The sequence below is a fragment of the Microcoleus sp. ARI1-B5 genome (genome assembly GCF_036705795.1).
Classification (GTDB): domain Bacteria; phylum Cyanobacteriota; class Cyanobacteriia; order Cyanobacteriales; family Microcoleaceae; genus Microcoleus.
In genome coordinates this window covers 1-57,671 of sequence record NZ_JAUBVK010000028.1, presented here as the reverse complement: position 1 = coordinate 57,671, position 57,671 = coordinate 1, and the positions used below count along the sequence as shown (strand labels likewise).

Sequence of the window (57,671 nt, the reverse complement as noted above, 5' to 3'; positions counted from 1 at the left end):
AACGTCCATGTCAATCGGTTTGCCGATCGCAAAATTGCGGCGGTACGGGTCATCTTCCCAGCCAAAAACCGCTCTAAAATCGGTTTCTTTGGCATCAAACACCTGGGAAAAGTGGCTGGGAATCGTTTTAACCGGCAGCAACTCCATATCGGCGCCCGTTTGCGGCTCAAAAGAACCCAAATTTCCCAAGGCTAACTTTTTATCGGGGACTCCGTTACCTGTTGGATTGAAGATTGCTTGAGATTTTTCTTTTTCCGCAGTCAGCATCAACATGGGCGAAAGCTCGATCGTACCGTAGGTGCTGCTACCGGCGAGGACTGCTATGAGAAAATCGTCGTTGGGGTTGGGAGGATTGGATAAAATTCGTCCGCTGGAAGTTCCGAGAGACACGTCGGTGAGCATACAGAAAAAGTGCGATCGCACCCCCCGCACTACTAGAAATTTCCCCACCCTCATATCTTCCACCGAAACATCAGCGTGCAGCCGCACTTCTAATCCCTTGCTCAGGGAACCTTGAATAACAGAGCCTAACGGTTTGTCATTAATCATTAGTCAGTTGTTAGTTGTTAGTTGTTAGTTGTTAGTTGTTAGTTGTTATTTGTTGGTTGTTATTTGTTATTTGTTATTTGTTGGTTGTTATTTGTGAGTTGTGAGTTGTGAGTTGTTGGTTGTTATTTGTGAGTTGTTAGTTGTTATTTGTGAGTTGTTAGTTGTTAGTCGTTTTTGTTTATTTATTATTTGGTAATTATTAGCAACTAGCAACTGGCAACTAGCAACTGCTTTCCTAGCAACTAGCAACTGCTTTCGGAGTCAACTGTCAACTGTCAACTGTCAACTGTCAACTGTCAACTGTCAACTGTCAACTGTCATCGGAGTCAACTGTCAACTGTCAACTGTCAACTGTCAACTGTCAACTGTCAACTGTCAACTGTCAACTGTCAATTACCATTCCGATTCTAATGGCAGTTCAAAGAAACTCGGACTCAGCTCTATATCGGTCAAATCCGTTTCGCTCAAATAAGCATCGGTCAAAGATACCCCTTTTAAACTTGCGCCTTTGAGGTTTGCACCTTTAAGGTTAGCACCTCTGAGATTAACTCGAAATAAATGAGCATCGCTCAAGTCTACCTCAGTTAAATCGGCTCCCTCCAAATTTACTCTCATCAAATCTGCTTTTCTGAGGTCTGCTTCGTTTAACTTCGCGCCGCTGAGATCGGCCCTTGTTAAGTCTACACCTCTCAAGTCTGCCCCGCTCAAGTTAGCGAACAACAAAGTAGCTCCGGTGAAATCTGTCTCCCTCAAATCGGCATCGCTTAAATTAGCGCCGCTGAGATCGGCCCTTGTTAAGTCTACACCCCGCAGGTCGGCAGAACTCAAGTTTACTTGGTGCAAAATTGCGCCGCTTAAATCGGCTCCTCTCAAATCTGTTCCCTCCAAGTTTGCACCTTTGAGGTAAGCTTTTTTTAAGCTGGCTCTGCTAAGGTCTACATTTTTGAGATTGACCGAACTTAAGTTAGAACCGCTCAAATTAGCTCCGCTTAAATCTGACCCATTTAAGTCTGCTCCGGTTAAGTTTACCCCTTGCAGCGATACATTGGCAGCAATTAAATAAGCTCCGGCTTTCCGGGGGTCAATGCCTTCTGAAAACAATGTTTGGTTGCTGTAAACAGCTTTTTCTAAAATGGTGCCGCTCAAACTGGTTTCTCTCAAGTCCGCTCCGCTGAGGTTGGCTCCTGCTAAGTTTGCCCGATCGAGTTTGGCTCCAAATAAAATAGCTTTGTATAAGTTTGTCCGCCGCAAATCGGCTCCTTTTAAATCGGCTCCGGTCAAATCTACCATAGCCAGATTTAACCCCGGGAGCGAGGCATTGGGAGCTAGCAAAATTGCTCCCATTGCAGCGGGGTCAATCTCTTGGGGAAAGATAGTCCGGTTGTTGTAGACGGTCTTGTCTAAAATGGCTCCCGTCATCTGAGAACCTCGCAAATCTGCTCCGCTGAGGTTGGCTCTGGTTAAGTTGGCTCCGGCGAGATTTGCTCCAACTAAATTGGCCTTGATCAAACTTGCGCCTTTGAGGTTGGCTTGACTGAGTTCGGCTCCTACGAGAGTAGCTTCTCGGAGGACAGCACCGGTCAAATCGGTTCTGGTGAGGTTGGCTAAATTGAGAAATGACTCAGCTAAATCTGCCCCGCCCAGATTTGCGCCGGTGAGGTCGGCTTCGATCAGGTCTGCATACCTGAGAATTGCGTCGCTGAGGTTGGTTTCTCGGAGGTCGGTTCCCCTGAGGTTTGCTCCCCGGAGTTCTGCACCGCCGAGGTTGGTGCCTTTAAGCGGTTGTCCCCTGAGGTCGAGCCGGTGCAGAAAGTCACCAACGTTCATTTCCATGTCGATTTGCCCTTTCTATTCTTGACCCTAGCTTGACATTCCGAGGGCTGAATCGGGAATAGGGGAAAAACTATAAATTTTTTGAGGTTGAAGCCTCGCTCCGGCGGACGCGACTTGTCCGACGGGGAAGCTCTCGCGATCGAGCCCGACTTGCAGGGTTTTGAGCGGATCTCCACCGGAGGAAACCATGAATTCTAATTTTTGCAAGTCGGGATCTGTGCTGAGGTTGTCGAGAATTTGGGCGATCGCCCTGACGTAAGGATGATTTTGGTCCGAGTACCAGTCGGGGGCCGCGAGTCCGGCTTGATCGAAGCCGAGATGAACGATGAGGGAGCCTTCTCCGAACAAAGCTATTCCCACCGGCCGCGCTTCTTCTTGCAGCAGCAAGTGATGGGCCGCCGCCAAATGCCGCAGTTTTTCGAGGTGTTCGTACCGATTTTGAATGATTGCATCTTCGTCTTTTCCTTCTGACGAATGCCTTCTACTTTCTGCCTTCGTTTCGTCCCACTGAATCGCCACTGTTACTAAATAAGTTTGCAGCAGCATATGACCGAGTTTTTCGGCTTTGGTTGCCAGATAGATCGAGTTGTAATCTGTGGCTTCAATTAGTAAGGGGACGCGATCGGCTACTTCAATGCCGTAACCTTTCAAACCGGCAATTTTGCGAGGGTTGTTGGTAATCAACCGAATTTTTTTCACTCCCAAATCGTTGAGCATTTGCGCTCCGACGCCGTAGTTGCGCAAATCGGCGGGAAATCCCAACCGCTCGTTAGCTTCGACGGTATCGTATCCGATGTCTTGCAGCGAGTAAGCTTTTAGTTTATTCACCAGTCCAATGCCCCGACCTTCTTGGCGCAAGTAGACTATGATGCCGGAACCGGCATTTTCGATCATTTTCAGTGCCGCTTGCAGTTGCATCCGACAGTCGCAGCGCAGCGAGCCCAAAGCATCGCCGGTCAGGCATTCGGAATGCACCCGCACCATCACGGGTTTGTCTTTAAATTCTGCCGGCTCGCCCTTGACAATGGCAACGTGTTCTGAGTTGTCTTGAGTGTCGCGGTAGGCGTAAATCATAAACTCGCCGAATTCAGTGGGCAATTTGGCGACTGTTTCGCGGCGGACGAAGCGATCGTGCTTCAGGCGGTAGCTAATTAAGTCAGCAATGCTGATGATTTTGAGCTTGTGGGTTTTGGCGTACTCGATTAATTCCGGCAACCTCGCCATCGAACCGTCGGGGTTTTGAATTTCGCAGATGACGCCGCTGGGATAGAGGCCGGCGAGTCTGGCGAGGTCAACGGAGGCCTCGGTGTGACCGGCGCGTTTGAGGACGCCACCGTCGATCGCCCGCAGCGGGAAAATGTGACCGGGACGGCGCAAATCTTGAGGTTTGGTATCCGGGTGGATAGCTACTTGGATGGTGCGGGCCCTGTCTTCGGCGGAGATACCGGTACTGACGCCGTTGACTGCATCGATGCTGACGGTAAAGGCAGTTTGGTTCTTGTCGGTGTTTTTGCTGACCATGAGGGGCAGTTCCAGGCGATCGAGCCTTTCGCCGCTCAAGGCCAGACAAATCAAACCCCGGGCGTTCACTGCCATGAAATTGATGTTGTCGGGGGTGGCGAATTGGGCGGCACAAATCACGTCGCCTTCGTTTTCGCGGTTTTCGTCATCGACCACTACCAGCATCCGACCTGCTTTCAGGTCTGCGAGGGCGCTGTCAATTGAGTCAAATTGAAAGGATTGAGTTGAGGTGTTGTTATTTGGCACTGAGCAGTTCAAGCTATAAACAGTATTGTTATGGAAATAGAATCTATTGTTGATTGTAACCTTTTGTTTCCGGCAGGGGGATTGCCCGAGCCAGATGAGTTTAACACCATTTTTGAGCTTGTTTACTATAAATCTTGCTTTTTGTCAATCAAAAAATGACCGGAGTATTTAATGCACTCAACTGATATCGCGAAGATTTTAGGCAAACCGTACTTCCAAGCTCCTAATTGCCTAATTTACAATATGGATTGTTTGGAAGCAATGAGGCGGCTGCCCGAGCAATGCGTAGATTTAACCGTTACCAGCCCGCCTTACAATATTGGCAAAGAGTATGAAAAATCCTTGCTTTTAAATGAGTATTTAAACTGGTGCGAGCAGTGGATAGCGGAGGTTTATCGGCTAACGGTCGATCGAGGGGCTTTTTGGCTGAATTTAGGTTATTTGTCAGTGCGCGATCGGCAAAAAGTAATTTTTAAATCATGAGCGATTACTGCGATATTGCGGATCAAAGAATCGATAATTTTTGGAAAAAAAAGGAACTCATAGAAGCAAAATTATGTTAATTCTAAATCCGAAGTTCCCCCGCTCAAATGTTTCAAAGATAGAAGTTAGACACAAAAACATTCATAAACCGAGTTTCTTGACAAAAACCTAGGCTTTCAGGCTTATGCCCTGGCAATAAACCCGGTTTGTGACACCCCGTGCGAAAGTTATATCTTTGTAAAAAACTACTTTGTAAAACAACTACTTTTGAGTGAGAAAAGCTTTCAGCTCTGGGAGTTCGCCCGCCCGCACCCATTCAGCATCTCCCCGGCGCACCTTGGTGCGAGCCGTGATTTTTTGGACTTCCCACAACTGCCGCTTAGTATAAGGGCCTTCGGCTTGTCCGCTGCGGAAGACGTACCATTCGGGGTTGTCTTGCTGCGGTTGTGCCGATCGCCCCGTCAGGGTTCTTGCAGAAATCTCGGTTGGCGCTGGCGGCTCCATTGGCGGCACCGATCGATCGCCCCTGGGGAGAATTGTTAGCAGTATCTTCTGCTGTCGGCGGCTCGTTTTTGGTGGCTTGGCTGTGCAAGTGGTTTGCTAGGGCAGCAGCTATTTGGGCCAGGGCCGCCGGATTGCGCTTCCACAGGTAAAAGCCAGTTCCTCCGGCTAGAAGAGCAGCGCCAAAGATTGCGCCTCCCCAAAACCCGTTATCACCGCTGCTGACAACTCTAGTTCGCTCCCTTCTGGGAACGTATTCGGGGGGTAGAACTACTGTTCTGGTGCAGCCGGTAAAAATTGCACAGGTCAGAGCGATCGCGGTCAACCGTAAGGTACGATCGAGCGACGTTTTCGATCGAGTCATGGTTTGGGTTTGTAAAGGGTATTTCCATTTTCCCAGACCAGGCTGCTCATTGGTTGGGATACTACAGCAATTGTTTCTCTACCGAAAGCAGCGACAAGCGATCGGATTTGCAATTCTCAGGCACGGTTTTGGGGCGATCGAGAGTGCCCGGATGTAGCGCTATTGTTAAAATATGAATCTGTCTGAGGGAGGTGGCGTAATGAATATTACTTTGAGTCCAGAGCAGATGCAATTGATTGAGGCGCAATTGGCGCAGGGGCAGTTTAGTTCGCCCTCGGAGGTAATCACGAAAGCCCTCCAAACTCTGGCGCAAACCCAGAAGCATTATTGGGAGTGGGAGGAAAAAGTGCGTGAGTCTGTTGAGCAAGCGGAGGCGGAACTATCGCGGGGTGAGGGAATTCCGTTAGAAAGCGCGATCGAGCAATTGCAGGAAAAGTTTCGCAAGGCACGAGAGGTTAAAGGATGAGCCAATGCTTTGTCTCTCCAACTGCCAGCCGAGACTTGGATGCGATTGCCGATTATTTTGTTGCTCGCAATATCGAGGCTGGTGAGCGGTTGCTTCGGGAGTTTGTCAAAAAGTGTGAAAACTTAGTGAAGTTTCCGAATATGGGACGCAGTTACGATCGAATTAAGCCTGGACTCCGGGGAGTGCCACTGGATGACTACATTATCTTTTATCGAGTTATTGACAACGGCATCGAAATTTTGCGGGTGGTGAGCGGCTACCAAGAGTTTGAGGCAATGTTTCCCGACGAAACATGAGCGGTGGGAAGACTCAAGACTAAAGCAATTGCCCAAGCTCAAGTGTAGTGGGACAATATTGATATCCGCTTCAATTGTCCCTCTCATGAATAACTGGCCGAAGTTCCTCCCCCTTCCTGCATCATGGGCAAAAGGTTTTGCCTTAAGCAGTGGCTTTTGGCTGATTGTTTCGGTACTGCTGCCTGGATCTTATTACTACTACTACAGATTTAGCACAGCGTACTGGCGCAGCATCAGCAGTTCTGACTTTGAAGGCGCGATCGCATTTGCTTGGTTGTGCCAGATACCGTTATTTGCTTTCTACCATTGGGGATTAGCTAAAGTTGCTGAGTGGGTGGAAAGTCGCAGCCACAACCAACCGCCGACAGTAACAGTATCGCCTTGGCTGCACTGGAGGGAAGGCATCATCGCATTTGCCACTCTGCCTGCTGCGATCGTGATGGGAATTCCGGCGATCGCCTTTTTGATGCTGCCGCTCAGGGACTCTTCAGGCGCGATCGTTGCTTTAATTCTAGGAACTGCGATCGCATCTGCTTATTTGTATCATTTCCGCTTTGCAAGGCTGCTTAAAATTATTCTCAAATTCCTATGGATTTTCTATGCAGACTTGCTCAAGATATTGCAAATTCTGTTAGTTCCAACACTAACCGGTACGCCGTTTTTTCTGCTAACTGTTGCGACGGCCCCAATGGTGCCAAAACAGCTACTGCCGCTGACAACCTTTCTGTTAGTTGTTTGCGTGTTTCTGAGCGGCATAGTCGGATATGCAGCTTTGCAGTATTGGTCGGCGCATTTAGTTAATTGGGCCGCGAAGTGGTGGCCGGCCGACTCTCCTGGTTACAGTCGGATTCAAGCTCGAAAAGCTTGGAAACACAACAAAACAGCAGCTACTCAATCTTTTGTGCGGCATACAACCAGTTGGCATTTAGCGGCTAACGACGCTACCTACCTAATTTATTTCAATTGGAGTGCGATCGTATTTGGTGCGATCGGTGTTCTGATGTTGGGAGAGCCGTCAGAATGGTCAGAAACAGAAGAAGAGATGTTAGGATCTGTCGTGGCGCTAGTTTGGATGGCACTGTGGCATTTCCGGGGGTGGCCGCGCGAAGTAGAAATTGCTAGGGGTAAGCCCGAGGCCAAAAAGACCTCGCGCGATCGTAAATTACCCGCTGCCGATCCGGTTGAAGTCGAACTCAACCAGCTTGCCGCCGAGTTCGGCGATGCTCGGATGAGGCCTGTAAGAAAACCGCCGTCAGCAACTCAAAAGCCTAAGTCAGAGCAGGCTCAGTGGTACGTATTCCGCAGCGGTAAAGCCGAGGGGCCTTATACTAAGCGGCAGTTGCGAGATGTGCAGAAGATTACCGATCGCACCAAAGTGAGGCTGGGACAAACCGAGTGGCAGCGCGCTGGTGAAATTCCACAATTAGCGGCGTTTCTAACTCAAAAATAAGGCGCGATCGCGAAACGATTATTCTCGGCGGGGCTGAACAGAACTCCACAGCTTCAAATATTCAGATCGAACAGATTCATCAATCTCCTGGGCTAAACTTTCAGCCAAGTTGAGGGTTCGGATCAGTTCCTGTACGTCCGCCAAATCCTTAAGTCGATCGGGCGCTGTCAATCCCGAAGCCAGTTTAAGCTCAACCAAAGTAGTTAACCGAACAACCTTAATCCCGTCTAACTCAACTGAGACGATCGCTGGATCTGGAAAACTAACCGACTTAGGCTTGCCGTCGCCGGGAAACTCCCCCGCTGTGATAATTTCTACTGATACTCCCGTGGCAGCGTCTTTAAACATTTTTGTTGCCCCTGCAAATGCAAGTACAAAACCTCTGCCTACCAGGGACGATCGAAATTCTTCTAGACCTTCAGCAGTCATCAGCAAGTCTACATCTTGAGTCGCTCTGACGTAACCGTGAATAGTTAAAGCCATGCCACCAATTACCGCATAGTCGATACCAGCCCTGGTGAGTCTATCTTTTAGGTTTGCCAGAGTTTGATATACCTTGCCCTGCTGCATAAAAAATAAATCGAGTTCGATAATTGACTGCATGGTTCAAGTTTTCCCTAAAAAAAAACCCTCAACTTTGTGAGGGCTTTGCGATGCCAGGAACGAGACTTGAACTCGTGACACGTGGATTTTCAGTCCACTGCTCTACCAACTGAGCTATCCCGGCTTGTTTTTTCGCGCTTTACTATCTTAGCAGACACATACAGAATTTAGCAAGCACTTTTCACAAATAATTTTTAGATCGCCCCAAAGCGCCAACCTGTAAGCTAAAAGCTGCAACTGGCGATCGCTCGATTCCCGATCGTCCGACAGTCCGACAGGGGTTGAAACCCCTGTCTCATAGCTGAAGTCGGTTGAAACCGACTGCTAACCCGATCGCCAGCGCGCTCAATTTTAGTTTTCTTTAGTTTTCTTTGAGAGGACTTTAGCTATGAGACAGGGGTTTTTAACCCCTGTCGGACGATCGGACTGTCGGACTGTCGCCTAAGCCCGATCGCCCTTTTTGCGATGATTTAGATGATGCGCTGAGTAAAATCCTCAATCCCCAACAAATTGGAGGCAACTCCCGTGAGAGAAGCCAACACTTGACCGCTGCTAGCAACACTAATCAAAGTTGCATTGTTAGCAGAAGTAAAGCTGAGCTGACTGAAGGTTAAACCCCCCGATAACCCAATTAAATCTTGACCTTTCTCAAAATCAAGAATCGTGTCAATCCCCTGGGAGGGCGCTAACAGAAATACATCGCGGCCAAAACCGCCAATCAGAGTATCTTCACCAGTTTCACCGACAAGGAAATCGTCGCCGTTGCCGCCAGTCAAGAGATCGTTGCCGCTGCCGCCGTAGAGAGAATCGTTACTCTCGCCGCCGTCGATCTTGTCAGAAGCTCGGTTGCCAAACAGGATATCTTCGCCGTTAAAACCGACTAGAGAATCCTCTCCTTTCCCTCCATAAATAGTGTCGTCTCCTATTCCTCCGTCAACGGTATCGTTATCTTGATTGCCGTTCATCCAATCGTTACCTTCAAGACCTAAAATTTGGTCATTTCCCCGCTTGCCGCTGATGGTATCGCTGCCGCTAGTACCGGCGATCGCATCATTGCCATCCGTACCGATAATTTGATTGGGCTCCGTGCTAATTATATCCACACTGCCCCCGATAACTGGAACAGCAGGTGCATCGGGTACTGTTGCTGTTTGAATCTGTGAAGTTAAAGCAGCGCCTGTATTTTCAGCAACTACCTCGGCAATAGTTTTGTTTCCCGCTGTAACTTCCTTGAAATCTTTAGCAGTTTCCCCCAATGCTACCTTTTGGATGCGGGCAATTGCAGTGTTTAGCGATGCACCGGAATTGTTAGATGCTGCCGCATCTGTGCGCTGATTTGTCTCTGCCATCACTTGCGCAGCTTGCGGGGCAATTTCTAAAACTTTTTGGATGTTTAAACTGGGCTCAATTTGCTGAGTTTTAGTTGCAGCTTCCCCGACGATCGCACTTAACTGCGCTGGATTGGTCAAATCCAGATTGTTGCCGGTTTGAATTCGATCGGTAACTGCGGCAACGACATTTTTAACAATGACATTATTCGCAGCATTAGAAGCACCGTCAATTAAACTGGTGGTTTGGGTAATGAAGTTTTGCAGCTTGCTCATTGCTGTCAAAACTGCCACTCCTCCCGATCGCCCGCCCTTAACTGCCTCGATCGGATCTAAGCTGGTGATGTCAACGTCAGACGGAATCCCCAGCGCCGATTTTACAAGGGATTGTGCTCGATCGAGATTAATTCCGCGATCGGCTAAATCCACCACCAAACTCGTTAACAGAGTCACGACGGTGGAATCCGGCGGCGCCTTCACAGGCGTCTCCAGCGGCAATCCCGTCGCTGTATCGATGCCGCCAAAAGCCACAATATTGCCTTCTGACTGTTCGAGTTCGCCGTTCTTATTCGTATCAAAACTCTCGAAGGGAATATTGAGTTCGTATTCCCCAGTAGAACTCGTGATAGTAGACGGTTCGTTATTATCTAAAACCCCATTTTTGTTGGCGTCAAAGAACAAAGTTGCACCCGCAATGTAACCGTCAATTACTTGACCCCTGGCAAAACTTATCAAGTTAATAAAATTGTTCGCAGTCGCGCCTGCCCTGTCCGTTGCTGTTAATTGAAGCGGCACAAATTCCAGTCGAGAACTTTGACCGCTGAAGGTAAGAGTATTCGGATCGAATGTCAGCCAACTCGGCAGCGGTTGACCTGTGGTTTGCGTCGCCCTGTAGGTGAGAGTGTCTCCCGGATCTCGATCGATAAATGTATTTTGTGGCAGAGTAATCTGGAACGGTAATGAGTTTCTTACCACCAAGAAAGGCAATACTACATTCACTACCGGCGGGTTGTTTAGATTGTTTGGTGTCGGCGTGGGAGTTGGTGCCGGTGTCGGGGTAGGAATCCCCACAGGTGTTGGCGTGGGAGTTGGTGCCGGTGCCGGTGTCGGGGTAGGAATCCCCACAGGCGTTGGCGTGGGAGTTGGAGTTGGTGCCGGTGTCGGCGTGGGCGTTGGCGTCGGAGTTGGCGGTAACGTGAAAATTGGCGGTGTCGGGGTAGGAGTCCCCACAGGTGTCGGCGTGGGAGTTGGCGCCGGTGTCGGCGTGGGAGGTAGCACAGGGGGCGCTGTCGGTGTGGGAGTCCCCACAGGTGTCGGGATGGGAGTTGGCGCTGGTGTTGGCGTGGGAGTCCCCACAGGTGTCGGCGTGGGAGTCCCCACAGGTGTCGGGGTGGGAGTAGGCGCTGGTGTCGGCGTGGGAGTTGGCGCTGGTGTCGGGGTGGGAGTCCCCACAGGTGTCGGGGTGGGAGTCCCCACAGGTGTCGGGGTGGGAGTAGGCGCTGGTGTCGGCGTGGGAGTAGGCGCTGGTGTCGGCGTGGGAGTCCCCACAGGTGTCGGGGTGGGAGTCCCCACAGGTGTCGGGGTGGGAGTAGGCGGTGGTACGATCGCAGTAGTAACGATCGCACTTAAAGCAGAACCGTCATTATTGCTGGGGTTCGGATCGCCCGTTGCTGAGGTGCTGCGGGAAGTATTGCTGATACTGCCGATCGTCGGAGCGATTAAACTCACAGTACGGGTAACGCTAGCACCATTAGCCAAATTGACGATCGCCGGAAAAGTCACCACCCCTGTAATCGCGTCGTAAGTACCGCCGTCAGAAGCCTGAACTCCCGTCAAACCAGGGATAATGCTGTCACTCACCACCACAGTGCCAGCAGCGCTGGGGCCCAAATTGGCGGTAGTAATTGTATAAGTAACAGTCCCCCCCGGAATGGCTGATGCGGGGCCGCTCTTGGTTGTGGAAACGTCCGCTGCGCTGCCGATGACTGTGGTGACTCGGCCGCCTCCCTGGCTGGGAACCGCCGCGATAATTGAGCCATCGTTGTTATTGACATTCGGATCGGGAGTATCCGAGGTACTGCGCACGATGTTGGTGATGCTAGTGAGAGTGGTTGGCGGCACAAAGGATATCGTCCGAGTCACGCTAGTACCACTTGCTAAACTGGCGATCGCCGGGAAGCTGACAACACCTGTATTCGGATCGTAAGCACCGCCATCCGATACGCTGACTCCAGTTAAACCGGGAATCAGACTATCTGCGATCGCCACGTTCGCAGCGGGATTCGGGCCGCTATTTTGGGATGTAATTGTGTAGGTGAGTATTTCGCCTGGATTGATAGTAGCCGGGGCGGTTTTGAGGGTGACAACATCAGCGCTGGAGCCGATCGAGGTGGTCACAGTCGCACCGCTGTTATTGGCAATATTGGGGTCGGGAGTAGCGGAGATGCTTTTTGCCGTGCTGCTGATGGTGCCGCTCGCGGGTGCTGTAAAGCCGATCGTCCTTGTTACCGTAGTAGCGTTGCTGAGGGCGATCGCCGTCCAAGTCACAATCCCCGTAGCTGCGTTGTAAGTGCCGCCATCGGATGCCGTAACTCCCGTCAAACCCGGAACGATGCTGTCAGTAATAGTAACGCCTTCGGCAGGACTCGGGCCGTTGTTGACTGTGGTAATTGTGTAGCTCACCGTAGCGCCGGCATTCGCGACTGTCGGCCCGGTTTTGGTGGTGGCGATGTCTGCGCTGGAGGCGATCGCGGTGATGACAGAGGAATTCGTGCTGCTGCCGTCGTTGTTGGTGAGTACAGGGTCGGGGGTCGCAGAGCTGCTCCGAGCCGTGTTGGTGACTGAGCTAACAGTCGCTGGAGCGACAAAACTGACGGTACGGAGAACTGTACTGACGGCTAGGGATGCGATCGGCGGGAAGCTGACAATACCCGTAACCGGATCGTAAGTGCCGCCGTCCGATGCCGAGACTCCAGTTAAACCCGGAACGATGCTGTCAGTAATCGTGACATTAGCTGCGGAGTCTGGCCCGTTGTTTGCCGTAGTCAGGGTGTAAGCAATAGCTGACCCAGCAGTCGCAGTAACCGGGCCGCTTTTGGTAGTAACGAGGTCGGCAGCAGCGCCAACAACTGTCGTACTGACTAGACTTGTTGCATTTGAACCGCTGTTATTCGTAAGGTCGGGGTCGAAAGTGGCTGCACTGCTGGATGCCGCGTTGCTGAAGGTGCTGCCGCTAGCTAAACCTGGAGGTGCAGTTACTGTCAGGGTGTAAGTGACAGATTCGCCGGGATTGAGAACGGGAATTTTCGGCCAAATGACGTTCCGTGTCGTGCTTGAGTAAGTCCCGCCGCTGGAGGCAATTATAGCGGGATTTGCTGGATAAGCCGGCAGTAATTCGATCGGTATTTCATCTTGAACGAAAACTTGTTGAGCGGGTTGCGGCCCCTGATTGGTGGTAGTAATTGTGTAGGTGATGCTGCCGTTCGACTTGATTAATGCCGGCCCGCTTTTGGTGGTAACAACGTCAGCTTGACTTGTGGGATTAGGATTGACAGTCTCAATTTTGAGGTTGCGAATTTCGTGGAAGTTAGTAGCAACGCCCGTCGAACTGGCAAAACCAAATTTTAAATTAGCAGGTACTGCTCCGTTTATCGCTGCTAGATTTGGGACGTCGAGCAAAGTTTCGCCCTGGCTGGTAAACAAGCCGTCGTTATTCACATCTAAGGCAACTGTGAGACGGTTTGGCGTTGGAGAATTAGGGGGAGCTAAGGTAATTTGAATGCTTCTTTTCGCTGCATCCCGGCTGGTAGTGACAGTATTGTCGAAGTCATAACCGGGATCTAAAAAGTCAATACTTTTGGGGATGTTGTCGATGCCTGTGGGAGAAATGACATTTGTTAAAAACGCATAACCGCCTGCTTGACTGCCTCTGAGGGTAATTGAATCAGGCCTGTAAGCATCCAGAGTGGAACCGGGAATTGCTGCTGGTGCCGGCCCCGAACGCCCTTCGGTATTATTAGAAAAATTCCCAAACTCATCCAATCCAAAGCCTAAATAACCTCCCACCAATCCAGGTGTGGGGGATGCAGGAGTATTGACGTTGGCATAGCCCAGAGAACCGCCAAAGCCTCCTGCTGCTGTCGGACTGGCTGTCCCGTCAATCAGGAAGAAGCTAATACCGTCTCCCGGCTGCGGCGCGATCGAACCGTTTGGGCCTGGAGAAGTAGCGCCGTTGTAAGCAAAGAAATCGAAGGTCATTTTCAGACCCTCTGTGGAGGGTATGGCGTTGTCGTAGATGACAAAGGCTGGGAGTGCCACACCGTTGCTGGTCAATCTCAAAGCCCCAGAGCCTGGTACATCACCCCCCAAGCCGGGAAGTATCCCAGATGAAGTTCCTCCGGTGATACCGGGAATAGCTTGGGTACTGGCTGGATAGGCTGGGTTGGGGTCGAATACCTTGCCGTTTTGTCCTCCGTAAATCCAAGGCCCCTTAACTGTGGCGTTGCTAAAAGTTTCGTTAATTAAGGTACCGAGGACAAAACTGTAAGTTTCCAGCACTTCTTTTTGAAATGCTAAATTGGCTGCGATTTCTCCTGCAACTACTTCTAATTCCCAGTCGCCGCCGAGTTCTGCACTTCCGGTCAAATTAGCGGAAGCGGCAATATTTGCACCCGTAAGTTCCCGCAGCCGCTGCACGAAAGTCTGGCCGGTTTCTCCTGCTGCTGCGCTGCACGCCACCAGCAGAATGTCTCCGTTTTTTATTAAAGATTTTTGCCACTGCTGCAATTGGCTGCTGTAGTTTTCTATGCTGTTGCTGTCTAGTGTGGCGGCACCGAGTTGCAGGCTGGCTGGTTTGCCGTGGGCGACTATTTGGATGCTGTCAAACCCGCTGCGTTTGGCTAAAGTTTGGGTGATTTTTGCTACTCCGTCGCCCGTCGGGTTGAGGATAATTACTTGTGTTCCTGCTGTGACTCCGCTGGCGAGTTGTTGCCAGTTTTCAACGCGCGAGTCGATGAAGATGATGTGTTTTTCTGGTGTTTTCGGCAGATTTAGCCTGTTGCTTGCTGTCGGCGCTGCAAAAAGCTCGATCGACTCTCTGCCCCAATCTGCCTGCCGATCGCATTCAACTAATTCGCCTATTGACAAACTGAATGTCATATCTTCTGGTAGCAATTTCATATTTTATTTGCACTGAGGTTGATGTAAAAATCGAACAATAATGCCCGAACCCTGGGAATTATTCAACCGCAAATTGTGGGAATAGCGGCGCTGCTATCCATTGTTTCCCGGTTTCCCGCGAGCGAGCATCGCACCCTTTACTAAAATAGATTTGAGTCGCAATTAAAAAGTGAATAAGTTTTCAGCTAATGCTGCGGCTTCGACTTGGAAACTCATCCATTTATATCGTTACGACACATTATATATGGGTAGTGAGTAGAACCTGGGATAATTACTTTAATTTTGGTTAAGCTAATTTTTTCGCTCTCGATAGTCGGACTCCCGCGCACTGTTTCTTGCCAAGTCGGGCTCAACAAAAACTCGATTTTGAAAAAAAAAGACGGCTTACCGAGGTTTCGGTGCTTTCTGGTTGAATTGACATACTTTATTAGTTTCGATCGGCGTTTGCTTTTCTCTATTTAAGCTATCGGCGCAACTTCTGTTTTTTTACGCAAATCTAGAATTTTTGTTACACAACTTGATAAAAGCGGGGATACGGAGGCATCAAAAAGTTAATTTCAGTCCTGGACGCATCGATCCCCCCAACCCCCCTTAAAAAGGGGGGCTTTCAGGTTCCCCCCTTAAAAAGGGGGGCGCCGGGGGGATCAGCATTTGAGCCATGGAGTGCGTCCAGGACTAAATTTTAGCCGATCGCCCGGAACCGCCCACCTGTAAGCTAAAAGCTGCAACTTAGAATCCAACAATCGCTATGGCACTGCAACATCGAGACAGCCGGGGCAAAAGTATGCTGATTTTAGGCATAATTTGGCTGCTGGGGGCAATTAGCGATCGCCTCTGGTTTGCCTGCGATCGATCTGTACCCGCCTGGGATCAAGCAGAATACCTCACTAGCACGCTGAATTACTTGCAGGCGTTGCAGCATCCTCAGTGGTTTTCCGGCGAGTGGTGGACAAACTTCTGGCTGCTTTCGACGAAAATTCCGCCCTTGGCGTACATCTTAACGGTACCGTTTCTGCATATTTTTGGTGCTGGGGGCGATCGGGCAACCCTCGTTCATTTATTATTTAGTGCAATTCTCCTCGCCTCAGTCTACAGTTTGGGCGTCCAATTATTTAACAGGCAAGTCGGTTTGTGGGCGGCTGCAATTTGTATTTTATTGCCGGGGCTTTATCGGTTCCGCTTGCAATTTTTACTAGATTTTCCCCTAACTGCTGCGATTACTTTTTGTTTCTATTGTCTGACTATGTGGAAGGAAGAAGGTTCGGCAGCGGATTTTGTAACGGATGTAGCGGATGTAGCGGATGTAACGGATGTAGCGGATGTAACGGATAGACTGAAGTTGGAAAAAAGAACCAAAAAGAAGCATAAATTCTCCCCCTCTCCCCCTCTCCCCCTCTCCCCCTCATCTTTCTTCTGGGCGATCGCCTTTGGAATTTCTCTCGGCTTATCAATATTAGTTAAACACACTACAGTATTATTTCTGTTTACACCGATTCTGTGGTTGGCAGTTGGTGCAGTGCGGCAAAAAGCTTGGGGAAGATTAGCTCAATTAGCTGGTGCTTTGTTGCTGTCAGCGGCGGTATTTGGGCCCTGGGCGAAAACCAATTGGCTGTTAATTTTGACCGGGGGAAAACGGGCAACGCTGGATTCTGCGATCGCCGAAGGAGATCCTGGCCTCAATACCATCGATGCTTGGATTTATTACGGTAAACACTTGCCGCAACACGTTTCTTGGCCTCTGTTACTGATTCCCTTAGTTGGATTTATACTCTATTATTGGCGAAATCGAGCGGACAGTCAGTCAATCTTGTACCTTAACTCCTGTCGGTGGTTGGCGGTGTTTTGGGTAGGAGCTTATTTAATTAATTCCCTAAATCTCAACAAAGATGACCGATATGTGATACCTTATTTACCAGTATTAGCAATCTTTTTAGCTTACTGTTTGACGCTGTGGCCTTCTCGTTGGGGGCGGCAAATTCGCTGGGCCACAATTGGCTTGGCAATGGTGGCGATGCTGTTCCATATCTGGCCGCTGGGCGGTGCTTTGGGAGATAGCTTAGTTCAAATTGTCAGTCCCGGCAATTCCAGCTATCCTTACTTGGGAAAAGAGTGGCCGCACCGAGAAGTAATTGCCGAAATTATTGAGACCGAACCTTATTTGCAATCGACTTTGGGCGTGTTGCCTTCGACGCCGGAAATTAACCAGCACAATTTGAATTATTACGGGGCTTTGGCGAATTTTCAGGTTTACGGGCGGCAGGTGGGAACGAATTTAAAAGAAGTGCCTCAGGATGTGCGATCGCTTTCTTGGTTTGTAACTAAAACCGGCCCGCAAGGTTCGATTCGGGAACGGATTAAAAAAGCTCAAAATGCAGCGGTGGCTGCGATAGAAACTGGTGGCAAGTTTCAGTTGCAAAAAAGTTGGGTTTTGCCTGACAATACTAATTTGAATCTTTACCGCAAGCGATCGCACCCGGTGGAAATACAGCCGTTGAATGAAGCGCGATCGCAAGTACAATTAGAGCAAGTGACTGTCCTGGCAAAATCGGTTCCCGGTGTGGCGCTACCGGTGACTTATATTTGGTCTGGGCCTTGGCAGCAGTTGCAGTCTGGTTTAGTATTGCTAACGTGGCAAAATCAGCAGTCTGGCGATATTTCAGCGGGACAGACTTTCAGGATTTTACACGATCGCGCGATCGGGCAAGCAACTTTGCATCCGGGGATGCTGGAAGCGGATAAATTTGCTGTCGGGTTTCGAGTAGTCGATCGCACGGCGATGCTAACTCCTGCTAATATTGCACCGGGAAGGTACAATCTGCAAGCGACTTATCTGAATCGCAAAACCGGCGAAACTTATCCGATGAAAGTGCCGCAGGTAACGCTTAAAATCGATGCAGAGCCTCTAAATATGCGTTCCCGGGCTGTTCCGAAGAACGCAGATGAGAAAAAGTTCAAAATCGCCGATGCTCAGCCTCAGAACGAGGAGCAGCCGGAGTTAGATTTGGTAACTCAATTGCGGGCGATGGCGGTTAATTTACCCAAAGGATTGCCCGGTTTAGAACCAGTGTTCGAGCAGATTGGACGGATCAATCAGTACGATCCAATTCAAGATTATACCGTGCAAGCGGAACAATCCTTAGAATATCGGCTGAAGCAGGAACCGAATAATCTAGAATTCGCTTATGCTTTGGCATTTTCTAGAGTATTGCAGCAGAATGTCAAAAGTGCGATCGCAGCTTTAGAAAAAGTCACCCAACTCGACTCTCAAAACCCCTACGCTTATGCTTATCTCGCTTTCGTCCAACTTTACGGCTGGCATCCCAAAGCCGCTGAAACTGCCTTAAAACCCGCCCTCGCCCTCAACCCCAACCTACCGGAAATTAGAGTTTTAAACGGTGTAGCGGCTTTGATGCAAGGCAATCTCATCCAAGCGTGGCAAGATTTGCAATTCTTAAAAAATTTGAAGATTTAGCAATCTTGATTAATACTCAATACCGGCTTGAGCTTTAATGCCTTGTTCTCGGAATGGATGCTTAACCAAAGTCATTTCTGTCACCAAATCGGCGCGTTCAATTAATTCTGGTGGCGCGCCTCTCCCGGTGAGAATAACATGAGAGTCTTCGGGTTTTTGGTCTAAGCCTGCGAGAACTTGCTCGACTTGCAAATAACCCAGCTTTAATGCTATATTGACTTCATCTAGCAGAACTAACTTAAATTCAGGATTGCAGATAAAAGTTACAGCTTTATCCCAGGCTTTTTGAGCTGTTTCGATATCTCGATCGCGGTCTTGCGTGTCCCAGGTAAAACCTTCACCCATTGCATGAAATTCTAGCTGATTTTCCCACATTTGAAAAACGGCTTTCTCTGCGGGTTCCCAAGCTCCTTTGATAAATTGTACTATGGCGACGCGGTAGCCGTGACCGAGCGATCGCAAAACCATTCCCAAAGCAGCCGTAGTTTTGCCTTTACCGTTACCCGTATTGACAATTATCAAGCCTTTGTCTGGGGAAGCGTTGGCAATTCGCTGCGCTTGGACTTCTTGTCGGCGCTGCATTTTCTGTTTGTGCTGTTCGGCTGTTAAGCCTGTGGTTGTGATTGTTTCTGTATTGGTTTCCATGATATTTATTTTAACCGCAGATGTAGGCGCTTCACCTGGACGAAGGGTACGCAAATAAACGCTGATAGATGTATGATGTCTAGTTATACCATTTTCGCAAAATAATGCAACTGTAGGGAATCTCCCAACCCCATTGGTGTCAACTTAAAGTTAAATGTAGTCAAATACTGCTGTTTGACGATTGAGGCCAGATCCCCCCTAGCCCCCCTTCCCAAGGGGGGAGTAGGGGGCAACCGGAATATCTCAAAGTCAACCCCTACTCCCCTTGGGAAGGGGGATGAGAGGGGGATATGGCATTGGATAGAAACCAGATATACAAAGGGTTTTAGCTTGGTTGTCGATACCCATTTCCCAACTATTATCCAACAAACCAATCTAAAATCTCAAATCCAAAATCGTCTTACCAGAAAGAATTAGTTTAAAGCCCCAAGCTTTTTCGGGAGAAATTAAAAGAAGACTATTCATTACTCCAATCCCTTTCCTTTTAGGTCAAGTGCTGTCAACTGTCAACTGTCAACTGTCAACTGAATGAAGCCCAGACTGCTTGCAAGTTTAGTACGAAACCGGGCAAAATATCTTCTCCTGAAAGTTCTGTCGGACATTCCAAAACTTCTTTTTCTTGTCCTTGGCGGTAGATTTCCACTCGGCGCGTTTTGCGGTGGATTAACCAGCCTAATTTTACTTGGTTATTCATGTATTCTTGCATTTTATCTTGAGTATCTTTTAGACTGTCAGTCGGCGACATTAACTCTAAGACAAAATCTGGTGCAATCGGAGGAAATTTTTGTTTTTGTTCCGCAGTTAGTGCGTCCCATCTTTCTTTTTTTATCCAAGAAACATCGGGAGAACGATTGGCGCCGCTGGGCAGTTTGAAGCAAGTTGAAGAATCGAAACAAACTCCCAATTTAGTTCGTCTGTTCCAAATCACAAAATCTGCATTTATTTCTGAATTGTAATTTCCAGTTTCTCCTCCTGTGGGTGACATGACGATTATTTCTCCTCGGGCGTTGCGTTCAAATTTGACATCGGGGTTTTGGCGACACAGTTGATAAAATTGGTCGTCGGTAATTTGGGCGATCGCATTAAAGTTGATGGTAACTGCTATCATGATATTTTAGAGGCTGCATTTGGAGTGTTTTAAGTGCAGGTGAATGCCGAGGGATGCAGGTTGTCTGTTCGCCAAAAAATCTTGTCAAAGCCAATTTTGCATTACGCCCAGACTGCTTGCAAGTTTAGCACGAAACCGGGCAAAATATCTTCTCCTGAAAGTTCTGTCGGACATTCCAAAACTTCTTTTTCTTGTCCTTGGCGGTAGATTTCCACTCGGCGCGTTTTGCGGTTGATTAACCAGCCTAATTTTACTTGGTTATTCATGTATTCTTGCATTTTGTCTTGAGTATCTTTGAGACTGTCAGTCGGCGACATTAACTCTAAAACAAAATCTGGTGCAATCGGAGGAAATTTTTGTTTTTGTTCCGCAGTTAGTGCGTCCCATCTTTCTTTTTTTATCCAAGAAACATCGGGAGAACGATTGGCGCCACTGGGCAGTTTGAAGCAAGTTGAAGAATCGAAACAAACTCCCAATTTAGTTCGTCTGTTCCAAATTCCAAAATCAATAGATATTTCAAAATTGTAATTTCCGGTTTCTCCTCCTGTGGGTGACATGACGATTATTTCTCCTCGGGCGTTGCGTTCAAATTTGACATCGGGGTTTTGGCGACACAGTTGATAAAATTGGTCGTCGGTGATTTGGGCGATCGCATTAAAGTTGATGGTAACTGCTATCATGATATTTTAGAGGCTGCATTTGGAGTGTTTTAACCGCAGATGAATGCCGAGGGATGCAGGTTGTTTCATTCAGTTGACAGTTGACAGTTGACCTGTGACAGTTGACGAAAGGAGGGCGACCTCTACCTGGAAGTCCGAGGATTGGAGTAATGAATAGTCTTCTGTTAATTTCTCAACGGCGAAAAAGCTTGGGGCTTTAAACCAATTCTTTCTGGTAAATCCTAAACTGGGGATGGCTGTTTTTTAATTGGACTTTTTTTGTGAGACAATTATGCTAGCATTATATCACAAAGTTATAACGATGTACTCATGTTTTTATGAAAAGCTTTTTCTATAAAAGATTTGCAGACATACCAGTAATAAAAGGCAATATTGATCTCGCTCAACAACTTGGGAACCCCCTCTAGCAAACTGGATAATATCTTGCTTTTTAAATGCAGCGCGTCCACACCGATCGCAAAAAACAACAACCCCAATCCAGCTAACAATATTTTGTAGGGAGTAGACTGTAGTTCTCGCCTAAAAAACCATCCGTAGGAGAACACAAAAATAGCGTAGAGGAAACTAACTCCTAACTTGGGAATTCCCGCAGCGCCAATATATAGATGAATCCTGTAAATTTCATTGAGCAGAAATGCGCCTGTTAACAAAGCAGAGAAGAAAATAAATCGATTTCCTGAAGGTTGCGATCCAAGACTTTTACCCAATCCATAGCTAAAACTACAAACAATGACTGGCACAGCACATAATATTTGAAAAGTGCGAGTTAATAAGGCGACATTGGGATTGGGGGAGAAAAAAGGGTGAAAGAATAAGTCGCTGACTTGTAAGCCTGACATTTGAGTCAAGACAACCAGGAATCCCACCAGCAAGAGAGATAAACAATTGAGTCGCAAAGCCGAGCGAAAAATAGTCATAAGCGCAAGATAATAAAACTAAAATTTCCCGCAGACGCACAAAAAAATACTTTTCCACTATAGCTGCTAATTTGCTAAACTAAGAAGAGTCTTGTCAAACAGGGTGACACTGATGCTGTCCGTAAAAGAAGCAGAATCGATCGTTCTAAATTTGGCGCAACCCCTCGACAGTCAGCGGGATGTAGAAATTGTAGACTTGTTGGCAGCATCGGGGCGCATTTTGGCGGCACCCGTCACGGGTTCCCTCGATTTTCCCTATTGGGACAATTCGGCAATGGATGGGTATGCCGTGCGGTTTGCTGATGTGGAAAATTGCAGCGCCGAAAAACCGGCGGTACTCGAAGTAGTTGAGGAGATTCCAGCGGGATATCAGCCTCAAAGTACGGTGCAATCGGGGCAAGCGGCGCGAATTTTTACTGGCGCCCTGATGCCGGATGGTGCTGATACGGTGGTAATGCAGGAAGAAACGAGGCGTGAGGGCGATCGCATTTTTATCTTAGTTTCTCCTGAAAAACCGCAAGCATTTGTCAGGCACAAAGGCGCTTTTTATCAAGCAGGAACAACGCTGCTAACTTCCGGTACAATTGTCAACGCCCCAGAAATCGCGGTGTTAGCAACTGCACAGTGCATTCAAGTTCCTGTTTATCGCCGTTTGCGGGTGGCAATTTTTTCGACCGGTGACGAATTGGTATCGCCAGACCAACCTTTGGCACCGGGTAAACTGGTAGACTCGAATCAGTATGCTTTGACTGTTTTGTTGGCACAAATGGGATTTGAACCGATTCGCTTGGGGATGGTTCCTGACAGTGAAGATGCGCTAACAAAGGCAATCTCTCAGGCTGTTTCGATAGCAGATGCGGTGCTTTCTACGGGCGGTGTCTCGGTAGGAGACTACGATTATGTTGAGAAAATATTGGCGGATTTGGGAGGAAAAATTCACATTCAGGCTGTGGCGATTAAGCCGGGAAAACCTTTAACGGTTGCTGCGTTTAAACGAGATGAAAAAAAATCTGATTCGCCGATTTCGAGTTCGGATTGTCTCTATTTTGGTTTGCCGGGAAATCCGGTTTCAGCTTTAGTCTGCTGTTGGCGCTTTGTTGTGCCTGCTTTGCGAAAGATGTCTGGGCTGGGCGCGGATGCTTGGGGCCCGGAGTTTGTGCGGGCTCGATGTGATGTTGAATTGCGATCGCACGGCCGGCGCGAAACTTATGTTTGGGGTAAACTGCATTTAGTTGCCGGATTCTGGGAATTTGAACCTGCGAGCGGCAGCCAAAATTCAGCAAATTTAATTAACCTCGCAAATACGACTGGTTTAGCAATTTTGCCCGCATCGGAAACCTGGATTGGGCCGGGCGAATTCGTTGAAGTTTTAAAAGTTAGTCATTAGTCATTAGTCATTGGTAAGGGGTAATTGGTAATTGATAATTGGTAATTGATAATTGGTAATTGGTAATTGGTAATTGGTAATTGGTAATTAATTTTCCCTCTTCCATTTGTTAAATCCGTTATAAAATCCGTTGCCGAACTTCCTTCTAACATCCGTTAAATCCGTTAAATCCGTTACAAAATCTGTTGCCGAACTTCCTTCCTATGAGAATTTTAATTGTTGAAGACGATCCGATGATGCAACTGGGATTAGAGCAAGTTTTAGCCGATTCCCCAGAAATAGAAATAGTAGGACAAGCCGAAGACGGTTATTTAGGTGTAGCAGCAGCACTGAAACTGAAACCTGATATTATTGTGATGGATATCGGTTTGCCGCGGCTGGACGGCATAGCAGCGACGCAGCAAATTAAAGCGCAACTGCCGGAAGTTCGAGTGGTAATGTTAACTTCTCATACGGCTGAAACTGAAATTATTGCTGCCCTTTCTAGCGGGGCTGATGCTTATTGTATTAAAGGTGCTTCCGTAGACAGGCTGTTAGCGGCGATTGCAGCGGCAGCAGAGGGTGCTACATACCTCGACCCTCAAATTGCTCGCACTGTCATCGAGCACCTCAAACCCCCGGTACCAGCCTCTACAACTACTTTTGGTCAGTTGTCGCAGCGGGAATTGGAGGTGTTAAAATTAATGGTGGAAGGTAACAGCAATCCGGAGATAGCAGCGGCGCTTTACTTGAGCCCAAATACTATTAAAACTCACGTTCGCGGTATTATGAATAAGTTGGCTGTGGACGATCGCGTGCAAGCGGCTGTTGTAGCGCTGAGAACGGGGTTGGTGTAAAGAAGAAGGAAGTTCGGCAACGGATTTAATAACGGATGTAACGGATATAAAGAAGTTCGGCAACGGATTTAACGGATTGATGTTTGAGGTTCGATGTAAGAAGAATGAAAAATTCCCGATGACTAATGACGAATGGTCAATCCCCAATTCCCAATTCTTAATGACAACTGTCAACTGTCAACTGTCAACTGTCAACTGTCAACTGACTAATTAGTAGCAATTTGAGTGATATAATCTATGTCTGAGTGGATAGAAATCGGTACAATTGTAGCAGCTCAAGGTTTGGACGGGGAAGTGCGAGTCTATCCCGATTCGGATTTCCCGGAAAGGTTTATTGAACCGGGGAAGCGGTGGCTTTTGCGCCCTAACAAAACTGAACCGGAACCGATCGAGTTTTTGGGCGGTCGCTACATTCCGGGCAAAGGGTTGTATGCTGTAGAGGTGGAGGGTATTGAAGACCGCGATGGGGCTGAGGCGCTGCGGGGCTGCAAGTTGTTTGTCGAAAAGACCGATCGACCTTATCTCGAACCTGATGAGTTTTACGTGCAAGATTTGATCGGTATGGAAGTGTTTAACCAGTTAACCGGGGAAATCTTAGGTAAGGTAAGCGATATTATTCCCGCAGGTAACGACCTTTTAGAAGTAGAAACAAACCTAAATCCGCCGGAACCTGTCGCCGCAGAATTAGAAAAGCCAAAACAAAAACAGCCGGAAACTCCCACAGCAAACGCTGACCCCAGAAATACCCGCAAACCACGGAAAATCCGCGTTAAAGAGCCTAAATCCACTAAAATTTTGATTCCTTTTGTGCAAGAGATTGTGCCAACTGTTGACTTGGAACAAGGCAGAATTGAAATTGTCCCTCCTCCTGGTTTGTTGGAATAATATCATGTCCGGTCGATCGACCGGACATGATATTAGTTATTAACAATTCCCCCTTCCCCATTACCAATTCCCCATTCCCCATTACCAATTCCCCATTACCAATTCCCTATTCTCAATTCCTGATATTAATCATTTGCTTTATTTGTGTACCGCACTATTAAGTAACTGATGGAAAGCGCGAAAATGGCAGTCGCCAAACCAATCAAGTCGGCTGCGGTTTTCTTTTCCAGGTCAAGAATGATGATTTTTCGAGATACTGCTATCAAAGAAGTTACAATAACTAGCTCTACTTGAATTACGTGCTTTTTGAGATAAGCTGTAATATTTTCCAATATTTCCAGAGCAATTAAAACATTTAAAAATAACCCAAATATGACAAACAAGGTCTCTTTTAACAAACTCTCGTGGTCGTTGAGCAATTCTTTTGCTACATATATCAGCAAATCGCAAACGCTGACTATAATTACCAAAATCATCGCCAGCGATAAAATTTTGGATATTATGACTTCTACACTTTCTGTGAAATGCAGAAATTGTTCATCACCGCCTAACTTAGAAATTTGCCTAAATATTTTTTTCAGCATACCAGTGAGTCCGTTGAATTACCCGCAATCAACTTCTGTCGCGCGGTTGGGGCGAGTTTATGTAGATTGTTTCTCTGAATTATAGATCGTTGGTGAAACCCGCCCCTACTTTTATTGCGGTTAATTTACCGGACATCCTATGATTTAGTCAACATTCAATAAATTTTTGCCATAAAAAAGCCTCAAACTGTTGCCTAGCAATAGTTTGAGGGATTTAAGACGCGGTGCGATCGCAGAATTAACTATCTATTCTCAACAGAGAAGGATTGTTGAATCTGTTATCGCCCTGTCCAACACACGGTCAAGCTAAAAATTTAGCTTGGGTGGCTTAGTAGCGACGAGAATTGCCACCGCGATCGTTGTTGCCCCAGTTACCGCTGTTAGAGGAACCGCGTTCTTCGCGGGGTTTTGCCTTGTTGACCTTGAGGTCGCGACCCATCCACTCAGCACCGTCAAGAGCCTCAATGGCTGCGGCTTCTTCTGCTTCAGTAGACATTTCTACGAAAGCGAAGCCCCGCATCCGACCTGTTTCCCGGTCAGCAGGCAATTGAACGCGCTTTACTGTGCCGTACTCTCCAAAAGTTTGGTTGAGGTGCTCCTGCGTTACTTCGTAGGATAAATTGCCGACATAGATAGACATTGAACATTCTCCAGAATCGAGGTTGTAGAGATTTAAATCCGGAGGAACGCCGATCGAACGAACTGTACTGCCGAAAATAAAGCCTTGTAAAATCATCATAGCACCTACAGGTGCAGACTGCAATTTTCTGAGCCGCGCGATCGACTAAAAAGAACGAAGAAGGAAGAAGGAAGAAGGAAAAACCCCGAATGAATAAGGAAAAACTCAGAAAAAATAAATTTAATTTTCTTTATTCGCGAACTCTGCCGGAGAACGCAGCTTGTCGGCTGCGTAATGGCTGACAATTCCTTGATGACCCCGCCCAAAAACAGGTACCGTGGCACGTAAGCTCGCTTTGTGGAGATCCCAAAATTTTAGACGAAGGTTCAAGATCCCAGATTTAATGCTGCAAGTAAATCTAAAATCTAAAATTCTTCAATTCTTCAATCGACTGACAAAGGTCTTGATTCCGGCGCGAGCACCCCGCGATTGTGCCGTACTCTACGGCCGAGAAACCTGGTTTCTTGACAAAAAACTCGGATGAAAGCCTGAGTCGGTGCCAAGAAACCAAGCTGATGACAGTGGTGCCAGTATGTGAGTTTTAAGATACCAAAGTTGGACGGTAGCTCAATTGGGGACGGCGACGGTGCCCAAGGCCCAATTAAACTCCCCAACTTCTGCGGCAACTTCTGTGGCAACTTCCGCCGCAGTTTCTGCCCCAACGGGCACCAACTGCACCGCACAAGCTTTTAACTCGGGCTGTTTGGAATCTGGACAACTTGCAGCATGAGTCATGGCATTGGCTTCAGCACCTTCTGCCCACAGAGAACCCCAGTGCATCGGTACAAATAGCGTACCAGGGGCGATCGCCTTGGTGACTTTTGCCGGAAACTGTGCCTTACCGCGGCGCGATCGAACTTCCAGCAAATCCCCCTCCTTAATCTGCAATTTAGCAGCATCCCGGGGGTGAATTTCCAAAAACGGATCGGGGTACATTTGATGGATTTTGTCAGTTCTCCCCGTGCGCGTCATCGTGTGCCAGTGTCCGTACACTCTCCCCGTCGTCAACACAAACGGATAGTCTGGATCGGGAGGTTCTGCCAGTCCCCGCGAGTGATAGGCCGAAAATCGCGCCCGCGCGTCGGGAGTGTGAAAACGCCTGTCAGTGTACAGCCGTTTCGCTTCGTTTGCTGGATGCGGAGGCTGATTTTCGGGACACGGCCACTGCTGCGGGCCTTGGAGGCCCAAATACTCGTGGCTGAGGCCTGTGATGTCGCAAGGCGTGCCCCCTGTCAACTGCACGTACTCTTTGAATACGTCAGCGCTGGTGTCGAAAGCAAAGTGTTCGGCAAAACCCAACCGGCGGCCGACTTCAGCGAAAATCTTCCAGTCGTCGCGCGCTTCCCCGGAGGGAGTGTCGAAACCGGGACAAAGCGTCACGCGGCGTTCGGAATTCGTCATCACTCCGGTTTTTTCGCTCCACTGGGTTGCCGGCAGCAGGATGTGGGCGTAGGCGGAGGTTTCTGTGGGATAGTATGCTTCTTGATACACCGTCAAGGGCGATCGCAGCAAAGCAGCTTTTGTGCGTTCCAAATCCGGCATACTCACCACCGGATTAGTTGCGGCAATCCATAGCAACTCGACATCGCCAGTTTCCAAACCCACAATCATGTCCCAAGCAGTGCGGCCGGGATTCGGGGAAATGCTTCCCGGTGCGATTCCCCAAAACTCCTCGACTTGGGTTCTGTGTTCGTCATTTTTCACAAATCGGTAGCCCGGGAGCAAGTGAGAGAGTCCCCCGGCTTCCCGCCCTCCCATCGCGTTTGGCTGGCCAGTCAGGGAAAACGGGCCGCATCCCGGTTTGCCGATTTGACCGGTCATCAAGTGCAAATTAATCAGCGATCGCACCTTTGCCGTGCCTTCGGAGGACTGGTTGATGCCCATCGACCACAGAGACAAAACCCGCTGCGACTGTTCCCAGTAGTTGGCGGCCGTTTCTAATTCGCTGACAGTAATGCCGCAGCGCGAGGCTACAAACTCCGGCGTGTAGCTGCTGACTACTTCAGCAAAAGCTGAAAAATTCGCCGTGCATTCCTGAATAAAATCCGGATCTATTGCTTGCCGGCGCAACAGCAAATATGCAATTCCGTTGAGCAAATCTATATCCGTTCCGGGCTTAATTGCCAAGTGCAAATCTGCGGCTTCAGCAGTCGGAGTCCTCCTCGGATCTACCACAACCATCTTGACATTGGGATGCTTTTTGTGGTACTTTGCTAATCGGTTGAATACAATTGGATGGCATTCCGCTGTATTGCTGCCGATAATAAAAGCGCAATCTGTTAATTCTAAATCGTCGTAACAGCAAGGCGGCCCGTCCGAACCAAAACTTTGAACGTATCCCGAAACTGCTGAAGACATGCACAGGCGAGAATTCCCATCAAAATTATTTGTACCCAGACAACCTTTCATCAGTTTTTGGGCAACATAATAATCTTCTGTAGCGAATTGACCCGAACCGTAAATGCACATAGCCTCGGGGCCGCTGGTGCTGCGAATTGTTTGGATGCGGTTAACAATTGCATCGAGAGCTTCGTCCCAGCTAGCGCGGCGGAACGGTTGGTCGAGAGAATCTCGCATCATCGGATACAGCAGCCGATCGCTCCGAATGGACTCTGTTACGGTTGCTCCCTTGATACAAACCATGCCCTGACTTGATGGGTGATTGCGATCGCCCCGGACTTTCCAAGTTTGTTTTTTGTCGGGAACAACTTCTAGACCGCAACCTACACCGCAGTAAGGGCAAAGAGTTTTTATAGTTTCCATCTGGTGATTTTAGATGCTAATTTTTGAAAGCTAATGGATAATTCGTAATTTGTCATTATAGTCGCAACTGAGGGCTCCTGCAAATAATGTATCAAAAATTACTAAATTACCGCAAAAATGCTTCATACAAGCGGGCAATACCCTGATTTTAAATTAACCGCTATCTGACTGAAACTCGCGATCGCTCTAGCTTCTTGTCGCCGATCCTAAATCCTCCTCAAACAGAGGTAATTGAGACCTAACTTTTGTGCCCCCCAAGGGATTGGGGGGGCTAAGAGGAATCTTTGCAGGATTTCCCTCAGCGGGCCGATAGGTTTGTAGTGAGGACTTTAGTCCTTCTTTCGCCCGGACTAAAGTCCTCACTACAAACCAGTTTTACAGTAGTAGATCGAGCGGAGGTGATAGCCTTCTCAATCGAAAATCTTCAACGATCTAATGCGAAAATGGTATAAGTCACCTACTTCCCGGTTTTAACTTCTAATACGCCGCCGCCGCCGCTGGTGGGGCGAAAAGTTACTTGGAATTCAGCAGTTTTTTGAACACCTGCGGCTGCACCTGCGGGAGTTTGCAAAACCGGCAGAGGAGTTTCTTTGACGAAATCTTTAGCTGCTTTATTTGTGGGCTCGAACTGTAGGATATCGCCGTTTTGTTTGACTTTGACCCGATAAGTCAAACTTTCGGTAAATGTGGGAGTTGTGCTCCAATTTTGGTCAATTTGTGCATATAACTGGTTTCCGATCGCATCAAGTTCGGCTTGGTCAGAAATCCCTGAAGCGGCACTGGTGGCGGCAGTGGGCGCGGCGGCAGGACTTGCAGCAGTGGGCGCGGCGGCAGCACTCGGTGCAGCAGCACTCGGTGCAGGACTGGCGATGGATGCAGGACTTGCAGCAGCACTCGGTGCAGGGCTAGCGATGGATGCAGGACTTGCAGCAGCACTCGGTGCAGGGCTAGCGATGGGTGCAGGACTTGCAGCAATCGGTGCAGGGCTAGCTGCGATGGGTGCAGGACTTGCAGCAATCGGTGCAGGGCTAGCTGCGATCGGTGCAGGGCTAGCTGCGATCGGTGCAGGGCTAGCTGCGATCGGTGCAGGGCTGGGGGGAGAACTCACAACCGCAGTCGCCTGCGGCGCTGGCGGCGCAGTTTCTGCTAGTTTCGCTTGCTTTAACTGGCTGGAAACAGAAGATACATTAACTGCTGCTAAAGTCGCCATTGCTACCAACCACGAGACTGCCAGGACACCGCCTTTGATCGGTGATGCTTCTAGGGGTTGCGCAGCGTGAGGTACAAACGATACAGGTGGCAGGGGTCTGTTAGTAGTATCAGCAACCGCAGTCTTTTTGGTAGTAGATACCGGCAGCGGTAGCACGACTGGTGCTGTCTCTGACTCCGTTGTATCCTCTTCGTGGTGGGCGTAGCGAGAGAACAGGAACTCTAAAGCAAAGTTGCGCAGTTCGTAGTATTTCGGGTCTTCCATAATCCGCGTGCGGTTGCGGGGACGGCTGAAGGGAATGTGCATATCTTCGCCGATCGAAGCCGCCGGGCCGTTGGTCATCATTACGATGCGATCGGCTAAAAACAAAGCTTCATCAATATCGTGAGTAATCATCACGATCGTAATTTTGTACTCGCGCCAGATTTTCAGCAATTCTTCCTGCAATTCTTCGCGGGTAATCGGGTCTAGTGCTCCGAAAGGTTCGTCCAAAATCAACAGTTTGGGGCGAGTTGCTAGGGCGCGGGCGATCGCAACTCTTTGTTTCATCCCCCCGGACAATTGGCCCGGTCTTTTGTTGCAAGCTTCCGTCAGCCCCACTAATTCCAAGTGATCCTGGACGATCTTATTCTGTTCGTCTGCGGACTTGTCGGCGTAAACAGTTTCAACCCCGAGGTGGATGTTTTCAGTAGCACTCAGCCACGGTAGCAGCGAGTAGTTTTGAAACACCACCATGCGATCGGGGCCCGGTTCAGTAATCCGCGAACCTTCGAGAGCAACTTCTCCGCTTGTCGGCCCGTTGAATCCCGCGATCATGTTCAACAAGGTTGATTTGCCGCAGCCCGAGTGACCGATCAAACAAATAAATTCGCCTTCCTTAATAGTCAGGTTTACACCGTCGAGAATCACGAAAGGTTTTTCAGGATCTTTAAGATTCTCGTAGACTTTCGATACATCTTTAATAGTCAAAAAACCAGGCTTGTCCGTCTGATTTTTTGTTGTTTGGGGGGTTTTTAGAGTTTGTTGCATATTTTCAGGAGCGGGATTTTGGTTTAGGGGATTAGACATGAGAAATTTGGATTGAGAAGAGGGAATTAGGGAGTTAGGAAGCGGGAAATGTGGAGTCTTTTTTCCTGATTCCTTGCTCCTCATTTCCTCTTCCTATTTGCTGGTTATGCTGGCAGTCTGATGGAACACTGACTGCCTATTTGTTCGATTAAGATTTCTTCAATGCGGAGGTCGCGCTTGATTTTGACGTTTTGAAGATAGTCGATCGGGTCGTCGGCATTAAAGACAGTACCGTCAAACAAGTTGATGCTGCGGCGAGCTCTGGCAATATCCGGCAAACCCAACTCGCGCACTGCTTGACCGAAGACATCGGGCCGCAAAACTCGATCGACCACTTCCACCCAGTTTTTCGGGAACGGAATCAGTCCCCAGCGGGCCATCTGCGCCATCACCCACACCATTTCTAGGCGGTCTGGACAATTGGTTTGATCGACATAGAACTGGTTGAAATTGTAGAGCATTTCGGGTTGTGCCTCCGTACCGGAGTTGTACGGGTCGATGAACCCCGGACGGATGTCTTTGGGATCTGCGCCGATATATTGTTCTTGGCAAATCAATTCTAGGATTTCTTCGCGGTTGCGGCGGTCGTCGCAGTATTCGCAGGCTTCCAAAAGCGCTTTGACGAGGGCGACGTGGGTTTGAGGATATTTCTGAGCCCAATCTTCGGTAACGCCGAGAACTTTTTCGATGTGTCCGGGCAGAATATCGAGAGAACGGGCGACGACAAAACCAGTACCGTCGTTGACAGCCTTCGAGTTCCAGGGGTCGCCTGCGCAGTAGCCGTCAATGTTGCCTGCTTTTAAATTCGATACCATCTGCGGGGGCGGAAGCATGGTCAATGCCACATCGCGGTCGGGGTCAATGCCGCCGGAGGCCAGCCAGTAGCGGAACAGCAGATTGTGCATGGAGGCGGAGTGTACCATGCCCAAGGTCTGTACCTTGTCGGGGGTCTTGGCGATCGCAGCTTTGAAATCCTTTAAGGTGCGAATGCCTTTTTCGTAGAGGTGTTTCCCGAAGATAATCGAGTTGCCGTTGCGGGACAGAGTGAGGGCGCTGTTGACGGGAACGGGGGCTGCACCGTCCAAGCCCAACAGCATGGCGATCGGCATTCCTGCGACCATTTGCGCCGCGTCCAGCCGTCCTTGGGCGATGCCTTTGGCAATTTCTTTCCAGCTAGGTTCGCGGTTGAGGGTGACTTCTTCTAAGCCGTGGGCTTGGAAGAATCCTTTTTCTTTGGCTACGACTAAGGGCGCGCAGTCGGTGAGGGGAATAAAGCCGATGTCGAGGTTGATTTTTTCCAAGCCGTTGCGGGCGACAACCACGGCTGGGGCTTGTTGTTTGGCCCGGCGCTGTTTGACCCGCTTTTGCTGGTTGAGGAAGTAAACCATTTCGTTGCGCAGCGCGTAGTAACTCGGATGGTTGACCACTTCCATGCGCTTGCGGGGCCGGGGAATGTCAACTTCCAGAATTTGTCCGATTTGCGCTTCCGGGCCGTTGGTGAGCATGACAATGCGATCGCTCAGCAACAAAGCCTCATCCACGTCGTGAGTTACCATCACGCTGGTAACTTTGCTTTCTTCGCAAATGTTCATCAACTGGTCTTGCAAACCGCCGCGAGTTAAAGCATCGAGGGCGCCGAAGGGTTCGTCTAGCAGCAGCAATTTCGGGCGAATTGCCAGGGCGCGGGCGATCGCAACTCTTTGTTTCATCCCCCCAGAAATTTCGCCCGGGCGTTTGTTGGCGGCCAGTCCCAGTCCCACCAATTTAATGTGGTATTCGATGACTAACTCGCGCTCTTCTTTAGAGTTACCGCTGTAAATTTCATCGACTGCTAGAGCAATATTTTCGCGCACCGTCAGCCAAGGTAGCAGCGAGTAATTTTGAAACACCACCATTCTGTCCGGGCCTGGATCGCGGACTTCGCGCCCTTCTAAAGTAATCCCGCCCTGACTTGCCGTGTCGAGTCCGGCGATGATATTTAACAGTGTAGATTTGCCGCAGCCGGAGTGTCCGATTAAGGTGATGAATTCTCCCTTTTTAATCTTAAGTTCAATATTCTTGAGAGCGATGTATTGATCGCCATTGGGCAAGTTAAATACGCGGTCTACGTGGTCTACTTCAATAAGTATTGACATGGCTATTTTAGGTTAGTTTGTATTTTCTAGCTGCTGACTTTAACTGATATCTGGGAGGCTGTAGGGTGCGCAGTGCGCACCTTACCTTTTACTGTGAACTGTTAACCAAACCCTATTTGTTGTCTTCAGGAACAACTTTGGAAGCGATGAAACCAACGATTCTGTCTAAAATCAAACCGACGATTCCTACATAAAGCACTGCTAGAATCACGGCGCTGAGTCGAGAACTGTTGTAAGCGTCCCAGATGAAGAAGCCGATGCCGACGCCGCCGACTAACATTTCCGCAGCTACGATCGCCAGCCAAGACAAACCGATACCAATTCTCAAGCCTGTGAAGATGTAAGGAACTGAAGACGGTAGCAAGATTTTCCAGAAGTATTTTTGGTTGGGGAGGCGCAAGACGCGGGCGACGTTTCGGTAGTCTTGGGGTATTTGTTGAACGCCTACTGTGGTGTTAATCAGAATCGGCCAAATTGCTGTAATTAAGATTACGAAAAGCGCTGAAACTTCGTTAGCTTTCATCCCCAGACCTTCAAAGGGATTGAACTGTTGAAATACTGCCAGGGAGATCGGCAGCCAAGCCAGGGGCGGGATAGTTCTGAATACTTGAAACAGCGGGTCTAAAGCATCGAACATTAAAGAGTTTGTACCGATTAATATTCCTAAACCAATGCCGAGAACTGCTGCTAGAGTAAAGCCGATCGCCACCCGCTGCAAGCTAGCCGCCAGTTGCCAAAATAAGCCTTTGTCGGTGCCGCCGTTGTCAAAAAACGGATTGATAATCAGATTCCAGCTTTCTTGAACGGCTTTGATCGGGCCGGGTAAGGCGGATGCGGGGTCGTGGCAGAGGATTTGCCAAACTATTAGCAGAACTGTGATAGCTACTAGCGGGCGGATGATTTTTTTGCGGTTCTTTTGAACCATATCCAGAACGAAATTTACTGGATTTTTGCTTTTAGAAACAGAGAGGTTGGTTGCCATTTGTCTATTTTCTGTGAAGATTTAGCAGTGAATGGATAAATACTTATAGAGGCTTGACTGACCTGAAAATTTTGAGCTTTTGGAACAATGTTCTTGTTTCAACGCTTGTCATAAAACCCCAAATTTCCACCGTAAATCCAATCTATTTACTGGCTAATGGTTAATTTCAAGCTGTTAACCATTAGCACGGTGGTCTACTTTCGGATTATGCTTTTTTGATTGCCAGACCCTTCAGATATTCTTCGGGTTTGTCTGGGTCAAACTTCACGCCGTCAAAGAAGGTTTCGACGCCGCGAGAAGTGGTAGCCGGAATTTGGGCAGCGGGAACGCCAAGTGCTGTCGCTGCTGCTTTCCAAATATCTTCGCGGTTAACTTTATCAACCGTGGCTTTGATGTCGGTAGTTGCCGGCATATAACCCCAGCGAATATTTTCTGCTATGAACCAAGCATCGTGGCTCTTGTAGGGATAGGAAGCATTGTCAGCCCAGAATTTCATCGCTAACGGACTGGCGGGTTCAACGCGACCGGTACCGTAGTCAATTTGACCTTTAGAACGACCGATGATATCTGCTACTGGTACTTTTAACCACTTATCTTGACCGATGATTTGGCACATCTCGTCTTTATTTTCTGGCTTGTCGCACCACTGCTGGGCTTCCAGTACGGCCTTTGTAATTGCTAGAGTAGCTTTAGGGTTTTTGGCAACCCAATCGGCTCTTAAAGTTAAGGCTTTTTCTGGGTGGTCTTTCCAAAGTTCTCCGGTTACTAAGGCTGTGTATCCTACTTTTTGAGCAACGAGCTGGGCGTTCCAAGGTTCGCCGACGCAAAAGGCTTCCATGCTGCCGGATTTCATGTTAGCTACCATTTGAGGCGGCGGTACGGGAATAACAGAAACTTCTGTATTCGGATCGATGCCACCGGCTGCTAACCAATAGCGCATCCAAAGGTCGTGGGTGCCGCCGGGAAAGGTAATCGCAACTTTCTGATTGGCGAGGGCTGCTTTGAGAGCTTTGCTGTCTGTACCTACTTTTAAGTCTGCGTATTTTTTGCTGAGGGAAATGGCCTGACCGTTGGTATTTAACCGGGCGACAATGTTCATCGGCACTGGTTGATTGCCTTTGGTAATTGTGCCTAATGTCATCTGGTAAGGCATGGGGGACAAGATGTGAGCTCCGTCAATGCCACCTTTGTCGGAACCGAGTTCTAAGTTGTCGCGAGTAACTGGCCAAGATGCTTGTTTGGTAACTTGTACGTCTTTCATGCCGTACTTGGCGAAGTAACCTTTTTCTTGGGCGATGATTATGGGTGCGGAGTCGGTGAGGGCGATGAATCCGAGTTTGGCTGCGGTAACTTCGGGGGCGTCGGCGGGGTTGATGTTGACTGCTGGGGCGGCGCTGGGTGAGGCACCGCCGGCTGCGGGACTCGAACCAGCGCTAGAAGTGGTGGAACTGGAACTGCAACCGTGGGCGAGGAGGGTGCCGGCTGCTGTTGCTCCGGCGGTGATGATGAATTTTCTTCTGGAAAGGTTGCTCATTTGTCTTGAATTATTGTTGTTGTACTTTGAGATACGGAAAATGTGAGATACCAAATGTGAGATTGCTTGACGACCTTCGCAATGAGATAATTCTGTCGGCCGCGCGCTATCTCACATTGTGATATTAGGCGTCGATCGACACTTTGCCGATCGCCCGGGCGCTGCAAGCTAAGATGAACCCAGGTTCTAAATCTGCCGCCGCGTCGGGTTGGCTGTCGTAGACTGTTTTGCCTTCTAGGAGTTGCTGCTTGCAAGTGCCGCAGGTTCCCGACCGACAACTGCTGTCGAGTTCGATTCCGGCGCGCTCGGCAACATCGAGAATGAACTCATCTTCGCTGCAAGCAACTTCTTTGCCCGATCGAGCGAAAATGACAGTAGATGTCTGAGGTTTGCTCGTCACGAGTGTCATTTCGTCTCTGTCCACCGTCAGTTGCAGTTGCCTGTTGAGGGCATCTACATCCCCTTGATTGGGAACGGCCCCAAACTGCTCGACTAACAGTTGATGCAGCACCGGTTTGAGGTCTTCGCAAGGAATGCTTTTTTGGACGCAAGTACCCAAATGAGCGTCTTTGCCGACTGTTCCTCCCATGTAAATGTCCACACCTTCGAGGGTTTTGCCGTTCTTGCGAACTTTTGTGCCCATCAAACCGATGTCTGCTACTTGGGGTTGACCGCAGGAATTGGGGCAACCCGTCCAGTGAATTCTGACCGGTTTGGGAACGGAGAGTTCGGCTTCGAGTTCCCGAATCATTGCCACGGCGCGGGCTTTGGTTTCGATGAGGGCGAAGTTGCAAAACTTTGAGCCGGTGCAGGAAACCAAGGCTCGCGTCAGGGGCGCGGGGTTGATGGAGAAACGCTGCAACAGCGGTTCTTTGACGAGCGATTCAATCCGGGAGTCGGGAACGTTGGGAACAATGACGTTTTCTTCGACGGTGAGCCTGAGTTCGCCGCTGCCGTAAACCTCGGCGATTCTGGCTAAATCGAACAAATCCGATGCTTGCAGCCGTCCGACGGGAACGTGCAACCCTACATAGTTGAGCCCTGATTGTTTTTGCGGGTAAATGCCGATGTGATCGCGTTTGTCCCAGATGATTTCATCTTTGAGGGCGGCGGGGGGCAAAGTGCGACCTACTTCTTGTTCGACTGCGGCGCGGAATTGTTCGATGCCGAGTTCGTCAATCAGCCACATCAAGCGCGATTTTTGGCGGTTTGCTCTCGGGCCTCGATCGCGAAACACAGTTAAGATTGCTCTGCACAAATCTACAACGTCGCTGGGACTTGCCCAGACGTTGAGAGGAATTGCAGCTTCGCAGCGTTTGGCTGAGAAGAAGCCGCCGACTAAAACGTTAAAGCCGATGTTGCCGTCAGAGTAAGCGGGTACGAAGGCGATGTCGTTGATTTCGGCGTGGACTGAGTTATCGCGGCAGCCTGCGATCGCAATATTAAACTTTCTCGGCAAATTGGAAAACTCTGGGTTGCCTTCGCCGCTGTTGGTAATCATGTCTTGGACTTGGTTCGCCAATTCCCACGTATCTATCAGTTCGCCGGCGTCCAAACCCGCGACTGGGGAACCGGTGATGTTGCGCACGTTGTCCATGCCAGACTGAATGCTGGTCATCCCTGCTTCCTTGAGGCGCCGGAAGATGTCGGGTACGTCTTCGATCCGAATTCCGCGCAGTTGCAGGTTTTGTCTGGTGGTGATGTCGGCGCTGCCGTCGGAGCCGTAGCGCTGTACGATTTCTGCTAATGTTCTAGTTTGATTGCTGGTAATGACGCCGTTGGGCAAGCGCAGCCGCATCATGAATTTCCCGGGAGTTACTGGCCGAAAGAAGATGCCGAGCCATTTGAGGCGGTGCTCGCGATCGGTTTCGTCCATTGCTTCCCAGCCGATTTGGGCGAAGTGGTCGAGTTCGGCTTTGACTGCTAAGCCATCTTTTTCGGCTTTGAGTTTTTCAAATTTGTTCTGGCTGGCTTTGGGTTCTAGTGTTTGGGTCATCGGTTTACCCTCGCTGCTGGCTTGTTCGGGGGAGGTATTGACTTGGAGCATAAAGTGTGTGTTTCCTGCTAACCTTAGTGAGTGTATGGATTTAAAACTGTATATTTAGTTACTAGATCGAATTTCTTTTAAGCATGGTTGGTCTTCTGTATACTTGAGGTTTGCTGGGCGCTGCCTCGAATGCCGCCAAACTATGTATGGTTATAGTTGCTACCGATGGTTCGATCGATCGCTGCGTTTCGATGCACCTTTGTTATGAACTAATGTAAAGCGCACCACCGTAAAGATTCGTAGCTATTTTTACAAAATATTGAGTTTTATGAATTTTTCGCATCGCCCCTATGCGTTTAATACATGAGTAATGGGTAAAGACACCCACAGAGCCGAAAAATATCTATAAATCTTTAGATTTTGGAGCCGAGAGGGGGAAATTGGCAGATTTAAAATAATGTTGTGACGACGATCGCAGACTTAAAACGCCGCTGGTCACACAATTAGATCCGTCGCGATCGCAAAGTTAGCCTCAAAACATCACGTTCTCTGCTATGCCAGCGTCACTCTTGATTTTTGGAGAACGAGAGATGATATAAGTATCGAATTCAGGGAACGTCTCATGTTTTTTATTCAACTTATCCCCGGCGCTATTTCCGAAATACTTGCCTCTGTTACCGATACGGGCAGTTTGACTGTAGCCGATCGCTACGGTTTGATGGCCGCTGTTTTGGATGACTCTCTCCCCGAGGAAGACAGACATTCGATCAACCGCCTGCTGCGCTCCGTGCTCAAGGGAAGAGTCAAGATGGTCAACGAGCTATCGGCGATAGGTTAAGAGTCGGGAAAAATTCGATCGATTTATGCAGCGCTTCAATTGCAGAAACTACCGCCGCCCCGATTGAGAAGCAACCCGCGATGCCTGCACCGGATATATTGCAGGAACTTCTTTGACTGTTCTAAAAAACCTGCGGCTCCTCGCCGTCTGAAATTTTTGTGATTCTCCAATTCTCGCTTTGTGCGGCACTTACAGAAAAAGTGCCGATCGCAGTTTTGTCGATCGATTGAGAGCTTGTGCGGTCGATCGCTGATAATATAATTTTGGGCGATCGGCATTTTAGGACTTGGAGGACTGAAGTCGGAACGATGGAACGTAATTATAATTATTGAACGGGGCTGGAGATGAGAGAGAAGTTATGAAAATCCTCAATCAAACAATCGAAATACTAACAGAATCAGGCATCGGGATTTATAACATCACGCCTCAAATTGTCCAGCTTCTTGACAGCAGTGCCATAAAAAATGGACAAGTATTAGTATTTTCCAGACACACGACTACAGCTCTAGCAATCAATGAAAACGAAGAAAGATTGCTAGCAGATATTAAAGTATATTTGGCAAAATTAGCACCTCCTGGCGACAAATACCTGCACAACGACTTGCATTTAAGAATAGTTCCGCCAGACGAACCGATCAACGCTCACTCTCACCTGATGGCAATGACGCTCAGTACCAGCGAAACAATTCCAGTTACTGAAGGTAAATTAGGACTGGGAACTTGGCAATCTGTTTTATTTTTTGACTTAGACGGGCCGCGAAACAGAACTGTAAGTATTCAAATTATGGGTGAATAGGAGCAATGTAGATAAAATTATATAGCCGAGTCTCAAACAGATGAGGTATGTCCGCTAATGGGTAATTGGGAAAAAGGTAATTGGTAATGGGTAATGGGGAAAAAGGTAATCGATCGCGCTTTCTTGCTTTCTCAGGTTTTTAGAGGTACACACCAAGCGTGCGCAAATCCTCCGATTAGCAGGTTCTCAGTAGGGCTACCATGATTAGCTATGCTTTGGGTTATAGTGCGGTAATTTTACTTGCTAGTTTGTTCGCGGGTTGAGTCAAGCTTTCGTCGGGTTTGGTTGACTAACTCTGTGTGGGTAATGCGTTTGGGTTCTGCTGTGGTAGTTGTGGCGAGAGTTTACTATTTAGTTACAGGTATTGGTGGTTTTTTTTTTAATTTAGTTGAGATGGCGCGATCGCCAGACAAAAGCTTTACCAAAACTTTAATAAATTAGACCGGAATGTGTGATTTAATTAAAATTAAAGATATTCGAGCCAGCAGACTTAATAATTTAACACTCATTCATCAGGGAGCTTTTTATGAATTCCATTGTTAAAAAGAGCATCCACTTGACTTACTCAGCGGGTGTTTTGTGTGCAATTATCGCACTACAGCCACAAAAGGCTACAGCAGCAACGCTATCTAACGGCTGGAATTATGCGATCGACTCCTTCAACGACGGCGTGACAGGGCCCCAAATCGGCGGCGGCGAATTTGAATTTTACGGCATCGCCGTCAAAGAAACATCAGATACAGCTTTCATCGCCATCAACTCCAATCTAAGTTTAGCCGGATATGCAGACAGCGCCGCTCAGTCCGGCAACATCAACTACGGCGATTTGTTCTTCAATTTTTCCGGTCAAAACTTTAACACAGCTAACGCAAATCGCAGCTTATTTGCCGTTCGCTTTGCCGAGGGAAATGACTCAGGCGTGGCGACAACAGGCGTTTACAGCAATGTTACCGCTAAAAACGTCACCAAAACTAACTCCGGCTTTACCAATCTAAATCAATTCAACACCGTAGTTGCAGCTCGAGGCGGAACCCCATCTATGGGCGATTTAGCTGCCACAGACCCCTATTTAGAACAAACAGGAAACTGGACAGTTCTCAACTCAATTGCTGCGGGTACAAAAGTAGGAGAAATCAATTTTTTAACGCCAGCAACTTTGAGCGCCCTCGGTCTGAATTTCGCTCAGTTTAATGCAGTAGGTTCTCAAACAATCGGATTCAGTTTCAATAAATCCTCAATGCCTTCTGGGAGTTATATTGCTAACTTTTTTGCCGAGTGCGCTAATGATGCGATCGCCATTAAAGGAGAATTTGAGGCCGTACCCGAACCTTCTACTTGGTTGGGTACTTTAGCAGGAGTGAGCTTTTTAGGTATGGGTGCGGCGAAACGCAAAATTAAGCGCAAGATTGCTTGAGGCGATTGCAGCATTCTGAAGAACGGGCCCCAGAGCCCGTTTCTAAACAGCGCACCTAAAAACCTTATCGCGAGATAAAATGCGCCCAAACATTCCCATCTGGCCCAGCAACTTGATTGATGTAGCCGTAGGGATACATCAACTTTCTCCCCTCAGTATCGCTGTAACCCGTGAGTGCATCTCCCCAAGGATCTTGCACGATATAACCGTCAGAATTGTAGCCAATTAAAGTGATAATGTGACCGGCCGCCGTAAAATCTCCGGCTAAAACTACGGGCCGCCGATTCAACAATTGCGATCGCACATCAGCCCATTTGCGACTCGCACTAAAACTCGTCTTAAACCCGTAAGCTTGAATCAGCGCCGAAAGTACGTTGTGATCGGTTTGAGAACCCTGGCCGGCATAGTCGAAACACCACTGCAACAACTCATCCTCCAACTGTCCGCCCCACTTAGAACGAACGCCGTAATAATACAGCACCATCGCGATCGCAGTTACATTGCAAGTAGACCAGTCAAAACGCGGATTGTCCCGCTGCGAAAAATACGGCACGTTCAATTCTACATTGTTCGGAACCGGATCGAAAATTTTATCTCCCCGCTTGAACTGAACAAAACTCGGAAAAACATAACCTGTATTGCCAAAATTCGGCAGTTCTTCAGTCAGAGAAACTTTCAGGTGATCCGTTTCCAAACCGTAGCTTTCCACGCCGTAAACTCGACCTAAAGGCAGCGTTGTTCTCTCCGTAGCACTCAGCTTCGCAGCCTCTACCGGGCGTTTTTTAAACACAGTTGGTTGCAGCATTGTCATCGTCAAAGCATCCGGGTCAAAGGGAACTTCTTTGCCGTTTTTCTTGATTTGAACGTGCTGCCAATAGATAAATCCGATATTGCCGAAACCGGGAATAGATTCGGCGAGAGTTACTCGGAAATGCCCCAAAATGCAGGCATAACCAGTGATGGCATAGGTGCTGCCTAAAATTAGTTCAGCAACTCGATCTGCAGGCAGTTTCGATGAATCTTGTGGTTGACCTTTAATCTGAGTGGTTTGAGTTACTAAAAGTTGAGCGCCCCCGTTGCTGTTCGGTAGGTCTGCTAGGTCAAATTTAAGAATTTTTTCACCTTTGGCAAGCTGAACGTCGGGTTCGTACAAATAGCCAAAAGTGCCGATCGGCGAAATTGCTGAATCCAGAACCACCTTGAGATGGCCGTCAATAAATCCGTACTTGCTAAGGGCCAAAGTCTTGCCTGCTTTTACGAGAACTTTTTGTTGATTGTCGAGGCGGGAAGAATCAACGGGAGCTACCTTAAACAAAGTATCGGAAACTATCTTTAAAGTCAAATTTTTTCCTACAGTCAGCGGATCGGAACTTACGGTAATGTAAATTATTTGGCTGCCGGTAACGTTGCCTTTGCTGTCAGTTGCGCGCAATCTCAGCCACCGAGCTCCGGGTATGCTAAATCCTTTGGGCAAGTTCACTTGCCAAGTGCCTGCACTTTGGTTTAGTGTTACGGTTAGGGGAAGTTTGTCCTCAGCTATCACCTCAACTTTTGCTGCTTCTTGCTTGTCAAAAGTACCTGAAAGTGCGATCGACTGATTGACCAAAACTTCTGTCGGGCCTTGATAAGTTAAATTCGGCGCTGGATTGAAAGATTTGCCACCGCGACTGAATTGCACGAAATCGGGATAAACGAAACCCGTATTGCCAAAGGGCGGCAAATTTTCAGTCAGCGAGACTTTAATGTGACCTTGTTCGATCGAGAATCCGGAAATTCCGTAAATCATTCCCGCCGGCAAAGTAATTTTTTCGGGCATTTGCAGGTTTGCAGCATCCGTCAATCGCTTTTTAAACGCAGTAGTTTTGACAACAGTCATGGTAACTGCATTTCTGTCAAATGAAATCCCCTTGCCGTCTTGCAAAATTTGGACGTGTTGCGAGTACAGAAATCCAGAATTTCCGAAGTTGGGAATCGGGCGATCTAGAGTGACTCGAAAATGATTTTCCACGCAAGCGTAGCCGAAAATATTGAAAGTTTCCCCCTGGTAAAATCGGAGTTTCTGAGTTGGGCTTAAAGTAGCAGAATCTGCGGGGTTGCGCTTTAACCAGGTTTTTTTGTTCACCCACAGCAACTGCATTCCAGGCGGCGGGGCGGGCAAATCGGCGCGATCGAATATCAGGATTTTTGCGCCTTTGGTTACGAGTACGTGTTTTTCGTAAAAAAAGCCTGATTTTCCCACCGGAGAAATTGGATTATTTAGTTGAACGTTAAGGTGTCCGTCTTCTAACTCGTAGTCGCTAATTTGATAAGTTTTACCTGCTGGTATTTCCGCTTTTTGCTGAGAGTTGAGACTGCCAGAAGGCACTGTTCCGGCTTTTAATAGGGTATCTTGGAGAGTAATTAACGTGAAGAGTTGTTGCGAGGAGTTAGACGCGGGATTAACTTTGATGTTAATTGTTTGTTCGCCGATAACTTTGCCAGTCTTATCAGTTGCCTTCACCTGCACTGTGCGAGCTCCGGCGCTATCAAATCCTTTCTCTAAACTGATGTTCCAAATGCCTGTAGATAAATTTATCCCCGTCTTCAGGGCATTTGAGCCTTCGGCTGCCGAAATTGCCACCACTTGATTTTTGTCAAAAGTGCCAACTAAGACAGAGGCTCGATTGGCCTCAATTTCTTGTGGGCCTAAGTAACTCAAAATAGTCTTGGTGCTTGTCATTATCTATCCGCCTACTTACTTAATTGTTCAGCTACAGCAAGGATAACTTCTCATTTTATCAAACACAATGACCCGATCCCGGACACCATCGCCCCTAGACTGAATTTAGGGGCGGTTGATGCGTTTTCCAGCATGAATTTTTAATTGTGGGCGGGATATTGGCCGCAAATCTCACTGTAGGGTGCAACCTAAGCACCTTACCCAAATATACGGGCGATCGAGCGGATTTGTGGTGCAAGTTTTGGGGGAATAAATTTAGTGGGAGGAGGCTATTACCCCCTGTACCTTTGACCCCTCACTTTAGATCGTTTTAGATTTTAGATTTTAGATTTTAGATTTTATATCCTGTGCGATCGATTAACTGCAATCAGATTCGTTCGTAGTGCGGACTTCAGTCCGCAAAAAGCTGCGGACTGAAGTCCGCACTACAAACCGGCGAGCACTACCAACGGTTTTTGTTATGGTAATCGACCGGATATGATATTATATGAGCGATGATTTACTGGATAAGTTTTAAGCTTCCCGGTAGTTGGATTATTTTGCAAAAATGGTATTAGTCCGGAATTACCAAAAAACCCGGTTTCTACGAGAATATTGCCTGTAGCAACGAGGTTTCTCGTCGGAAGAAACCCGGTTTTTAGTCACTTGCTTAGCGCGACTAAACTATGGTGACAAGAATATCTTGAGCGTGGGAGTCAACTTTCAGATTTTCTCCTTCATAAACCTGAATAATTTTGCCAGTACCGTCGATGACAAAAGTAACGCGCTTGGCATAATCGCCTTTCTCGACATCGTAAGCTTTGGTAATCGCGCCATCAACATCTGCTAATAGCTGGAAAGGCAAACCGTACTTTTCTGTAAACTTTTGGTGGGATTCTTCGTTGTCGCGGCTGACACCGAGAACAACTATATCTTTGCCCTTGTATTCTTCATGGGCTGCTTTGAAGCTTTGAGCTTGTCTGGTGCAGCCGGGGGTGTCGTCTTTGGGGTAGAAATACAAGATTACGGTTTTACCGGAGAAGTCGGAGAGGGAGACGGTTTTGCCGTTTGTGTCTTTGGCGGTGAATTGAGGAGCCGCGCACCCAACTGGTAATGTCATAGTTTTGTTTGCCTTGCGATTGATAAACATATTTTAGTTGATTGTGGGCGGCGTCGGAGCAACTGCCCATAATAAAATACACTTTTTGGGGAACAGGCCGGAGAGCCTGTTCATAACATTTAATTAAACTTCAGCCGGTTGTTTTTGGGATTCTAGCCAACGATCGTAAGCTGTTCGATCGCCTCCGAATGAATCAAGGGTGACAGGCGATCGATCGTATTGCTTCAGTGGAGCATTTTCTATGGGTTTGTAGGCGCAATAGCAAATACAAATTGAGTCAAATTCTGCGCCATAGGGAGCGGGAATTTCAGGGGTGTATTCGTGAACTTTCACAACCTCCCAGCCGCTGTCTCTGAAATGAGTTGATGCACTTGGAAACATTGGATCGATCGCACTGGGGACAATAACGCTTTCGGTTAAACGATCGCCCGGTGCTGGGGATGGCTTACCACTAGAGTCATAATGCTCAGCTAATGTCCAAATCAATGACTTAACCGATCCTGCATTAGCTACTCGGTAAAAGCTTTCTCCTACTTTTGTTTCGGTGAGCGATCGGTATTTTTCCAGTTCACCTTTTTCTGCTCTGAAAATAATGTATTTACGCATTTTATTTTCTCTCAGTGAAGTAATTGCCTTGACTCAAGTCCATTGGCGACGGAGGAAACTCGCAATTTCCATCAAAAATGCAATCAACGCTCAAGATAGAATTACCAGTCTCTTCTACATTTTTAAGCTGCCAACCGTATTTTTATTCCATATTAATGCAAGCCTCTTCGGTTGTAGCTGCATGGCGCGTCTCATTTTTTTCATCATCATACCGAGGTTGTGACATAATTAATATGCTCCCTTGTTGGCTGTTTCAACATTTGGAGTAGTCGTCTTGTCCGGGTGTTGCCGCAATCGGACAGGACGCTTATCCTTAGTTTATAGTATACAGCAGGCGATCTGTATAATGTCTATTTTTAATTTGTTAATAAAATATGATTAATTTCTAAATTGCGATCGTCTGAAAAAGTTCTGATTATTGGGTTTACAGAGCCAGAGATTGAGGGGATGATTAGTTAAGTCCGCATTAATATGCTCCTTGTTGGCTGTTTCAACATCTGGAGTAGTCGTCTTTGCAACTCAGAAAAGCGATCGCACAAAATCACTTTTACAGCCAAACTCCTCTCACCCGTTCTAAAATAGAAGAGACATCCTATATTAATTCCCTACCATGTCGATCGCCGTAATTCAAGAACATATCGAAATCACCCCTGGAGTGTGCGGGGGAAAACCCCGTATCGCCGGACATCGCATCCGAGTTCAGGATATAGTTGTTTGGCACGAACAAATGGGAATGTCACCAGACGAAATTCTGTATCACTATCCCAGCATTACTTTATCTGATATCTATGCAGCTTTAGCGTATTATCACGATCGTCGAGATGAAATCCGTTGTGCGATCGAAGCCGATGCAGAATTTGCCCGCCAATTGAAAGCTCAAACCCCATCGCTATTGCAACAAAAATTAAAAAATCGTCAGCATGGCTAAGTAAAATTTCATAGCTACGAAAATATAACTCTTGCCATCGCAAATGGATTGCGAAGACGTGGAATTAATATCACTTCGAGTATTTGTAAAATTGAGTGCCGGCAGCAGAAACTTGGTACTGGGGAATAGTTCGATCGGCTTGTTTTCTGCCTTGACTTGCGGGCGCTCGTGTGTTAATTTATTAATGTGCAATCATAATTGTTTTGCACGATAATTTATTTAACGCTCCAAATATGATTGATTTCTACAGTGTTATCATCCGCAAAAGTGCCGATTATTGGGTAGCTTTGTGTTTGGAAAATGGATTGGTGGGACAAGGAAACACTCCCGAACAGTCTATCGATAAGCTCAAACAGGCGATCGAATCTTTTTATGAAGTCTATGAATCTGAATCGAATATTTATCTCAGTCCTCTTGCCATTAATGAATTGCACGAGTTTCTGACTTTAGAAGATGCGGAAGCTTCAGACACTTATGAACTAAGAAAAGTTTATGCCTAAAAATCTTCCATCTTTAAAACCTAAAGCATTAATTAAAATTTTAGAAAAAAACGGATATCAATTTTACCGAGAGGGCAAAGGGGATCATCGTTTGTATGTGCGTGAAATTGAAGGTCAAAAAAGAGTGGTTCCGATTGATATCGGTGCTGGGGAAATGTCACCAGCTTATGTGTTGCGGATTTTTAAGCAATTTGGGTTTACAGATCCAGAAATTGAGGGGATGATTAGTTAAGTAAGTTGAACTAATATTAATCTTGACAACAAGTTCTAACATATTCTCGAACAACAATAGATAAATCAAACAATACTTGATTTCCTTCTATTCTTTTGAGTAAATAACGTTGACGCAATGAATCTAACCCATTCATTAAGTCCATTGATGAGAGAGATAAACTTTGTCTTAAATCTTCTCTTGACACAGGTTGCTCAAATTTACTTAATTGTAAAACAATCTCTTGTTCTGTGGGTGATAGTCGCTTGAATAATTCAGTCAACCGAGATTTCATGTCTTTGGTGACAATTAAACTATCTTCTTTTAAGAAATCAGCGACTTTGCCCCCAAAAATACTTTTAATTAAGGTGACAATATCTTTTAAATAAACGGGATTACCTTCATATAACTTTATAAGTTGCGCCCAAGTTTCATCATCATGTAAGCCCCAGTTTTTCATGATTAACCTACTCTCTACTCCTTCTAACTCTAAGCACTTAATAGGATATAATTCCTCATCCAAGCAAATCATTTCTTGACATTGTTCCTGACTAATTAAGATTAAACTACTTTGATGTTCAATATCTGTCATCATGGTCAGCAAGTTGTGGTAAGTCTTATATTCAGTTTTGAATTGTCCTGCCAATTCTCCCTTGATAAATAGTTCTTGCAAATCATCAAGGATAATTAAACATCTTTGCTGACGTAAAAGATTAAAAAGTTGAGTTAACTTATTGTTAGGTTGAACAGAATCATCATTAACACCTGTTAATATTTCAGTAATAATGCCATCTAAAGATTGAGATAGTTTGAGGTTTTTCCAGACTACTACATCAAAATGTTGTAAATTGAGGTCAACAAACTGTTTGACTAGGGTGGTTTTGCCAATTCCACTTAATCCTAAAACAGAAACTAGATGAAGATTTTGGTCGATTAACCAGTGGGAGAGGGTTTGAAGTTCGGTTGTGCGATCGTAAAAATGGGTGATTTTCGGTGCTAGGGTTAAATCATAATAATCTGTGCCTTTGATTGGCTTCTCTTCATCAGTGATAGATTGATTTGTATCTGCTTGAGGAGAATTAGGACACCAATTAATCTTACTATTTACTAAACCAACAAACTGAGGAGAATTTATCACTCTCTCTATTGTCCAAGTAAAATTAGATTTATTAACAGATTTATTAACATCTTTGCCTAAGTGATCAGATAAAATCTTAAATAACTTACGGCTAACATCTCCAATATAGTTTTTACTCTTATACCCACATTCATCTGCAATCTCACTGTATGTTTTACCTTGCCACAGTCCCTCAACAACAGCTTTTTCTAGATCGTCGAGGTGTTTTCCTGTTTGTTTCTCGACTACCCGATCTACAAATTGTAAAATTTCTGTAATAGTCATAGGATTGATGTATGGTATGGCTTTTAGGCATTATAACTTAGTTTCAGTCAATAAAATCAGGTTTTTTCTGGTTTGTATTTAATAATTTGTTAGAAATAATTCAAGAAAATCTGTTCTTTTTGGTGTGCAGCGTTCTGAACAGAGTATTTATCATGGGACAAGATTCATTTGAACTTATATTTATGGTGAGTTCATAAATCCTTCAGTCACTTTGATATTCAAGGAGAAAAAGATGTCTAAATCATCATCAAGAGAAATTGGAGAAAAAATTGCCATAGGAGTTGGTGTAACCGTTGGTTCTACCATCGTTCTAGGCACTATTGGTTCGTTACTTACGGCTAACCCTGCTCCTTTATTAGCAGCTTTAAAAATAGGGGCGGCGATTGGTGGCGTTGGGGCTGGCACTTCTGGTGGAGGAAGCGGAGGAAATAGTTAAGCATCTTTGCCTCATTTTAGCCTCGATCGCGCTTCCTACTCTCTGGACGCGCGATCGCTTTTCTGTTCATTTAATTTTAAGCTCCACGCTCGCATTTCTCTTTTATTATATTCTTGTATTTCTCCCAGGTCTGACTTAGCCCTACCCATCGTCATGAATAATCTTATGGAGTATTTGTAAAAGCAGATGATCGCGCAGCGACGATAAGCACTTGCAACCTGACTATTAATCGTACCGCAGTTTTGGATATGTTGAGCCGCTGTTAGACATGGGTAGATTTTTCAGAACTCTACTTTGCTGACTCTAAATAGGTAATCATAAAAATAGTAGTATCTATTCAGAGGCAAATCAATGACTTTTATCCCATCGGAAGCGTTTAAATCAATTAGTTATCCCAGCCGCACGGTAAAAAGAGCCGATCGCGCGATCCGGTGCGCCCCATTTCAATTACACTTCTTTCAGACGATCCGCAACAACAGCGTTTTCCTAAGTGCGATCGCCTCAAACGCGGGTGTCGAAAGCGGCTACACGCGATCGCCCGTATCCGAACTCGCAGCCGAAAACTCCCTGCTGTGGCTGATCCAAGTCGGCGTACTGCGGCGGGAAGTAGACGGACAAGGAATCACCGACAGTTTTCGCCTCACGCCCCTGGGCCGCCAACTCGTGGAAAAATGGGAACAGCAAGGAGGGGAAATTCCGGCGGCTTCATTGTGCGATCGTCTGGGAAATGCCGTTAGCCGCGGGTTCGGACTGTTCTCGTAACCGGAATGTCGATCGATACAAATTTAACGTAAAACCCACTGGTCCGCCGGGGGTTAAAAACCCCCGTCTCATAGCGAAAGTCCTCTCAAAGAGGACTGCTGAATTGATAATTTCTATGCAAGAGGGCTTTTTCATAAGAATTAAGAATTTACAGTCGTCTTCAGACGACTTCAGCTTTGAGGCAGGGGTTTAAACCCCTGCCGGATCTGCGGGCTCGCTAGAATGGATCGATCGCCCTCGTCTTCACTACAAACGACAATGGTTCAAACCCCCATTAAACCTTTGACTCTCGATCAATTTCTCAAACGGCCCGAAACCAAACCCGCCAGCGAATTCATCGACGGTCAAATTATCCAGAAACCTATGCCGCAAGGAAAACACAGCACAATTCAAAGCGATTTGGGTGGTGACATCAACCGGGTACTCAAACCCCAACGCATCGCCCGCGCCTATCCAGAATTGCGCTGCACCTTTGGCGGTCGATCGACTGTACCCGACCTCGCAGTCTTTACTTGGGAACGCATTCCCCGCGATGAAAACGGCGAAGTAGCTAACATTTTCGCGATCGCCCCCGACTGGACAATCGAAATCCTCTCCCCCGACCAAAGTCAAACCAAAGTCGTCCGCAACATCCTTCACTGTATCGCCTGCGGAACTCAGATGGGCTGGCTGATTGACCCGGAAGAAGAACTGGTATTTGTCTATTTTGCCGATCGCACTATAGCTGTTTTTGAACAACCGGGCGATCGCATCCCCGTCCCCGCCTTTGCTGAATCCCTGAATCTGACTGTTGGTGAAATGTTCAATTGGCTGACCCCGTAGCGCAACCTGGATTTAGGAATGATTTTTTAACCACAGAGGCCGCAGAGGGCGCAGAGTTAGAGAAGAGAGAGTACCTTACGGATTTGCTTTGAGCGAATGTGCGATCGATCGCTTATACTGGAATATCTGGTTGTCAGCTCTTCAAGGACGAGAGAGGACTAAAGTCCTTACTACAAACTTAATTATGATTATTTAACCGGACTTGATATCAACTCTCAATTAACCGCTAACTACTAACAGCTAAGTACAAAAAACGTTTCTGAACAATGGAAGCAAAATCCTACAAAGACACCGTAAATTTGCCCAAAACCAAGTTTGATATGCGCGCCAACGCCACCAAACGGGAACCAGAATTGCAACAATTTTGGGCAGATCAAGATATCTACGATCGCCTCTCCCAGGATAACCCAGGCGATGTGTTCGTCCTCCACGACGGCCCGCCCTACGCCAACGGACAACTCCACATCGGCCACGCCCTCAACAAAATCCTCAAAGACTTCATCAACCGCTACCAAATGTTGCGCGGCAAAAAAGTTCGCTACGTTCCCGGCTGGGACTGTCACGGATTGCCGATCGAACTTAAGGTATTGCAGAACATGAAATCGGACGATCGGCTAAATCTTACCCCGATCGACCTCCGCCGCAAAGCTGCCGCCTTCGCCGAACAAACAATGGAACAGCAGCGCGAATCCTTCCAGCGCTACGGCGTTTGGGGCGACTGGAAACACCCGTATTTAACCCTGAAACCCGAATACGAAGCAGCCCAAATCGGCGTTTTCGGTCAAATGGTTCTCAAAGGCTACATCTTCCGCGGCTTCAAACCCGTGCACTGGAGCCCGAGCTCGAAAACAGCCCTCGCCGAAGCTGAATTGGAATATCCCGAAGGCCACGTCTCGCGCAGCATCTACGTCGGCTTTCACGTGAGAAAATTGTCAAAATCCCTGCAATCGAAGCTCAAGCGCTATATGCCGAGCCTCTGGGCGGCGATTTGGACGACTACCCCCTGGACGGTGCCGGCAAATTTGGCGATCGCAGTCAATCCCGAACTGACTTATGCAGTGGTGGAACCGCCGGCAAATTCCCACATCGCACAACAATTTATGTTAGTGGCTGTCGATGCGGTCGATCGGCTGTCGGCAACTTTCAACACTGAATTAAAAATCCTTGCTACCTTCCCAGGTAAAGATTTAGAAGGCTGCATCTACAAACACCCGCTGTTCGATCGCGAAAGCCCGATCGTAGCCGGCGGCGACTACATTACCGCTGACTCAGGAACCGGATTGGTGCACACCGCACCCGGCCACGGACAAGAAGACTTTATCGTCGGGAAACGCTGCGGTTTGCCAGTTTTAACGCCAGTTGATGAGAACGGAAATTTCACCGCCGAAGCAGGAGTCTTTGCAGGTTTAAATGTCCTCGGAGATGGCAATAAAGCAGTCATTGATGCCCTGGCCGAAGCAAATTGTTTGATTAAAGAGGAAGCTTATCCTCACTCCTATCCTTACGATTGGCGCACTAAAAAGCCGACGATTTTTCGGGCGACGGAACAGTGGTTTGCTTCCGTTGAAGGGTTCCGCGATGAAGCGTTAAAGGCAATTTCCGGTGTGAATTGGATTCCCGCCCAAGGGGAAAATCGGATTACCGCAATGGTTAGCGATCGATCGGATTGGTGCATTTCTCGCCAGCGGACTTGGGGCGTTCCCATTCCCGTGTTTTACGACGAAGAAACCAACGAACCGCTGTTAAATGAAGAAACGATCGCCCGCGTGCAAGCTATCTTTGCTGACAAAGGTTCCGATGCTTGGTGGGAAATGTCGATCGATGAATTGCTGCCAGAATCTTACCGCAATAACGGGCGCACTTACCGCAAGGGCACAGACACGATGGATGTGTGGTTTGACTCCGGTTCTTCCTGGGCCGCTGTGGCAAAAGGTCGATCGGAATTGGAGTATCCTGCCGATATCTATTTGGAAGGTTCAGACCAACACCGCGGCTGGTTTCAATCGAGCTTGCTCACCAGTGTAGCAACCAACGGCATCGCTCCTTACAAAACAGTTTTAACTCACGGTTTTGTACTAGATGAAAAAGGCCGGAAGATGAGCAAATCTGAAGGCAATGTCGTCGATCCGGCGTTAGTCATTAAGGAATATGGCGCCGATGTTTTGCGGTTGTGGGTGTCTTCGGTAGACTACTCCGCAGACGTGCCTTTGGGCAAAAATATTCTCAAACAGCAGTCGGATGTTTACCGCAAGATTCGCAATACAGCTAAGTTTTTGCTGGGAAATTTGCACGACTTCGATCCGGCAAAAGATGCTGTTGCTTTCGAGGATTTGCCGGAACTCGATCGCTATATGCTGCACAGAATGGGCGAAGTTTTTGCGGAAGTTCAAGATGCTTTTGACAGTTTCCAATTTTCCCGATTTTTCCAAACTGTGCAGAATTTCTGCACGGTGGATTTATCTAATTTTTACTTGGATGTTGCCAAAGATCGGCTTTACATCAGCGCCACAGATGCGCGCCGCCGCCGCAGTTGTCAGACAGTAATTGCGCTCGCTGTGGAGAATTTGGCACGGGCGATCGCGCCTGTGCTGTGTCACATGGCTGAGGATATTTGGCAGTACCTTCCCTATCCAACTCCCTACAAGTCAGTATTTGAGGCTGGTTGGGTGCAACTCGATGCTTCGTGGCACAATCCAGAATTGGCGACTCGGTGGCAGTATTTGCGGCAAGTGCGCGGGGAAGTTAACAAGGTTTTGGAAAAAGCCCGGATGGAAAAGGCGATCGGTTCTTCTTTGGAAGCTAAGGTTTTATTGTACGTTCCCGATGTTGAGAAAAGAGAGCAGTTGCAAGCTTTGAATCCCAGCAGCGAAGAATTGGTGGATTACGTGCGATCGCAAAATTCAGTCATCGAGTTGGCCGCAGAGGAGAAAGCAAAAGCAGCACAAGATCGACAGGAAGAACAAGCGGCAAGTGTTGCGAAAGTCTTGACAGAAAACACAATTCATGTTGAGGCGGAAACGGTCGAAAAGGGATCTCGACCTTCTGAGATTGTAGAGTATTCTGCCCCTGAACCGTCGGCAGATTCTGGGCCAATCTTAGATCGAGCAGCCCAGTTTGTGGCAGATTTGCCTAACTACGCGGGCAAGTTTTTCACAGAATACCAAACTGTGTGGGTAACGCTTGGGCTGTTAGCTTCTGTTGCGATAACGGGTAGAGTAACCCTGGCGGTTTTGGATACGATGAATCAAATTCCGCTGTTGGGCGGCTTGTTTGAAGTCATCGGTATCTTATTTACCATCTGGTTTGCTTTCCGTCACTTGCTGTTTGCAGAAAGCCGCCAAGAAATGGCACAAACAATTGATGCGCTGACAGCAGATGTGCTTGGAAAGTCAACTGCGCTGGTGCTTGTAGAAACACAGGCCATTGTCCTTTCACTTCCAGTAGAGACAGCCATTGTACCAATACAGCCGATCGCACAAACAGTCCCAGCGGAAACAGTGTTTGCAGAAACACCCCAAATCCCGCAAGTAGAGTTAATTGCGATCGCACCCAAATCAGAAATTGCTGCTGAAATAGCTGTAACGCACGATTCTGCAAGTGCTAGCAACGGTGTAGACGAACTGCGCTATTTGTTCATTACTTCGGAAGTGGAACTGATAGAATCGAATGCAGCGATGCAGGAATTGCCTTACAGTTACCAGTCTCCAGAGTTGGCGATTGGTGTAGTTAAAGCAGACGGCGAAAAGTGCGATCGATGCTGGAACTATTCTACTCATGTCGGAGAGTCGATCGAACATCCGGTAATTTGCGAACGCTGCGTGTCAGCAGTTGACGGGAAATTCTAACGTAGGCTGCGCTTCGGGAAAAATTATTGAGTTTGTGGTAGCCACATTCAGCCCGAAGCGCACCTTACAATAACTTCATTTACTTATTTCTGATTAAAAAAACGGCAGACAATTTCACCAGGGTTGTTTTGTCCAAACGTCAAAACTGTTCCATCTTGCTTAACTGAAGTGCGATCGCGACAATTGTAAACTTCCAGAGGCTGTTTCACTCCATCAACACTGAGAATCACCCTGTATTCCCAATAATTTTTCGCACTGCGTTTGATATCGACAATGCAAATCTCGCGCCCTTGATAATTGCGGCATACAGAAGCCTCAGCCGGAAGTGCGACGCAGAAAAAAGATATTAAGAGCAACAAGTAGCAAACACATTTCATCATCAGCGAACTTACTAAGTCCTATTTTACCTTTTTGGATAACCAACCGACAGTATTTTTGCAAGCGACTTAGCAATTGGGCGCGCCCTCAAGCCGTTACATCGTAAGATAGCTGAACCATACCAGAACTGTAAGTCTGACATCCTGTTAGCTGCAAAACTGTAGTATTGGGATTAGCAAATAAAGGAATTCCCTCGCCCAAAATAAGCGGATGCACCGAGAGAATCACCTCGTTGACAAAATTTTGGTTCAGGAAATCGCGAATCAGCAGGGCTCCGCCAACTAACCAAATATTCTTGCCGTCAAGCAAGCGCAAATCATTGACAAAACTCTCTAAATCTGTTACCACTTCGACATCTGAAGTGGCTGTAAAATCTTGATTTTTCGTAAAAACATAACTCTTTTTTTCCTGGTACGGATACTCGCCAAAAGTTAGAACTTGTTCGTAAGTTTTGCGACCCAGGAGCACCGTATCGATGCTATCTAAGAATTTAGTGTAGCCGTAATTTTGGTCTGTAAACAGCCAGTCAATATCGCCATTCGATCGCGCGATATAACCGTCCAAGCTAGATGCAATGTATAGTACAATTTTTCGCATGGCAACACCGAGGTTTTTGGGGCATCGGGGCGACGTTTGCCCCAGTCACCTTAATTTTAAATGATTTAGCGTCCTGACGGTAGGTGGAGTTCGATACCCAGCTTTTGACCGACATCGATCGCAGTATTCGCAAATTCCGTCACGCCTGCAACTCCAACTCCGATCGCTGTCGCCGTCGCTACAATAGCTTTGAAACTTTTCTTTAATCGAGCTTGATTCCTTTCGTTCTCCGGTTTCTTGATTTCGGATTCCACATCTTCAATATCGATAATTACGCCCTCGCGGATGTCTTCGGGAAACTGCGAGGCGGTTTCGCGCATTGATGAAATTAGTTTGAGCAATTCGGCGGTATTTGTGTTATTATTGTTTTGCACTGATTGATTGCCGCTAACTGCGGCGCTGTTCGACGAACCGCCGATATTGCCGGAAAAGTTAGCACCTTGAAAAGCACCTTGAAAGTTGTTGGTTTTGGAAGAATTTTGAGTCATTTTTTTACCGTTGACGTTGATATTTAATTGAATGCTAGAAGCATCTCCAAAATCAGGGCGATCGCTTCCAGAAATTCGCTCTTTCTCTTCCCATTGTTCCAGATAGTCCGGGAAATCTTCCATTAAGCCGCGCACGTTGACCATTTGATAAGATTTGTCGCATTCGACTTCGTAGCGACGCTTGACCAAACGGCGGCGCAAAGACTCAAAATCGTAGAGGTGAGGGTTTTGGCTGCCTTTGCATTCGGAACAGTTGCAGGGGATGAATTCTTGGTATTTGAGGCGATTGTCGTAAGTCGCGTGAATTTTCCAGAGTTCGTGGCGGATGCGGTCTAAAAGAGATTGTTTGTGGTTGCCGGAAACTCGAATGCGGATTTCTCGTTGGTGGTAATTCTCGATAACTTCGGCTTTGGCGTAATTGTCGGCGAGGATGACTCCATCGCGCCAAGCGATATCCCCCCTACCCTTTGGTAAAGAAGGTTGAGGGCGGTAGATTAACAGGTGCATTTCTACGATGAAGCGGGTAATGATGCCTTTGGGCATGAAGTCGTATTCGTAGCGCAAAATCAGGTTATCGGTGTCGTCCCAGGTGTAATCGGGAGTTTCCCGGGGGAGAAGTTGCGGCGCGATGTATTGTCCGGGTTGGCAGGGGATTTCGTAACACAGTTTGAAGTGTTTCATCAAATGAAGTAACTCGTCGTGCAAGTCTCGGTATTCTATGTCGCGCCAGATTTGCTTGAGGTTTTCCTTAGTGAAGTAACCGTAGTTGGCGATGACTTCTGCGTTGTCGGCGACTTCTTTTTCGTCAGTGATTTCTTTCTTGCTGATGACTTTGTAAACAGCGTTGGTTGCCAATTCGGGACGCAGGATGACTAAGTTTTTGAGGATGGGGTCTTTTTGAAAGTGAAGGATAATACCCAAGTCGTGGAGGTATTTGCTGAGACTCAGCATGGCGGGTTTATCCGATTTTTTAAAGCCTTGGCCGGCGCAGATGCCGAAAAATTCGCTGACTTCGATGTGGGTGCGGCGTTGCGAATAGTTTTCCAAAACGTGGCGGACGTTGGCCCAGCGTTTGGGGATGGGCGTGCTGATGTGGTCGAGGGTGGCGATGCGGTTTTTGAGGGCGCGTTGGAGTTCTGCGAGTCCGCGATTGCTGGCGAGGTTGGTAGCGAAATCTTTTTCTAAATTGGCAAAGTCGTGCCGCTGTTGGGAGAGGTTGATTTCGCAGCGGATGTCTTGTTTTTCGTTTTGGACGAGGAAGACGGGACTGGCGTTGCTGAGGAGTTCGACGATACTCAGCCAGTAGCAGAGGTTGGGGTTTTGGCGGCGGTTATCGACGAGGAGGACGTAGAGGGAACGTTCGGTGAGGAAAAATTCGTGGGTGGCGTGGTAGATTTCCTGTCCCCCAAAGTCCCAGAGGTGGATGCGAAAAGGTTTGCCGTTGGCTTGTGGGAATTCCCAGCGCATGACATCGATGCCTTCGGTGGAGGGTTCTCGTTCCTTGAGTTTGTAGTTGGGGTTGAGGAGTTTGTTTGCGAGGGTGGTTTTTCCCGCTTCGCCTTCGCCGACAATCAAAAGTTTGGCTTCGTTGAGTTCTTCGGTAGCGTCGGGGTCGCGGGTTTGGAAGTAGAAATCGAGAATGGCACATTTAGAGAATCCCTTTCCGCCTAGGATTTCCGGCGGAATTGGTATCGGATTACCCCGCAAATCCAGTTGTTTCAGATGCTTCATATTGCGGAACACATCGGGAATTTCTGCTATCTGATTGTTACTGAGGTAAAGCTGTGTCAAATTCGACATTATTTTGCCGAGAACTTCGGGAATTTGTGCTATCTGATTGTTACTGAGGTCAAGCCATGTCAAATCCGACAGGTGGCCGAGAACATCGGGAATTTCTGCTATCTGATTGTTACTGAGGTCAAGCCATGTCAAATCCGACAGGTGGCCGAGAACTTCGGGAATTTCTGCTATCTGATTGTTACTGAGGTAAAGCTGTGTCAAATTCGACAGGTGGCCGATCACTTCGGGAATTTCTGCTATCTGATTGTTACTGAGGTCAAGCGATGTCAAATCCGACAGGTGGCCGAGAACTTCGGGAATTTCTGCTATCTGATTGTTACTGAGGTAAAGCTGTGTCAAA

At 47.6% G+C, this 57,671-nt stretch carries 45 protein-coding genes, 1 tRNA gene and 1 pseudogene (1 of these 47 running past the window's edge); 19 read left to right on the top strand and 28 right to left on the bottom strand.

The features are described 5' to 3' along the window. The 3 genes from QUB63_RS28040 to ribBA all read right to left on the bottom strand — a co-directional run. On the bottom strand, positions 1-549 hold the 5' portion of the coding sequence (locus QUB63_RS28040) for an ATP-binding protein (protein WP_332948650.1). The gene continues 1,188 nt to the left of window position 1, outside the view; the window shows 549 of its 1,737 coding nt (coding positions 1-549); it begins with the start codon at positions 547-549; its stop codon lies off the left edge, out of view. A 393-nt stretch (positions 550-942) separates the two neighbouring features. Further along, on the bottom strand, positions 943-2,382 hold the full coding sequence (locus QUB63_RS28035) for a pentapeptide repeat-containing protein (protein WP_332948649.1): 1,440 nt from the start codon (positions 2,380-2,382) through the stop codon (positions 943-945). A 27-nt stretch (positions 2,383-2,409) separates the two neighbouring features. After that, positions 2,410-4,149, bottom strand: a complete 1,740-nt coding sequence (gene ribBA, locus QUB63_RS28030) for a bifunctional 3,4-dihydroxy-2-butanone-4-phosphate synthase/GTP cyclohydrolase II (RefSeq protein WP_332948648.1) — start codon at positions 4,147-4,149, stop codon at positions 2,410-2,412. A 171-nt stretch (positions 4,150-4,320) separates the two neighbouring features. On the opposite strand from ribBA, the gene QUB63_RS28025 reads away from it, so the two are divergent. After that, positions 4,321-4,632: a DNA methyltransferase gene (locus QUB63_RS28025; protein ID WP_332948647.1), complete on the top strand. Its 312-nt coding sequence runs from the start codon at positions 4,321-4,323 to the stop codon at positions 4,630-4,632. 261 nt (positions 4,633-4,893) lie between these two features. Here the strand turns inward: QUB63_RS28025 and QUB63_RS28020 are convergent, their stop codons facing one another. Both QUB63_RS28020 and QUB63_RS28015 read right to left on the bottom strand, forming a co-directional pair. Continuing rightward, positions 4,894-5,004 (bottom strand): hypothetical protein, encoded by a 111-nt coding sequence (locus QUB63_RS28020; RefSeq protein ID WP_332948646.1) that lies wholly within the window; start codon positions 5,002-5,004, stop codon positions 4,894-4,896. A 7-nt stretch (positions 5,005-5,011) separates the two neighbouring features. Then, positions 5,012-5,497, bottom strand: coding sequence for a hypothetical protein (locus tag QUB63_RS28015; protein ID WP_332948645.1), 486 nt, complete (start codon positions 5,495-5,497; stop codon positions 5,012-5,014). A gap of 199 nt (positions 5,498-5,696) precedes the next feature. Between QUB63_RS28015 and QUB63_RS28010 the strand changes: the two genes are divergently transcribed. The 3 genes from QUB63_RS28010 to QUB63_RS28000 all read left to right on the top strand — a co-directional run bounded on the left by QUB63_RS28010 (position 5,697) and on the right by QUB63_RS28000 (position 7,709). After that, positions 5,697-5,963 (top strand): ribbon-helix-helix domain-containing protein, encoded by a 267-nt coding sequence (locus tag QUB63_RS28010; protein ID WP_332948644.1) that lies wholly within the window; start codon positions 5,697-5,699, stop codon positions 5,961-5,963. Beyond that, positions 5,960-6,259: a type II toxin-antitoxin system RelE/ParE family toxin gene (locus QUB63_RS28005; protein ID WP_332948643.1), complete on the top strand. Its 300-nt coding sequence runs from the start codon at positions 5,960-5,962 to the stop codon at positions 6,257-6,259. Before QUB63_RS28010 ends, QUB63_RS28005 begins: the two co-directional genes overlap by 4 nt. Before the next feature lie 85 nt (positions 6,260-6,344). Further along, the gene (locus tag QUB63_RS28000) at positions 6,345-7,709 is read left to right on the top strand and encodes a DUF4339 domain-containing protein (RefSeq protein ID WP_332948642.1); all 1,365 of its coding nucleotides are present in this window, start codon (positions 6,345-6,347) and stop codon (positions 7,707-7,709) included. Positions 7,710-7,727: 18 nt separating this feature from the next. Here QUB63_RS28000 and QUB63_RS27995 read toward each other — a convergent pair whose 3' ends face one another. The 3 genes from QUB63_RS27995 to QUB63_RS27985 all read right to left on the bottom strand — a co-directional run bounded on the left by QUB63_RS27995 (position 7,728) and on the right by QUB63_RS27985 (position 14,818). Continuing rightward, positions 7,728-8,312, bottom strand: a complete 585-nt coding sequence (locus QUB63_RS27995; protein ID WP_332948641.1) for a hypothetical protein — start codon at positions 8,310-8,312, stop codon at positions 7,728-7,730. A gap of 51 nt (positions 8,313-8,363) precedes the next feature. Continuing rightward, positions 8,364-8,436 (bottom strand) — tRNA-Phe (locus tag QUB63_RS27990). Between the two features lie 346 nt (positions 8,437-8,782). Beyond that, a complete protein-coding gene (locus QUB63_RS27985) occupies positions 8,783-14,818 on the bottom strand; it encodes a DUF4347 domain-containing protein (protein WP_332948640.1) in 6,036 nt (2,011 codons plus the stop codon). A 748-nt stretch (positions 14,819-15,566) separates the two neighbouring features. Between QUB63_RS27985 and QUB63_RS27980 the strand changes: the two genes are divergently transcribed. Continuing rightward, the gene (locus QUB63_RS27980; RefSeq protein ID WP_332948639.1) at positions 15,567-18,290 is read left to right on the top strand and encodes a glycosyltransferase family 39 protein; all 2,724 of its coding nucleotides are present in this window, start codon (positions 15,567-15,569) and stop codon (positions 18,288-18,290) included. A gap of 9 nt (positions 18,291-18,299) precedes the next feature. Here the strand turns inward: QUB63_RS27980 and cobO are convergent, their stop codons facing one another. The 4 genes from cobO to QUB63_RS27960 all read right to left on the bottom strand — a co-directional run bounded on the left by cobO (position 18,300) and on the right by QUB63_RS27960 (position 21,640). Beyond that, the gene (gene cobO, locus QUB63_RS27975; RefSeq protein ID WP_332948638.1) at positions 18,300-18,935 is read right to left on the bottom strand and encodes a cob(I)yrinic acid a,c-diamide adenosyltransferase; all 636 of its coding nucleotides are present in this window, start codon (positions 18,933-18,935) and stop codon (positions 18,300-18,302) included. A gap of 520 nt (positions 18,936-19,455) precedes the next feature. Next, the gene (locus QUB63_RS27970) at positions 19,456-20,043 is read right to left on the bottom strand and encodes a Uma2 family endonuclease (protein WP_332948637.1); all 588 of its coding nucleotides are present in this window, start codon (positions 20,041-20,043) and stop codon (positions 19,456-19,458) included. A 101-nt stretch (positions 20,044-20,144) separates the two neighbouring features. Next, on the bottom strand, positions 20,145-20,723 hold the full coding sequence (locus QUB63_RS27965) for a Uma2 family endonuclease (protein ID WP_332948636.1): 579 nt from the start codon (positions 20,721-20,723) through the stop codon (positions 20,145-20,147). Between the two features lie 293 nt (positions 20,724-21,016). After that, positions 21,017-21,640 (bottom strand): hypothetical protein, encoded by a 624-nt coding sequence (locus QUB63_RS27960; protein ID WP_332948635.1) that lies wholly within the window; start codon positions 21,638-21,640, stop codon positions 21,017-21,019. Between the two features lie 112 nt (positions 21,641-21,752). On the opposite strand from QUB63_RS27960, the gene QUB63_RS27955 reads away from it, so the two are divergent. The 3 genes from QUB63_RS27955 to rimM all read left to right on the top strand — a co-directional run bounded on the left by QUB63_RS27955 (position 21,753) and on the right by rimM (position 24,748). Further along, positions 21,753-23,027, top strand: a complete 1,275-nt coding sequence (locus QUB63_RS27955) for a molybdopterin molybdotransferase MoeA (protein ID WP_332948634.1) — start codon at positions 21,753-21,755, stop codon at positions 23,025-23,027. Between the two features lie 203 nt (positions 23,028-23,230). Next, positions 23,231-23,863, top strand: coding sequence for a response regulator transcription factor (locus tag QUB63_RS27950; RefSeq protein WP_332948633.1), 633 nt, complete (start codon positions 23,231-23,233; stop codon positions 23,861-23,863). A gap of 237 nt (positions 23,864-24,100) precedes the next feature. After that, on the top strand, positions 24,101-24,748 hold the full coding sequence (gene rimM, locus QUB63_RS27945; RefSeq protein WP_332948632.1) for a ribosome maturation factor RimM: 648 nt from the start codon (positions 24,101-24,103) through the stop codon (positions 24,746-24,748). Positions 24,749-24,873: 125 nt separating this feature from the next. Here the strand turns inward: rimM and QUB63_RS27940 are convergent, their stop codons facing one another. The 9 genes and pseudogenes from QUB63_RS27940 to QUB63_RS27900 form a co-directional block, all read right to left on the bottom strand. Next, positions 24,874-25,332 (bottom strand): phosphate-starvation-inducible PsiE family protein, encoded by a 459-nt coding sequence (locus tag QUB63_RS27940; protein WP_332948631.1) that lies wholly within the window; start codon positions 25,330-25,332, stop codon positions 24,874-24,876. 328 nt (positions 25,333-25,660) lie between these two features. After that, positions 25,661-25,972: an RNA recognition motif domain-containing protein gene (locus QUB63_RS27935; protein ID WP_332948676.1), complete on the bottom strand. Its 312-nt coding sequence runs from the start codon at positions 25,970-25,972 to the stop codon at positions 25,661-25,663. A gap of 606 nt (positions 25,973-26,578) precedes the next feature. After that, a complete protein-coding gene (locus tag QUB63_RS27930) occupies positions 26,579-28,774 on the bottom strand; it encodes a molybdopterin oxidoreductase family protein (RefSeq protein WP_332948629.1) in 2,196 nt (731 codons plus the stop codon). Between the two features lie 457 nt (positions 28,775-29,231). Then, complete coding sequence (locus QUB63_RS27925; protein WP_332948627.1) at positions 29,232-31,052, bottom strand: nitrate ABC transporter ATP-binding protein; 1,821 nt, start codon at positions 31,050-31,052, stop codon at positions 29,232-29,234. A 104-nt stretch (positions 31,053-31,156) separates the two neighbouring features. Continuing rightward, positions 31,157-33,187 carry an ABC transporter ATP-binding/substrate-binding protein gene (locus QUB63_RS27920; RefSeq protein WP_332948626.1) on the bottom strand — a complete coding sequence of 677 codons (2,031 nt, stop codon included), beginning with the start codon at positions 33,185-33,187 and terminating at the stop codon, positions 31,157-31,159. A gap of 112 nt (positions 33,188-33,299) precedes the next feature. Beyond that, on the bottom strand, positions 33,300-34,169 hold the full coding sequence (gene ntrB / locus QUB63_RS27915; RefSeq protein WP_332948625.1) for a nitrate ABC transporter permease: 870 nt from the start codon (positions 34,167-34,169) through the stop codon (positions 33,300-33,302). 205 nt (positions 34,170-34,374) lie between these two features. Further along, positions 34,375-35,703 carry a CmpA/NrtA family ABC transporter substrate-binding protein gene (locus tag QUB63_RS27910; RefSeq protein ID WP_332948624.1) on the bottom strand — a complete coding sequence of 443 codons (1,329 nt, stop codon included), beginning with the start codon at positions 35,701-35,703 and terminating at the stop codon, positions 34,375-34,377. A gap of 124 nt (positions 35,704-35,827) precedes the next feature. Beyond that, on the bottom strand, positions 35,828-36,112 hold the full coding sequence (locus QUB63_RS27905) for a 2Fe-2S iron-sulfur cluster-binding protein (protein ID WP_332948675.1): 285 nt from the start codon (positions 36,110-36,112) through the stop codon (positions 35,828-35,830). 57 nt (positions 36,113-36,169) lie between these two features. Beyond that, positions 36,170-37,699, bottom strand: a pseudogene (locus QUB63_RS27900) (ferredoxin--nitrite reductase); the annotation flags it as partial. Between the two features lie 613 nt (positions 37,700-38,312). Between QUB63_RS27900 and QUB63_RS27895 the strand changes: the two are divergent. From QUB63_RS27895 to QUB63_RS27880, 4 genes are all read left to right on the top strand, one after another. Then, a complete protein-coding gene (locus tag QUB63_RS27895; RefSeq protein WP_332948622.1) occupies positions 38,313-38,528 on the top strand; it encodes a hypothetical protein in 216 nt (71 codons plus the stop codon). 358 nt (positions 38,529-38,886) lie between these two features. After that, the gene (locus QUB63_RS27890; RefSeq protein ID WP_332948620.1) at positions 38,887-39,324 is read left to right on the top strand and encodes a secondary thiamine-phosphate synthase enzyme YjbQ; all 438 of its coding nucleotides are present in this window, start codon (positions 38,887-38,889) and stop codon (positions 39,322-39,324) included. Between the two features lie 285 nt (positions 39,325-39,609). Continuing rightward, positions 39,610-39,765, top strand: coding sequence for a hypothetical protein (locus QUB63_RS27885; protein WP_332948619.1), 156 nt, complete (start codon positions 39,610-39,612; stop codon positions 39,763-39,765). Positions 39,766-39,850: 85 nt separating this feature from the next. Next, positions 39,851-40,738 carry a PEP-CTERM sorting domain-containing protein gene (locus tag QUB63_RS27880; protein WP_332948618.1) on the top strand — a complete coding sequence of 296 codons (888 nt, stop codon included), beginning with the start codon at positions 39,851-39,853 and terminating at the stop codon, positions 40,736-40,738. A 64-nt stretch (positions 40,739-40,802) separates the two neighbouring features. Here the strand turns inward: QUB63_RS27880 and QUB63_RS27875 are convergent, their stop codons facing one another. From QUB63_RS27875 to QUB63_RS27865, 3 genes are all read right to left on the bottom strand, one after another. Continuing rightward, positions 40,803-43,457, bottom strand: coding sequence for a C39 family peptidase (locus tag QUB63_RS27875; RefSeq protein ID WP_332948617.1), 2,655 nt, complete (start codon positions 43,455-43,457; stop codon positions 40,803-40,805). A 658-nt stretch (positions 43,458-44,115) separates the two neighbouring features. Beyond that, positions 44,116-44,556 (bottom strand): peroxiredoxin, encoded by a 441-nt coding sequence (locus QUB63_RS27870; protein ID WP_332948616.1) that lies wholly within the window; start codon positions 44,554-44,556, stop codon positions 44,116-44,118. Positions 44,557-44,679: 123 nt separating this feature from the next. Continuing rightward, positions 44,680-45,162, bottom strand: coding sequence for a hypothetical protein (locus QUB63_RS27865; protein ID WP_332948614.1), 483 nt, complete (start codon positions 45,160-45,162; stop codon positions 44,680-44,682). A 610-nt stretch (positions 45,163-45,772) separates the two neighbouring features. Here QUB63_RS27865 and QUB63_RS27860 point away from each other — a divergent pair. The 3 genes from QUB63_RS27860 (at position 45,773) to QUB63_RS27850 (ending at position 46,822) form a co-directional block, all read left to right on the top strand. After that, entirely contained in the window at positions 45,773-46,090 is a 318-nt protein-coding gene (locus QUB63_RS27860) for a DUF433 domain-containing protein (protein ID WP_332948612.1), read from the top strand. 233 nt (positions 46,091-46,323) lie between these two features. Beyond that, the gene (locus QUB63_RS27855) at positions 46,324-46,590 is read left to right on the top strand and encodes a type II toxin-antitoxin system HicB family antitoxin (RefSeq protein WP_293296937.1); all 267 of its coding nucleotides are present in this window, start codon (positions 46,324-46,326) and stop codon (positions 46,588-46,590) included. Then, complete coding sequence (locus QUB63_RS27850; RefSeq protein ID WP_332948609.1) at positions 46,583-46,822, top strand: type II toxin-antitoxin system HicA family toxin; 240 nt, start codon at positions 46,583-46,585, stop codon at positions 46,820-46,822. The genes QUB63_RS27855 and QUB63_RS27850 overlap by 8 nt, the downstream gene beginning before the upstream one ends. A gap of 16 nt (positions 46,823-46,838) precedes the next feature. Here the strand turns inward: QUB63_RS27850 and QUB63_RS27845 are convergent, their stop codons facing one another. Next, positions 46,839-48,203: an NB-ARC domain-containing protein gene (locus QUB63_RS27845; RefSeq protein WP_332948608.1), complete on the bottom strand. Its 1,365-nt coding sequence runs from the start codon at positions 48,201-48,203 to the stop codon at positions 46,839-46,841. Positions 48,204-48,435: 232 nt separating this feature from the next. Here QUB63_RS27845 and QUB63_RS27840 point away from each other — a divergent pair, with 232 nt between their 5' ends. The 4 genes from QUB63_RS27840 to ileS all read left to right on the top strand — a co-directional run bounded on the left by QUB63_RS27840 (position 48,436) and on the right by ileS (position 54,068). Next, positions 48,436-48,639: a hypothetical protein gene (locus QUB63_RS27840; protein WP_332948607.1), complete on the top strand. Its 204-nt coding sequence runs from the start codon at positions 48,436-48,438 to the stop codon at positions 48,637-48,639. A gap of 351 nt (positions 48,640-48,990) precedes the next feature. Beyond that, on the top strand, positions 48,991-49,401 hold the full coding sequence (locus QUB63_RS27835; RefSeq protein WP_332948606.1) for an Npun_F0494 family protein: 411 nt from the start codon (positions 48,991-48,993) through the stop codon (positions 49,399-49,401). A gap of 258 nt (positions 49,402-49,659) precedes the next feature. Beyond that, positions 49,660-50,223: a Uma2 family endonuclease gene (locus tag QUB63_RS27830; RefSeq protein ID WP_332948605.1), complete on the top strand. Its 564-nt coding sequence runs from the start codon at positions 49,660-49,662 to the stop codon at positions 50,221-50,223. A gap of 266 nt (positions 50,224-50,489) precedes the next feature. Further along, complete coding sequence (gene ileS / locus QUB63_RS27825) at positions 50,490-54,068, top strand: isoleucine--tRNA ligase (protein WP_332948604.1); 3,579 nt, start codon at positions 50,490-50,492, stop codon at positions 54,066-54,068. Positions 54,069-54,151: 83 nt separating this feature from the next. On the opposite strand, the gene QUB63_RS27820 is transcribed toward ileS, so the two are convergent. The 3 genes from QUB63_RS27820 to QUB63_RS27810 all read right to left on the bottom strand — a co-directional run. Next, a complete protein-coding gene (locus QUB63_RS27820; protein ID WP_332948602.1) occupies positions 54,152-54,448 on the bottom strand; it encodes a hypothetical protein in 297 nt (98 codons plus the stop codon). An 85-nt stretch (positions 54,449-54,533) separates the two neighbouring features. Then, positions 54,534-55,043 carry a dihydrofolate reductase family protein gene (locus QUB63_RS27815; protein WP_332948601.1) on the bottom strand — a complete coding sequence of 170 codons (510 nt, stop codon included), beginning with the start codon at positions 55,041-55,043 and terminating at the stop codon, positions 54,534-54,536. A 65-nt stretch (positions 55,044-55,108) separates the two neighbouring features. Continuing rightward, a partial coding sequence (locus tag QUB63_RS27810) for a COR domain-containing protein (protein ID WP_332948600.1) occupies positions 55,109-57,671 on the bottom strand: 2,563 nt, incomplete at its 5' end.

What these genes read in the sequence shown, in the direction of transcription:
- QUB63_RS28035 (WP_332948649.1), bottom strand. Translation starts at nt 2,382, where the DNA reads ATGGAAATGAACGTTGGTGACTTTCTGCACCGGCTCGACCTCAGGGGA.
- QUB63_RS28025 (WP_332948647.1), top strand. Translation starts at nt 4,321, where the DNA reads ATGCACTCAACTGATATCGCGAAGATTTTAGGCAAACCGTACTTCCAA.
- QUB63_RS28015 (WP_332948645.1), bottom strand. Translation starts at nt 5,497, where the DNA reads ATGACTCGATCGAAAACGTCGCTCGATCGTACCTTACGGTTGACCGCG.
- QUB63_RS28010 (WP_332948644.1), top strand. Translation starts at nt 5,697, where the DNA reads ATGAATATTACTTTGAGTCCAGAGCAGATGCAATTGATTGAGGCGCAA.
- QUB63_RS28005 (WP_332948643.1), top strand. Translation starts at nt 5,960, where the DNA reads ATGAGCCAATGCTTTGTCTCTCCAACTGCCAGCCGAGACTTGGATGCG.
- QUB63_RS28000 (WP_332948642.1), top strand. Translation starts at nt 6,345, where the DNA reads ATGAATAACTGGCCGAAGTTCCTCCCCCTTCCTGCATCATGGGCAAAA.
- QUB63_RS27995 (WP_332948641.1), bottom strand. Translation starts at nt 8,312, where the DNA reads ATGCAGTCAATTATCGAACTCGATTTATTTTTTATGCAGCAGGGCAAG.
- QUB63_RS27985 (WP_332948640.1), bottom strand. Translation starts at nt 14,818, where the DNA reads ATGAAATTGCTACCAGAAGATATGACATTCAGTTTGTCAATAGGCGAA.
- QUB63_RS27980 (WP_332948639.1), top strand. Translation starts at nt 15,567, where the DNA reads ATGGCACTGCAACATCGAGACAGCCGGGGCAAAAGTATGCTGATTTTA.
- cobO (WP_332948638.1), bottom strand. Translation starts at nt 18,935, where the DNA reads ATGGAAACCAATACAGAAACAATCACAACCACAGGCTTAACAGCCGAA.
- QUB63_RS27970 (WP_332948637.1), bottom strand. Translation starts at nt 20,043, where the DNA reads ATGATAGCAGTTACCATCAACTTTAATGCGATCGCCCAAATTACCGAC.
- QUB63_RS27965 (WP_332948636.1), bottom strand. Translation starts at nt 20,723, where the DNA reads ATGATAGCAGTTACCATCAACTTTAATGCGATCGCCCAAATCACCGAC.
- QUB63_RS27960 (WP_332948635.1), bottom strand. Translation starts at nt 21,640, where the DNA reads ATGACTATTTTTCGCTCGGCTTTGCGACTCAATTGTTTATCTCTCTTG.
- QUB63_RS27955 (WP_332948634.1), top strand. Translation starts at nt 21,753, where the DNA reads ATGCTGTCCGTAAAAGAAGCAGAATCGATCGTTCTAAATTTGGCGCAA.
- QUB63_RS27950 (WP_332948633.1), top strand. Translation starts at nt 23,231, where the DNA reads ATGAGAATTTTAATTGTTGAAGACGATCCGATGATGCAACTGGGATTA.
- rimM (WP_332948632.1), top strand. Translation starts at nt 24,101, where the DNA reads ATGTCTGAGTGGATAGAAATCGGTACAATTGTAGCAGCTCAAGGTTTG.
- QUB63_RS27940 (WP_332948631.1), bottom strand. Translation starts at nt 25,332, where the DNA reads ATGCTGAAAAAAATATTTAGGCAAATTTCTAAGTTAGGCGGTGATGAA.
- QUB63_RS27935 (WP_332948676.1), bottom strand. Translation starts at nt 25,972, where the DNA reads ATGTCTATCTATGTCGGCAATTTATCCTACGAAGTAACGCAGGAGCAC.
- QUB63_RS27930 (WP_332948629.1), bottom strand. Translation starts at nt 28,774, where the DNA reads ATGGAAACTATAAAAACTCTTTGCCCTTACTGCGGTGTAGGTTGCGGT.
- QUB63_RS27925 (WP_332948627.1), bottom strand. Translation starts at nt 31,052, where the DNA reads ATGTCTAATCCCCTAAACCAAAATCCCGCTCCTGAAAATATGCAACAA.
- QUB63_RS27920 (WP_332948626.1), bottom strand. Translation starts at nt 33,187, where the DNA reads ATGTCAATACTTATTGAAGTAGACCACGTAGACCGCGTATTTAACTTG.
- ntrB (WP_332948625.1), bottom strand. Translation starts at nt 34,169, where the DNA reads ATGGCAACCAACCTCTCTGTTTCTAAAAGCAAAAATCCAGTAAATTTC.
- QUB63_RS27910 (WP_332948624.1), bottom strand. Translation starts at nt 35,703, where the DNA reads ATGAGCAACCTTTCCAGAAGAAAATTCATCATCACCGCCGGAGCAACA.
- QUB63_RS27905 (WP_332948675.1), bottom strand. Translation starts at nt 36,112, where the DNA reads ATGACACTCGTGACGAGCAAACCTCAGACATCTACTGTCATTTTCGCT.
- QUB63_RS27895 (WP_332948622.1), top strand. Translation starts at nt 38,313, where the DNA reads ATGTTTTTTATTCAACTTATCCCCGGCGCTATTTCCGAAATACTTGCC.
- QUB63_RS27890 (WP_332948620.1), top strand. Translation starts at nt 38,887, where the DNA reads ATGAAAATCCTCAATCAAACAATCGAAATACTAACAGAATCAGGCATC.
- QUB63_RS27880 (WP_332948618.1), top strand. Translation starts at nt 39,851, where the DNA reads ATGAATTCCATTGTTAAAAAGAGCATCCACTTGACTTACTCAGCGGGT.
- QUB63_RS27875 (WP_332948617.1), bottom strand. Translation starts at nt 43,457, where the DNA reads ATGACAAGCACCAAGACTATTTTGAGTTACTTAGGCCCACAAGAAATT.
- QUB63_RS27870 (WP_332948616.1), bottom strand. Translation starts at nt 44,556, where the DNA reads ATGACATTACCAGTTGGGTGCGCGGCTCCTCAATTCACCGCCAAAGAC.
- QUB63_RS27865 (WP_332948614.1), bottom strand. Translation starts at nt 45,162, where the DNA reads ATGCGTAAATACATTATTTTCAGAGCAGAAAAAGGTGAACTGGAAAAA.
- QUB63_RS27860 (WP_332948612.1), top strand. Translation starts at nt 45,773, where the DNA reads ATGTCGATCGCCGTAATTCAAGAACATATCGAAATCACCCCTGGAGTG.
- QUB63_RS27855 (WP_293296937.1), top strand. Translation starts at nt 46,324, where the DNA reads ATGATTGATTTCTACAGTGTTATCATCCGCAAAAGTGCCGATTATTGG.
- QUB63_RS27850 (WP_332948609.1), top strand. Translation starts at nt 46,583, where the DNA reads ATGCCTAAAAATCTTCCATCTTTAAAACCTAAAGCATTAATTAAAATT.
- QUB63_RS27845 (WP_332948608.1), bottom strand. Translation starts at nt 48,203, where the DNA reads ATGACTATTACAGAAATTTTACAATTTGTAGATCGGGTAGTCGAGAAA.
- QUB63_RS27840 (WP_332948607.1), top strand. Translation starts at nt 48,436, where the DNA reads ATGTCTAAATCATCATCAAGAGAAATTGGAGAAAAAATTGCCATAGGA.
- QUB63_RS27835 (WP_332948606.1), top strand. Translation starts at nt 48,991, where the DNA reads ATGACTTTTATCCCATCGGAAGCGTTTAAATCAATTAGTTATCCCAGC.
- QUB63_RS27830 (WP_332948605.1), top strand. Translation starts at nt 49,660, where the DNA reads ATGGTTCAAACCCCCATTAAACCTTTGACTCTCGATCAATTTCTCAAA.
- ileS (WP_332948604.1), top strand. Translation starts at nt 50,490, where the DNA reads ATGGAAGCAAAATCCTACAAAGACACCGTAAATTTGCCCAAAACCAAG.
- QUB63_RS27820 (WP_332948602.1), bottom strand. Translation starts at nt 54,448, where the DNA reads ATGATGAAATGTGTTTGCTACTTGTTGCTCTTAATATCTTTTTTCTGC.
- QUB63_RS27815 (WP_332948601.1), bottom strand. Translation starts at nt 55,043, where the DNA reads ATGCGAAAAATTGTACTATACATTGCATCTAGCTTGGACGGTTATATC.